We start from the raw sequence: 57,671 nt of genomic DNA, 5'->3' as shown, positions 1-57,671 counted from the left end.
TTTTGGAATACAGACCACTCTTGACCAGCTGGATCATCAAATCCCCAGTGAACTCGTTTTACATGTGGTGGTGTTGTCGGACATACATCATTTGCGTGACCACAAAGTGTTACAACTAAATCTGCTTTGTCTAAAATGTCACGGTCAATGATATCAGATGTTTGGTCCGTAATATCAATGTCTACTTCTTTCATTGCTTTAATTGCATTCGGGTTTACTCCGTGCGCCTCGATACCAGCAGAAAGTACATTCCATTTGTCACCTAAATATTTTTTACCCCAAGCTTCTGCCATTTGGCTACGACATGAGTTTCCTGTGCATAAAAAGTAAATTGTTTTCTTGTTTTCCACGATAATTCCACCTTTATTATGAATATTTATTTGGGTTGTGTTTGAAAGTATTTACGCTGGAACCAAAGTGCCACATTTACAAGTGCTATCATAACCGGAACCTCAACTAAAGGTCCGATAACTGCAGCAAACGCTGCACCAGACTGGATTCCAAATACACCTACAGCTACTGCAATCGCTAATTCAAAGTTATTACTTCCAGCCGTAAACGCTAGTGTTGTTGATACCCCGTAACTTGCACCGATTTTTTTGCCCATAAAGAAAGAGACAAAGAACATGATTACAAAATAAATGAGTAATGGAATTGCAATACGTACAACATCAAATGGTACGCTAACAATCACTTCTCCTTTTAGAGAGAACATAACAATGATTGTAAATAGTAATGCGATTAAAGTAATTGGACTAATCTTTGGAATGAATACTTTTTCATACCATTCTCGTCCTTTCGTTTTTACAAAAATCAAGCGTGTTAGCATTCCTGCGATGAATGGAATTCCTAAATATATAAACACTGATTTTGCAACCTCTGCCATTGTTATATCTACAACAGCACCTTCAATTCCTAACCATTCTGGAATAACTGTTACAAACACATAAGCATATACTGAGAAAAATAACATTTGGAATACAGAGTTAAATGCTACTAATCCTGCCGCATATTCTGTATCACCTTTCGCTAAGTCATTCCATACGATAACCATCGCAATACAACGAGCTAAACCTATCATAATTAAGCCCACCATATATTCTGGCTTATCCGGTAAGAATATAACAGCCAAAGCAAACATCAAAACAGGACCAATAATCCAGTTTTGCACCAGTGATAATACTAATACTTTTACATCTTTAAAAACGCGTCCCATTTCTTCGTAGCGTACTTTAGCGAGTGGCGGGTACATCATTAAAATTAAGCCAATCGCAAGTGGAATAGAAGTTGTTCCTACCTGTAGACTATTCATTCCATCAACGAATCCAGGGGATAGATATCCAACTCCAATCCCTACAGCCATCGCAAGAAAAATCCAAAGAGTTAGATACCGATCTAGGAAAGATAGGCGTTTTTTCCCCGTGTTGCTCATCCTTCTCACTTCCCTTTCTAACTATTTATTAACAACCACACCGGAGTGTAGGATTGCTCTTCACAATTTGTTTGATTTTCTCTGTTTGGTCTGGTACATGTGCTAAAATAACTTCTAAAAGCGTGTATAAATCACTTGCTTGATTTAAAGAATAATAAATCCACTGACCTCTACGCTCTTCCTGCACTAAACCTAAATCCTTTAACTTTCGAAGATGCTGACTGATAGAAGGTTGGCTCATATCAAATACTTCGAGAAGTTCACAGACACAGCATTCACGTTGTTTAAGGATTGATACAATTGTTAATCTTGTTTTATCTCCTAATAGTTTCAGTAATTGGGATGCTCTTGTTACCTCTACAACTGTTTTTTCCATATCTACACCTACCTTGTTATAATTACATAAGCATATGCTTATATGTTGTGTAAAAATAAAATGTATTATTCCTTTAAGTTACTTTATTTCCACTTTCGAAATAAGTATATAACTATCTGCTTATATATTCAACTGAAAACTCTCACCTTTACAGAATCTTTACATTGGATTTCCTTATTTAAAATTTGTACTCTTTTTCTTATCCCAAAAGATATAAATGATAAATCCTATAGGGGGTCCCCCCCACATTTTAACGAAGATATACGCTAAGCAAATTTCGACATAAAAATAGCCTGATTTTCTACTCTAAGAAAAATCAGGCTATTTTTATATCACAGTATACGTTATGTTTAAATTCAGCATTATTCTGCCCTTTGTAAAAGAATAATTTTATAGTTTCCTTTAAATATAGAAGGTTCCTCATATACAACCTGTATCGGTAAATCTTTGCAAATATCACTAAACCTCCGATTAATATCTGTGCCAAGAAAGGAAGTAATGGTGTTGATAATGCTTCTGCTTATACTGGAAGACGATTCTTCAGGTAAAAATTTATCAAAAACTAATAAGAATCCTGTCTGTTTAGTTACCCGAAGAGCTTCAGCTAAAGCCTGCTTTGGATTTTCAACAACGCTTAAAATGAGATTTAGAGATACTACATCAAAAGATTCATCTGGAAACTGTAATTGCTCTGCATTCATTTGTAGAAGTGTAGCCTGATTTTCCTGTGTTTTAGTTTTAGTTTTTGCTTTGTTTAACATATCTTGTGAAAGATCAATCCCTGTAATATGGACATCTGAAGGGATAAAACGAAAGTCTTCTCCAGTTCCGACACCAACAAACAAAATATGCTGTTTTGACTTAAGGGAAAGAAGAGAAAAAGCTCGCTCCCTTGCCTTTATAAATAATTTGTTACTCATTAAGTAATCATAAATTTTAGAAATAACTTTATACTTAAGTTTATTCGTATGATTTTTCATCCCTTTACACCTCTTAATAGTTATAGAGAAGTACGAAAAAGACAAAGACATGCATTTTGTTTTTTTGCATGTCTTCTAATTTGTAAGAAATATATCTTATGTACTTGGCATTGGTGTAGGAGTGACCTTTACATCTTCTTTTTTGTATTGTTTATCTATATATTGGCGAATTTCTAGAGTTGATGCTCCGTTTTGCTTCATTAAAACAGATTGAAAAGCAATATCTACACAAGCCGCATGCTTCATTGCATGAGAGCTCCATTTAACTTCTCCATTCTGCTTTACTTCACGGATAAAGCAATCTTTATTGCTTTTATGTTGTGAATTTGCTCCACAACCACAGTAACAAGGAATCCATTCTAATAGTTCGATGTTTTTTCCTACCATTCCATAAATTTGAGAGACCTGACCATTTTTAGATGATGATAGGAAAGAAGGAAGTGCTTCTACACTATTTGTTGTTTCTAGGACATCGTCTTTGTAATGATCATCGCCACTTTTTTGTTCTTTTTGTTGATTCTGTGTCGCATTACTCTTACTAACTGATGAATTCTTAGTAGAACTACAACCAATTAGTACTACAAATAATAGGCTTACTAATAAAACTACAGGTATGATCTTTGACATCATACTGTCTCCTCTCTGTAGAAATACCTTTATATGTAATAGCACATTCCACACATTACTTATTAATCAATTCATTTCTTGATCTTGTTAACACCATAAACAAAGTAATCAAACAAAAAGCTATTAGAGCTAAGAAGGGAATTGTGATAAAACCTAGCCAATTAATATAATCTACATTACAAGGAACCCCTTGGACACATGGTTTAATCTCTGAAAAACCTGGGACCTTTTGGATTGCATAGTGATAAAGTGAAATACTACCGCCAATAATAGAGAGCGGCAACACATATTTCTTAATGCGCTTTTCGTTATAGAATGTGGCAACGCCTAAAATGATACTGAGTGGATACATCATGATTCGTTGGAACCAGCATAGTTCACATGGTATGAATCCACGAACTTCACTGAAGTACAAACTTCCCAATGTAGCAATCATGGAAACGATCCAGGCCATATATAAGGTATAGTTACGCCATTCAAAGTTTTTTTGTACTGTATTCATCATTTCTTTTCCTTCAATGATTTTTCAATTAATTTTTTAATTTGTTCGTAATCATAAGGATCGGATAGCATCGTTCCATTCACAACAATACTCGGGGTTTGCTGAACACTATAATCCTCTACAAGCTTCTCGTCTTTATTTACTTCCTGTACTGTTTCTTGACTTTGCATATCACCTTCTAAACGTGCCATATCTATATTCGGTGCCTTGCTCTTGACGATATCCATAAGTTTTTGCTGTGTAATCCATGCATCATCATGATTTTGCGGTTGCTGATTAAAGACTTCCTTGTGGAATGCCCAAAACGCTTCAGGATCTTGCTTGAATACAGATTCACCGACCAAGGCAGCCAACTTTGATTCCTCTCCGTGGAAAAGAACATTCACATAAGAGAATTTCACCTTTCCTGTATCAATATAATCTTTTTGCAATTGCGGAAGAATACGCTCCCCCCATGCTTTACAGGCAGGACACTTATAATCACCGAACTCTACAATAGAGACCTGTGCATCTTCTTTTCCTAAAGTAGGCTGATTTCCTACAGAAGGTAACTCTTTCATAACTTTGTTCCCTGTTGCTTTTTCTTCTTTTTTATCCATCACAACAAAAGCTGTAACTGCAGCAAAAATGATTAATGTGGTAATTAGCAATAATTTCATGTGAGAGCCTTGCGTTTTCTTCATGTAAACACCACGAATTTTTAGAGTTTAATAGGAACATAATAAGAAGTTTTTTAGTTATCGAATTCGTTTAATATCACGGACGATATCCTCATATGGTGTGTTTTGAAGACCTGAATATTTTTTTACAACTTTTCCATCTTTGTCCACGAGATAAAAGCTTGTACCATGTATTACTTGTGTATTATTTTCCGGTTTGGTTACAAGGGTTTGAAAGTTCTTTTTTGCAAACTTTTCAATGTCTGGTCGTGTATATCCTGTTAGGAAATGAGTTCTCTTTTTATCCATTTCATAGACTTTCATAAACTCTGTTATTTTTTCAGGTGTGTCTACCTCAGGGTCTACACTGAATGATACAAACTCTACATCTTTAATTCCTTCTTCATGTAACATTTTTTGAAGTTTTGCCATATTGGCTGTCATAGGTGGGCAAACAGTTTGACAGCTTGTAAAGATAAAATCAGCTACCCAAACCTTTTCTTTTAACTCAGATGAACCAAACTTTTTCCCATTTTGATCTGTAAATGCAAACTTTTCTACATCCCAATTTAGTGAATCTCTTAGTTTATTATCACTACATGCTCCTAAAATCGTAATTATGGAAATAAGTATAAGTAATCCAATTACACGCATTTTTTTCATATGTATACCCTTTCAAAATATATTTAAGATACGGAGCTACTAGGTAGCTCCGTATCTTATTATTTGTTTCGTAATAAACGCATACTGTTAAGTATTACAATAAGCGCAGCCCCTGTATCACTTAGTACAGCCATCCAAAGAGTAAGCCAACCTGGGAAGATAAAGGCAAGGGCAATAAATTTAATAATCAATGAGAACCATATATTTTGTTTAATGATGTGCAATGCTTTTCGACTTAGTTTCATTGTATAAGGAAGTTTTTCAAGATTGTCTGCCATCAATACAATATCTGCCGTTTCCATTGCTGTATCAGTTCCTGCACCGCCCATGGCAATACCGAGGTTTGCGGTAGCAAGGGCAGGGGCATCATTAATACCGTCTCCGATCATAGCTACTGTTTTCCCCTCAGATTGAAGTTGTTTTACAGAATGAACCTTATCTTCTGGAAGTAAGTTAGCAAAATAACGATCTACTTTTGCTTTCTGTGCAATGTGTTCAGCTGTTCCTTCATTGTCTCCTGTTAACATAACAGTTTCCCGAATACCTGATTGTTTTAATTCTTGAATTGTTCCATAAGTAGTAGAACGAATGGAATCTGCTACTGAAATCATTCCTAAAATAACTTTGTTCGTTCCAACAAGTATCACGGTTTGACCAATTCTTTGCATCTCCCGAATCGGTTCGTTCCACATTTGAAGAGAAACTCCAAACTCTTCATATAATGCTTTATTTCCAGCGTAGTATGTTTCGCCATTTATCGTTACTTGCGCACCTTTTCCTACAATTGCGCGGAAGTCAGTTCCACTTTGAATAGAAGTTTGATGTTCTTTCGCATAAGCAGTAATTGCTTTTGCAATTGGATGATTAGAATATTCTTCAATTGTTGCGGCAATTGATAATAACTCATCTTCAGTACAATCTAAGCTTCGTACATGCATTACTTTTGGTTTTCCCTCGGTCAATGTACCTGTTTTATCAAATGCAATAGCATTTAATGAACCTGCGATTTCTAGAGCGGTACCACCTTTAATGAGTACACCGTTTCTTGCTGCATTTCCAATTGCAGATACGATAGCGACTGGAGTAGAGATAACTAAAGCACAAGGACACGCAACAACAAGAAGCTCTAATCCCTTATAAATCCATTCCATCCATTCGCCCATACCAAGAAGGGGCGGGATAATCATGACGCCAATTGCTAATACAAAAACGATAGGGGTATAGATTTTGGCAAAACGATCCACAAATGCCTCAGTGGGTGCTTTCTTTTCTTGTGCTTCTTCTACAAGATGAATAATTCGAGATAACGTAGTATCTTCAACGAGTTTAGTTACTGTAATCTCAAGAGAACCTTCCTCATTAATCGTTCCTGCATATACGGAATCGCCAATTTGTTTATCAATTGGGATAGACTCACCAGTTATCGGTGCTTGGTTTACAGTAGAAGTGCCTCCTATAACTGTGCCGTCTAATGGGATTTTTTCACCAGGTTTTACAACAATCGTTGTATTCACTGCAATATCATCTACAGATTTTTTTATAAGTTCAGTTCCAACTTTTACCCAAGCTTCTGATGGTGCTAAATCAATTAATCCACGAATGGATTCTCGTGTACGTTCAATTGATTTGTTTTGTAGCATTGCTCCTAATGCAAATAACCAAACAACTGTTGCGCCTTCTAGCCATTGACCAATTAATGCAGCACCAATAGCGGCTGATATCATGAGAACGTTCATATCGAGCGATTTACTTCTAATTGCATAAAAGGCACTTTTAGCAGGTTTATAACCACTAATACCAATGCTAATAGCATAGAGAAGTGTAATAAGAAGAGGGGATATAATTGTAAAACTTCCTCCAAATCCTAAAGCTAAAAATAAACCTGAGAGAATCAAAGTTGTATTTTTAGTTTTTTGAACAGGTGCTGTACCTCTACGATTTCCTGCTAAGGAAGCTCCAAAGCCTGCATTAGATACTTCTTTAATAATCTCATCTGCATTTCGATTATGACGAATTTGCATTTTTCCTGTAGCGAAATTAACTCGAACTTCCTCTACGCCAGAAACATTTTGTAGATGTTTTTCGATTGTTAAGGCACAAGCTCCGCAGTCCATGCCATCGACTACATATGTTTGTACGTCATCACCTTTTATTTTCGAGGTATCAAGAGGAAGTGCCGTGTCTTTGCATGAGCTATCACTACAGCAAGAAGCTTTTGATGTCGTTTCTTCTTTTTGGAGGGCTAATTCAGATGGGCAACAGGAAGAGCTGTTTTCTGATTTAGGTTCACAACAAGAATCGGAAGTTTTATTTCCTTCTTTCACTGTCTCGGTTTCACCACTGCAACAAGAGGTTTTCTTAGTAACCGGTACAATTGTAAGTTCTTTTTTAGAGGAACAACATGACGATGTTTCTTTTTCTAATTCTTCTTTTACAGAAGTCGATGAAGAATTTTGACAGCAGCTTGTTTGCTTATTATTCTCTTTCTTATCTGTCATGACAGTTCTCTCCTTTTTGAGATAAACAAGCATTGTTTTCATCACATGATGCTACTTCTTTTTGCACTTCATGAAAGACAACATCAAACATTGTGAGTAACTGTTCAATTTGTGCATTTCGTAAAAAATAGTAGACATACTTCCCTTCTTGTCTACCCAGGATGATGCCGCATCCTTTTAAGCAGTTTAGATGCTGGGATATGTTTGATTGATTCCCTTGGATTATTTCTACGATTTCAGATACTGTTTTTTCACCATCCATCATACATTGAAGAATTTGCAGCCTTGTTTTATCAGCAAAGCCACGAATGAATTTGGTTTTTATATCTAAATCATTTGAGTTGCACAATGGTATCCTCTCCATTCGTATTAGTCATCACTAATATGTTTTGTTCTTTATTCATATTAGCATTGACTAATATGTGTGTCAAAATTTTTCAAAAAAGGCGATTTCCTTTATGTGCAGGAAATCGCCTTTTTCTATATAAAAAATCGCTTAGCGTATATTATCAAGACCTAAATCCAAAAAAAACTTAAAATATCAAGCTCCTAACATATTGTATATGACTAATATGTTAGGAGCTTTTATTTTTGGTAATGAGTTTTGAAACTGAATTTGAATAGTATTTTTCTCTATTTGGGTAGAAAAAAAAAAGTCCCATAAACGGTCATTTTCGGAACTAAAAATGATTGCAAGAAAAAAACTATTGACCCTGTATCTAGGTACAGGGTTTATACTATATGGGATGATGCAAATTCGTTTTCATAACAGGAAACTGAAATGGAATGAATAAAGGAGGTAATAGAATGAATCAAGATTATATAAATACATCCTTACCTGGGTTACTTAATAAGGTAATGCAAACCCTTGACTTACCAGAAGGAGGATTTAAAGAAAAAATAAATTCCTTATCTCCGACGGAGAATATGATTCGCTTGGCTATTCTTTTTAAATTTTCAGAGGGTAACAAAGTAAATGTGGCTGATCTAACCCCTATAGGGAAACAACTAGACGTAGATATTCAATCAATTTCAGAAAAATTTAGCGAATTAGATTTGATTCATTGGGATACGAATAGTGGTAACGTGACAGTAGCCTATCCTTTTTCAGGGAATTCTACTCCGCACAGGGTCACATTGTCCGAAAAATCACCAGCTTTTTCAATGTGTGCAATTGATGCTCTTGGCATTCCATCGATGTTTGAATCGGAGGCACTAATCGAATCAGAATGTGCCTATTGTTGTAAAAAGATAAACATCGATATCAAAAATAATATTCCTGTTTCTAACCCCGATACTGTTGTAGTCGGCATTGGAACGGTTGCTGATATAAATACATGCTGCGATTTCTCTAGTGAAACAGATTCTAAATCGTTCCTTTCCACTAGTAGTTGTCCTACCATTCAATTTTATTGCTCTAAAGAGCATTGGTATCAATCTAATGAAAAAGATTTAACTAAGACGGGGGATATGCTCACTCTTATAGAAGCCTTCACAGTTGCTAATGAGTTGTTTGGCGGTATGATGAAGTCCAAACCCATGTCGGATTGCTGCAATGTACAGCCCTCAACACAAGAAACAGCCACGGATTGTCAGAAGATTACTTCTGTAACCACGTGTCCGATGTGTGGTGGGAAAGGAAAAGAAGTCAAGATTTTGACACTTAAGAGCATACTTGTGCCTAATGCTCTAGAAATACTTGATGTGCATCAAACATATCGTTTTTGTGCATCGGAAAATTGTGATATAGTGTACTTTGGTCATCAGGGAGCACAATTTACAACAAATGATGTGCGAATCTCTGTTTTTCAAAAAGATCAAGGCCAAGATATAAATGTCTGCTACTGCTTTGGTTGGACTAGGTCAAAAATCACTAATGAGATTTACACGACTGGAAAAAGTACTGCAGTACCGTCAATTTCTGCTCATATGAAAGCCGAACGCTGTGGCTGTGATGTCAATAACCCGCAAGGTTCATGCTGTTTAGGAAATGTGATGGCTACAGTCAAAGAAGCAAAACAACAAGTCAACATACCTAGTGAATAAAGCAAGTTTTCTGTACTAGAATACATTTAATTGGAAGAACAAAATTATATATTGACCCTGTACTGAAGTACAGGGTTTATACTATGTATGAGGTGAAATCACATGCAGTTTCGAATTGGAGAACTAGCCGACAAGTGTAGCGTTAACAAAGAGACTATTCGATATTATGAACGAGTAGGTTTAATTCCTGAACCCATTCGTACGGATTCAGGATATCGAATGTATCCTAAAGAAGCTATAGACCGTTTACAATTTATTAAACGTATGCAGGAATTAGGGTTCACACTAAATGAAATTGATAAATTATTAGGTGTTGTTGATCGAAATGAAGCAAAATGCCTCGATATGTATGATTTCACGGTTATGAAGTTAGAAAATATACAGCATAAAATACAAGATCTCAAAAAAATTGAAAGAATGCTCATTGACCTAAAAGAAAGATGTCCCGAAGACAAAGAGATTTATGAATGCCCCATCATTGAAACATTGATGAAAAAATAAGTTTACAACGATTTCAATCCATACTTGTAAACTTTTAGCATCCACCTCTTTACTCTCTTTTCGATTACTACAAACAAATTAACAGCAAAAAGCCGATTGACTCTTAGCGTACGAAACTCGCGTTTTGTTGAACTTTTCCCTGCATAGCTTGAAAAACAAGTATTCAACTAATTATAGTTAAACACTTGTTTTTCAAGCTATGCTATAAGTTTTTATGTTTTTTCACCCTTTATACTTTATAACTTAAAAGCATTAGCACTTTTATACAACGTTATTTATTCTACAGATAATAATTTCTCCATAATCATCACATCAACATGTTCCCCGTCCATTACACCCTGCTTTTCAAACACTCCTACCTCACGATAACCCATTTTACGATATAACCCTTGACCTAGATTATTAAAAGAAAAAGTAAACAAAACAAATTTATAGAATTCATTTTGCTGTCCGGTCTTTTCTAAAGCTAAAAGTAACTTCTGTCCCAAACCTTTTCCACGATATTCTCTCTTTATGTATATAGATAGTTCCCCTACACCCCGATAAGCGCATCGATGACTATATGGATTAATGGAAGCCCAACCGACAATATGAGAATTCTCTTCCATGACAATTACCGAATATCTTTTTTTTCGTTGAAATAGCCATTCCATCACATATTTATCTGTTTTTATTTCTGTCTCTAAAGTCGCAATACGATCCTCGATACCCTCATTATAAATAGTCATAATTTCTTGTGCATCTTGTTCGGTTGCTTTTCTAATCTCCATACTTATCGCTCCCTTTTACCCCTTATTTACCTCATATTTTTAAGTAGCTTATTAGCTGTCTCACAACAAATTTAGCATCTGATCCAACTCCCCTTAATGTCGCAGAAGAAAACGAACGCTGACCTTCCAAGCCAACATAATACACCCCTTGGACTTCTGTACTTACACCACCTATTTGTAAAGGTTTTCCTTTTGAATCCAGTGCTCCAATAGCATTGAAGTAAGAGAGATTAGGATGATAGCCCGTTGCAAAAATGACTGTATCGATTGACTCCTTCTTCCCATCCGGCCAAACTACACCATCAGTGTAAAAAGATGTAAACATAGGCTTTTGATCTGGATTTCCCCTAGCTAATCGTTCCTTGTAATCACCTAAATCGATGACTCCACCTGAACTCGGTGCCATTTTTCCAAATCTCCAAAACGGAAAGGTATCTATGCCTAATACCTTAAGCCAAAAATGTAAATCCTTCCCCCATACTTTTTGTTTCATGAGTTGAACAGGCTTTCGTACAGCTAAAGATACTCTACTTACATCAGCCAGTTCAAGCGCAATTTGGACAGCTGAATTTCTTCGCCCCACCACCACTACTCTTTGATTGATATAATGATTCGGACTCCGATACATAGCGGAATGTATAATATTCCCCTTGAATTTCTCTTGATCCTTTATTATCGGATTAAACGGACTGTGGAAAGAACCAGTTGCATTTATAATAGTTCTAGTCAGAAATGTCTTTCCAGAGACTGTTCGAACTTTAAATATTTCGTCTTCTCTTTCTACAGATTCAACTCGCTGATTTGTCATTACTGGCAGTTGGAAATTTTTCGCGTAATTTTGCAAGTAATCAATTACTTCCTTCCTCGTAGGATAATCATCGGGATGCGCTGGGAATTTCATTCCAGGTAACGATGAAAAACATGCCGGAGAAAACAATTTCAGGCTATTATAATAGCTAGGCCAAGATCCTGCCGTCTGTTCACTCGCTTCTAATATTAAAAATTGTAATCCCTTTTTTTGAAGGTGATAACCGGATGCAAGACCAGCTTGCCCTCCTCCGATTACAATGGAATCTAATATTTCTTTCATCTTTATCCCACCTTTTGATTTTATTTGCATTTTGCAACTAATAAAGAAAAGGAATTATTTCTCTGAGAACTTACAGCATAAATTGAATTCGATATCGATGCGCTCAACGATAAAACGATGACAGTCTCTAAATTCATTAATATATGAGAAAATTCCATGTGAATATTCATTTACTTGTCAATCAATTGTCCGTGTTGCATAAGCCCCTTTAAAATGTATTTAATTAGGTTGTTTCAATTCCTGATAAGCTTCAAGGAAGTTCTGATAAGTTTCCTCTCCTAAACTATTAACTTGGAGTCCAAACATACTTTGGAAAAGATAATCTTTTGCTTTTTCAACGTTACATTGGTGAGTATTGATTATTAATCGCATATAGGATAAAAAATAACTCTTTTTCAAATTACCTGCATGATTAATAATCATTTCATTGTGTTCTCCTTTCAAACTTAATTATTCTGTAAGGAGACGTAATATAAATTACTACTCCTTACAGGTACTTTCCTTAAGAACACGAATCTGTTCCACAACATGAATCATTTACTTTGTTAGAACTTAAATTTACGCTACAAACACCAGTCTCCGGCAAATCAAGTTCAACCTTTTCTGCTGATTCATAGTCTCCAGTAAGATATGCGACGATAGATCTAACTTGTTCATAACCTGTTGCCATTAGAAATGTCGGTGCCCTACCATAACTCTTTGAACCTACAATGTAGAAGTCTTTTTCCGGTTGGCGAAGTTCTTTTTCACCGTGAGGTCGAACTGTACCACAGCTATGCAAATTAGGATCAATAAGTGGTGCTAATGTTGCTACGCTTTCAGTAGCAGAATCAATAGAAGTACGTATTTCACTTATTATAGATAAGTTAGGACGATTACCAGTATTTACAATCATCTCATGAACATCATTGATTTTTATTTCTTGTTCTTCTTGATGACCTACAATGTCCATTCCATCCTTTGTTCTAACTACGTGTTGGATTTTATATGGTGTGATTACTTCCACACTTCCTTCATCAACTAATTGATGAATACGGCTACCTAAGGCACCACGTGCTTCAAGAGCATCTTTTTCCTCTCCACCATAGGCTTCTTCCGCACGTTGTTTCCTCATGATCCAAACAATATCAGTTTTTGGGTTGGATTCTTTTAATTTAGCTAACTCCAATAAAGCATTGATTGCGGAATGACCACTTCCAACAACAGCTACTCGCTTATTTGCATATCGTTTTTGCTCTTTCCCTAAAATATCTGGAATCCCATAAAAAATATGTTTTTTGAGAGATTGTTCTTCTTTCAGCCAAATACCATTAGAATTTGCAGGATTCGGATTTCCCCACGTACCTGAAGCATCTAACACCGCTCTAGCTTCATAAATTTGAAGTACACCTTCTTTTTCTGTATAGATCATGAATGGCATTTATTCACGATTCGCTGTTTTCATTTTATCTGTGTCTTTCCTACCTATAGATAGTACTTTAGTATCCAAGTGAATAAATGGTTTGATTTTTGGAAGGTTCGCAAGCGGCTGCAAGTATTGTTCTACGATTTCTTTTCCTGTTGGTAATGCTTTTATGTCTGGTGATTCCCAGCCATGCTCTTCAAGGAGATCCAAAGCCGCTTTATCTATGTTATATTGCCAAGATGAGAATAGTCGCACATGACCCCATGTAAGAATGTTTGATCCTATATTTTCTCCAGCTTCTAATAAAATAAATGATTCATCATGTTTTGCTAAGTGTGCTGCCGCTGCCAACCCTACGGGTCCGCCCCCAATAATGGCTATTGGTAACTGTTTTAATCTCTGCATATCAGTATTGTTTTGTAATGTTTGATTTTCCGTTCCGCAACACTCTTGTACTTTGAATGAAAGTTGAATAGGTTTCATGAAAAAATCCTCCTTATTTTATCTAAATTTGTAAGTGTAGTTCCTTAATTGGATTCTTTAAATCAAAAAAAATTGATTTAAAAGCCAGAATGATTATTTGAGTTTGATCGTTTATCAAAAAGTTATATTAATCAAAAAAAATTGATTTAAAATATATTAAAATGCTCTTTCGTCCCAACCAAAATTATGACATAGGACGAAATATACAGCATAATTGCTCAGATAATAGTGCATCTACTTCTTTTTTATTAATATTATAGTAACTCCATGTTCCTTTTGTTTCTTTCGTAATAAGGTTCGCATCAAGTAAAAGTTTTAAATGATATGAAAGTTTTGATTGTGGTAATTCAAGAACACCTGTTAAATCACATACACAAGTTTCTCCACGCTGACACAATTCGTACAAAATGTGTAACCTTTTTTGATCTGCCAATGCTTTGAACTTCTTTTCATATGTTTCAAATGATTGGGTAGTTAATTGATTATACAGTGTTAGTTCTTTCATACTACTTCTCCTTAAATCAATTTTTATTGATGTTTATATTATATGCCAATGTTTACGGTTTTACAATTATTAAATCAAAAAAAATTGATTTAATAATTGTAAAATAACATTGTTTATAAGGCTGACGAGCATTAATTTTATGAAAACGGAGTGGTACCTTTATATAAAAAAATACATTATTATTAAATAGTGATGTACTTTCATTAATGAAATGTGTAACATCTTATTAATATTACCGAGTAGTTCAAATTATGTTCTTTTGTTATTAAAGCCTGTAACTTTGATTTAAGGGAAACAGGTTAGTTTTTTGTCTATATCCTCTACAAGACTCTTCATATAACTAGAACAATCACTTGGAAAATAAAAGCTGATGTTTTCGTTCTTCTCTAAAGGGATTTTAACAAGATACATAGGGAAATCTGTATTCGGATAAAGGAGCTTAAACTCCTTTGGATGATGCATTACTTCTAACCCTTTAATGTAACGTTCAATTAATAGATATGATTTAATTCTGTTAACAACATAGTTTATAGCACTAATATTATATTTTAATAAATAATATCCTTACTTATCTTGGATAGACTTAAAGTCTTGTAAACGAAAATATCCTAAGTCACGGATATATAGCTCATTCTTTTGTGTCACGCCTGTTCGAATCTCACTATATGCTTGATCACTTCGTTTTCCAGATTCAATTTTTACATCAGAAAATTCTCCGCTCAACAAACGCGTATAACCATTTTCCAATATTTTTATAAATATGATAACCTTGATTTAATTTACAATAAAATCGTTTAAAACATAATAAAGTTGTCTAAAAAACGCCAGTCATGTTATTCAACAATCGGGTCATTTTGTTGAATAACAATAAAAAAATGAAGAAGATGATTTGCTTAATAATAACAGATTATCTTCTTCATAGTACAATCTAAAAAATTATTTATGAAACGAGTTTTAAACCTATTGCAGCACCTAAAACCATACCTATAAAAATAACTCTTTTCCAGTCTTTTGATTCGCCATAAAAAACCATGCCTAAAATTGCACCACCAGACGCACCAATTTCAGTCCAAATTGCATAAGCTGTCCCCATAGGTAGTGTTTCCATTGCGTAAGCAAGAAATATAAAACTTAATCCAAATCCGAGAATTAACAAAACTAATGATTGCCAATTTCGGTCTTTATGTAATTTATTTATCATAGCAACACCAAACATTTCAAACAGGCCTGCTAAGATTAAAGAAATCCATGCCATTAGGATTCAGCACCTTCCTGAGCTTTGTTATCTGTAACTAATTTCAAACCAATTACTCCAGCTAATAAAAATAAAATCAAGAGTACTTTTCCCACGTTAAATGGTTCACCAAAGAACAAGATTTCAGAAAAGACAGTTCCAGCTGTACCTAACCCTACAAAAACAGCATAAACAGTTCCCACGGGAAGCTTTCTTCCTGCCATAATCATTAAATAAAAACTAAAAAATATAGCAATGATAGTTCCCGTCCAAGTCCAAAAATCATCAGCATGTTTTAAACCAATTACCCAAAAAATTTCAAAGAAAGCAGCAACAAATACTTTAATCCAGTCTTTATTCATCTAAAAGACACCTCCAATTTTATTCTTACCAAAAAAAGCCTAAGAGAAAACTGTTAAACAGTTTCTCCCAGGCTTTTATCCTTCCGTGACACAGCAAAGCTTTGAGTTTTCTCTCGGACCAGACCAAAACTAGTGTATTGCGGAACTCTAAAAAACATTTAACATATACAATTACTTTAGATGATACATACACTTGAAAACTAATCAGTATTAAAATAGTAAGTTGTAGAAGTTATTATTCAGCAAATGGGCGCTTTAATTGAGCAGGGATCACAAAGATTATCAAACCTTTTTATAAAAGAATAAATCTGTACATTTCTACAAAAAAATAATAACATTTTCTGTAAATTATGGTTATAAATTCATCTTAGCTTGATAGCGATGTGATTAATCTCGTTATTGGAAAAATTTTTTCGTTATTTCATATAAATCACAATTAGCATCCATAATGCCAAAGCACCAAGGATAGCAAGTACTATACGAGTAGATAGTATCCGTACTTCAAAATCGGTTTTCTTGGATGGCTCAGGATATATGATTATGTAAATTCCCTTTAAAAGTGCGAGCCATGCAATAAGTGTAATGAGTCCCTGCCAATTGAATGCCCATATATTATGTAGGATAACAGTACCTAACCCTAAGAAAATCGATAAAAAGCCATACATAATCCCAAATCCTCTGTCTTCTACTACTAATTTTTTCAATTCACGTAGTACTGATGGCCGTACGAAAAGAATTCCTGATATGATAACCGTCGTCCATCCCCAAAACAGTCCTAAAAAGATGCTTGTTTCCATTATTGATCCGCTCCTTTCAACTATATTTATATTTCAAATATTTCCCCCTTAGAATTAAATCTATATATATTTTTTCATATCTTTTTTCTTTTAATTTGTTTCAATAAATGAAGTCATATAAGAGAGAAGTGCGTAACAAAATAGTTTATTAAGGTTAGTGTTTCATGTAGAACTACCGAGCCAAGAAAATACCTAACATATCGAATCAGATCAAACATAGCTTAATAATAAACAGTATCTTAAATATAGATTTACATGGTAATATAAAAAAATGACTTTTGTAATTAACAAAAGTCATTTTTTATATTTTATTGATATTTATATTACTCGACATCGAAATTATCTCGCTATTTTATCATGTGCTTTCGAATTTGTTTCTTCATTTTAATAAAACTCAATATTCCGTCAATGCTGCATATGACATTAGATTTTCTCCTTGTTCCCCCTTGGAGATGAGCAGTTAGCTAATTGAGCTAGCTGCTTTTTTAATTTATCTGAATAAAATTCCAAAACTTTCACATAATATCTACAAGCTGTTCTTTTGTTTTCACCATTTAAGCAGGTTTTGAATATATTAAATTCTACCTTTCTCTATAACGTGAGCTGGCCACTTACGCTATTTTTACAAAGGGCACTAATTGATAGTGCTCTTTTTAGTTTTTTCTACAAAATGAAAGTTTTGTTTCTTCACATTACCAGATCCTCCTTAGACATTTAAGATATACATATGCACTGTCAATGTAAAAGCTCACGGTAGACCACGTTTTAAAGAGCACTGTTATTTAGTGCTTTTTTATGAAAACTTGTGAATTAAATGAAGCTTTTATACTTCACCATCTTCTCTTAACAAAAATATATCTGTTACACCAAACTTAGGAATTGCACTAACATATTAGTACATAAGCCGTTTCACAATTTCAAACACAACATAGTATAAACTAGATGGACAAGCTTTCTGTTTGTTCAACTAAATAAAAAAGGAGTGAAAATAAATGCCTATCGTTAAACCCTTTATAGCTGGTAGAAGGTTTGTCAGTACAGCAGGAACAGGGACTGCGGCTGGGGCAGATTTAACTTTTGCTAATACTGACTTTACAAATGATGCAGGTGCTGTCACGACATTTCCAGCTTCATATGCGTATTTAAGCTTATATATTAACGGTGTGCTACAAACTGCAGATACTGTAACAGGAGTTACCACTACTGCAATCACCATTGTTGGTGGTGCTGTGCTTGATGGAGCTACTCCACTCATCATTGAGTTTGTTGTAACATAGTTAACTTTTTTGCAGGGGGACAAGTCACCCTGCCTTTTTTAGCCACCTACACACTAATTAATAATGATAAACTGTAAAACAATTGGTACTCCTTCAAAAGGAGGCTCCGGGCCTAATAAAGTCAATTGTCCAGCTGTAACTTGATATTCAGTTTGCGGTTGAATCATACCATTAATAAATAAATTCATATACGAGACTTCACCTGGTGGTAATATTTGAGTTGTTCCAAGTAAAGGTTTACCATCACTATTTGTATAAACCAGTTTCTGTCCGTCAGAAAAAGTAAAGTACATTAAATTTGTTGCTGGTATTGGACTTGGAATTGAAGGTCCGGGTGGCCCTTGAGGTCCGGGCAGTCCTTGAGGACCAGGAACAGGACAAGGAAAAGCAATCCTACATTGCCTCTGAAGTTCATGCAGACGGGATTTAGCCTTTTTATTTTGTTGCATATATATCCCTCTAATCTTTTATTTGTTTTTTATACAATTAGTTTTATTATATGAACAGACAAATCAATCGGACATAATGAAGATGTTTAATTATGGCCTTTGCATCTTTTCATATAATACCCACATACCTGTAAAACTTATGAAATACAAATATTAAAATTATATTTCTCTATCAGTCCCCTTTTTCTATAGTTGCGATAGGTAAGACTTTGAAGTTATCTCCATCTTTTCCCCCGCTTAACACTGTACGTGCGACTTTCATCGCATACAGCGCCCCATCTTATTCTTCTATACTAAAGCAACTAGATTACAAACAATGTTGTACTCACCAACGTATTAATTCCCCTTTCTTACGAAAGGTCACATCATCTTACTCGATCCTGTGAGTTACATCTAATTGATTTAGTTTTCAAAGAACAAGACTAGGGACTATCCCTCCACATTTATTACATGCTTCTTCGGTACTATGTCCCCACCTTCACAAGAATGAAGCAATTTCGGTTCGTTAGAACCTTATATGCACCTGTCTGCTAGTAGGCGTTGATGACAGTTTCTTGCTTACCACGTTCCAATTGACTTAGCTATACATATATCCTTAGATGCTTGCTGTAAGCCTGTTATCTTTACACCCTCATCGTTAGATGTCCCGAATTTCATACTATTTACTCTTACTTTTCGGTAGATAACGTCGTCATTAACGACATACATATTTCTAATGTATTAAATGTTTAGACCCGTACATTCGCAAGTTCGTCAGCCCGTTTGGACATTCTCACCATAGATAGTTTGTAGCACCCCGACCTATCCATTACCATATGATTTATCACTTAGGTTTTGTTCAGCCGACTTCACCTAGCTTCATACAATTTGTGACTACTATCACGCCTTGCATGTAGGAGTATTAGATAAGTAGTTTCAGCTCAACCTGACGGCTTTCATTCCTACTTTCAGTCAATCAGTTGTTGTTATCGAAATTGATAACCCTCCTATTTCGTGTTTACGCACTTATAAGGAAACGTGTCGCGCAAATAGCGTTTTTGTTTAAAATAATAGCTCTAAACCACTTAGACACATTTACCAGTTTATTTACCACAAAATTCATGTTAAAATCCCTTGTGAGTACGACATAACTCAACCATATGAAGCCCTGTAACATTTTCTGTGGGGCTTCTTTTTTCAACAAGCACTTAATTAATTGCGCTGACTACCTTGTTGTACAAAATGACGTTTTTGTTTAAAATCACTCGTAACCAATAATTTTAGTTTTCGTTTTATACTCACGCTCCGTATAACCTTTGTTATTACATAAATCACAATCTAGATATCTAATACCTTCTTTATAAACCCAACCGCTATCTGGCAAATCTGGTGGATATGCATTGTACGTTTCTTTAATTCGTCCTTCCCCTTTGCATTTAGGACATTCATAAATACAATTCCCCTTTTCGTATAATCTTTTTTATATCGTACATACTACCTACAAGCCGACTTCCCACGGCTTCACTCTTTTCAAATCGGGGCTCTCTCCTCCGTATTGTTTAAAAAAACAGCAGGTAACCTAGTCGATTACCTGCTGTTTTTACGTATAAACGTAAAAATCGTTGTCCATACTACTTAGAGAAAACATCTTAAGCCATTTGATGCGACCTCCAGCACAGGTTATTTGTACGGCCGTTCCGATAAAAGGAGCGGTCTTATTTATCTCAGCATTACTTTTCGACAAAATAACGCTTTTATATGCAAGTCGTACACATTTTTGACACATCAACCATCACAATTACTTGAAAACTCGTGATAATATTAATTCGTCGAATACGCCAAATTTCGACACCGTACGACAACAATATCTCTCCTATAAAATCCCTGTCCCCGCAGGGATTTTCTCTTTTATTCATTACTTTTTGTTGCACTAAATTCCCATCCTGAATAAAATTCAAAATTGGTCTTACTTTACTCCTGCCGATCCAAACCCGTTATTGCCTCTTTCACTATCCGATAACTCGTCCACTTCAACAAAATGAGCTGTTTCCACTGGCGCTATAACGCCTTGAGCAATACGAGTCCCCCTTTCAATTACATGAGCTTGCATATTTGCCTCTTTAGGTACTTCAATGTTATCAACTAGCACACCAACTTCTCATCTAAAACCACTATCCACAGTTCCAATAACCACGCGTAACTTTGTATCACACGTCATAGCACTATGCCTCCTAATCCAAATGCATTATCTCTTCTAAGGTTCTATCCGAAATAAACTTGGACCAGATCATCAGTATAGTTTAACGGATACAAAAATTATTAAAATTGAGCGAACTCAAAAAGGCACTTTTACCTTCATTGTAGTAGCTAAATATCGAACGTATACCAACGCTCATAATCCACCTAATCATGTTGTAACAATAACTTATAATGTTAATCCAAGTGGAGTAAAAGTTATTGATTTTAAACAAAAAAAAGAATAGAAAGAAAGTGAGTTCACACCTCACTTTCTTTCTAAATCAATAGGTAGAGTAACTGATTGGTTGTTTACCGAAATTGATTGCGTTATTATAATTGCTAGTAGTAGACTCTCCAAAATAAATATCAAACCAATTATATGTTACACCCCTATTACAATATACATCTCCCATGTCTTCTACTACAAATGTATTCTTTGCAGTACCGTTAGGCATTCCAAGGGATCTATTTGTACTAATGATAGTACCTCTTGGAAATCTAGTCCCAGAGTAAACATTGCCACATACAGCTGGATGAACTGCAGCAGTAGTATATTGACGTGGTGTTGTACCATGATAAGTTTTCTTACCTGCAGCAGCCACATATGCTGTTACAACCTCATTTGAATAATTAGCGAGTAGCTATGTCGAAATTTGCTTAGCGTATATTTTCGTTAAAATGTGGGCGGTACCCCTTATTCCATTAAATGGTCCAATACAAAAGAAAGAGCACAATTCTTATTAGAGAATTGTGCCCAATTGTTGAAAATCAATTAATTCATTTTTTTTTAAACTTCCCCCTATTAAATTTCAATAAGTATAGGTACAATCATTGGTTTTTTCTTAGTATGTGTATATACATATTGTCGTATTGATTTTTTTATTTGTTTTTTCATTACATTCCATGAGTTTCTATTTGCTTCTTGTAGCTCGTTAACAGTTTTTATAGTAAGTCGATTAACGTCTCTTCGGAGTTCCGAGAAATCTCTATCCACAAATCCACGAGAAATGGTATCGGGGTCAGAAATCAACGTTCCTTCCGCTTTGCTCATAGTTAAAATAATCATGAGCATCCCATCCTCTGAAAGTTGTTTGCGGTCTCGTAACACAATTTCCCCAATATTATCGACATCCCCCCCGTCTATGTAGGTATTCCCCACCGGTATTTTCCGGGTCTGACGGGCAATGGTATGTTCAATATCGACGACATCCCCATTATTGATGATAAACGTGTTTCCTTGCTCTACTCCAACGGATTCCCCTAACAAACGGTGATGGTGCAGCATTCTAAATTCACCGTGAATGGGAATAAAATATTTTGGTTTCATTAATGTAAGCATTAGTTTTAAATCTTCTTGATAACCATGGCCAGAAACATGCATTCCGGATGTACTTCCTGATCCATAAATCACTTTGGCTCCAAGGGCAAATAAGTTGTCTACGATACTCGTGATATTTCGTTCATTCCCGGGTATTGGACCTGCTGCAAAGATAACCGTATCTTCAGGTAAAATGTCGACACCGCGAAAGTTTCCTGTGGACAGGCGAGCAAGAGCAGCCAATGGTTCTCCTTGACTCCCCGTGCATAAAATGGCCACCCTTTCAGGAGCCATTTCATTGATTTCATGTGGGTCAATTAACATTCCATCTGGAACTGTTAAATAACCACGTTCCATAGCAACCGCTATGACATTAACCATACTTCGTCCAAGCAACGCAATTTTTCGATTTGTTTTTTGTGCTGCATTCACGACTTGTTGAACGCGACTAATATTTGAAGCAAAGGTAGAAAGAATAACTTTGCGTTCGGCTTTCATGAAAGTTGCTTCCACATGTTCACCTACTATTTGTTCCGATGGGGTCAAACCAGGACGCTCTGCATTGGTACTCTCAGATAATAGAAGCAAGACCCCTTCTTTGCCGATTGCAGCCATTTTATGAATATCCGAATTCTCATTATTCGCAGGGGTTAAATCGAACTTGAAGTCCCCTGTATGTACAATATTACCCTCTGGTGTGTGAAAGACTATTCCCAAGCAATCAGGAATACTATGGGTCACTTTGAAAAAACTTACCCTTATTTCTCCAATTGTCAAGTTTGAGTTTGAGTTGATTTCAATAAGTTCACTTTCTCTTAGGAGTTTATGTTCTTTTAATTTGATTTCAATTAATCCTAGTGTGAAGCGTGTGGCATAAACGGGTACATTCAATTTTTTTAAGAAGAACGGGATCCCCCCGATATGATCTTCATGTCCATGTGTGACAATTAAAGCCCTGACTTTATCTTTATTTTCTACTAAATAAGCTATATCAGGGATAATCAAATCAATTCCTAATAAACTTTCATCTGGAAACTTATTGCCACAGTCGATAATCACGATATTGTTTGAATATTCAATTGCATACATATTTTTTCCGATTTCATTCAAGCCGCCTAAGGCGAAGATAGATAATGCATTCTCTATTGTACTCAAATTTATAACCTCCCATTTTAAATATAATCTTAGTATGCCCTTTAGGTTTCCCTTTATCAGTAGGTTGAATGCTCGAGATTCCTAGAAAAAAGGGAACTTTAGACTTGTTTTTATCTAAATATACTGACTACAACATTGATGTCTTCGTTTCACACATTGTTATCGAGGTCTTTCCTCCAATGGAGACAGCTGCTATTGAAATCACTCATGGTTTTCAGTTCTTAATAAAGATGCAATTCTTTTTTAAGAAATGCGCCCGATAATGGAAGATCGTTATGCAGAAGTCATGCGGCACTTACATTGTAGAATAGCCCTCTAAAACAGAAGAAGCTCTCCTCATACTAATTGCATAGCTTAGGGTGAGAACAAATTCTTCTAAATCATATCTACGTGCATTGGAAAAAACGTTGTCTTCACCTTTAACACTGAATCCACATCTCATCAGAACCTTAAGGAATACTTCAAATTATTAGCTTGATGGACATGGGACGACACCCTAATATGCTTGGATTAAAATCATTGCAAACAGCTAAAAAGGTGATTGCAAGAATAGAAGTTATGCATATAATCAAAAAAAGGACAAACTCTCCAAGATGAAAAGTTTGTCCAAAACCATGATTTCTTTGGTTCAACAATATAAAATTCAGTTCCGCTAGGAATCTTTCGTTCTTTTTTCATATCTCACTATTTTTACATCAGAACTAACAATAGTGAATTAGAATAATGACTTAATACTTGCTAGGACAGTAAGGATACCTATAATAATGACAAATACATTGCTCATTTTCCCTCTATATTTAGCTAGTACAGGCACTTTACGAATTGCATACATTGGTAATAAACATAAGATAGCAGCAACTAACGGTCCGCTAAGGGCATCAATGATTCCAAGAATACTTGGATTTGCATAAGCAACATACCAGCATGTTAATACGACAAAAGTAAGGATCATTGTCTTAACTGTTTTTTCTCCTATATCTTTCCCGCGTGTTTTACCGGACTTAATAATCATGTCACGCATTACTTCATATGCTCCTATATAATGGCCAAGGAAAGACTTTGTAATAGCCACAAAAGCAATGATAGGAGCTGCAATCGTGATTACAGGCGAATTAAGCTCATTAGCAAGATATGATAGGATTGACAAATTCTGTTCTTTTGCCATCATAAGATCATTTGGAGTCAAACTCAAGGTACTGCTCCAAACAAAGAACATAACAACAGCGAATGTCATGATATAGCAAACTTTTTGTATTTGAGCACACTTGGCATCAGTAGCCTCTATTCCATACGTAGCTCTCTGTTTCATAACGAATGACGAAATCATAGGAGAATGATTAAACGAGAACACTATGATTGGTAGTATCATCCATATCGTTCCCAAATATCCTGTTCCTGTTGAAGCAGTAGAAACACTTGAAAAACTAAGCATTGACGTATTCCACTGTGGAATTAAAGATATTGAGATAAAAAGTAGAGAAGCTATGAAGGGATATACTAGCATGCTCATTATCTTTACAGTGATATCTTGACCAAAATTTAGTATAGCGATAAGACCGAGTACTAATACAAGCGATAAAATGGCCCTTGGAGGCTCCTGCATGTGCAATTGATGCACGATAAAACTACTTGCAGTATTTGTAAGTGCAACAGAATACATTAGCACGATTGTATAAATTGAGACGAAATATACTATGTTAAAAATGATACTTGCCTTATTTCCAAAATACTCTCTTATTGTACCTGTAATCCCCTCTTCAGCAGAATTGGAAGCATATATCATTTTAGCAAGCGCCCTATGTGAGTAATACATAACTGGATATGCAAGCAATGTAATTAGTAGTAATGATAATGCCCCCCCTGAACCTGCATTAATCGGTAAAAAGAGTACTCCTGCTCCAATGGCTGTTCCAAAAAGGCTCAATGCCCAGGTAGTATCCTGTTTATGCCACTTTGTAGGATCTGGATATTTCTCATTTTTTACTGCAGTATTTTCAGCCTGAAGTTCTATTTTTTTTGCAGTATTCCCATTCATATAATAATTCCTCCTTGTGTCCTATTCTTCCGTCTCTTTTTAAGGCTTAGGAATATAGACCGTTCTTGAAAAATGAATTGCTTACAAAGTGCGCCACATCGCGTGTCCTTCTTCTAAGTTGATCAAAATCGAAAAATTCGCTAGTCATCAACCTGATGGGTTTGTTAGCTCTTACAAAACACTTTAATTATATAGTAGTATATTTTAGTGATAATGGCTCTCAATATACAGACATCCTTAGGAGAACAATAGAGAATAGGATTGTTAACTATTTCACAATATTTCCGATAACTGTTTATTAATTTGATTGTTTCTCCCCAAAGATTTTATTTTTAATGGCAATCCCTGTAGGTGTGGCCGCAATTCCGCCTAAACCTGTCTCTCTTAATTCGCGAGGCATCTGTCTTCCAACTCTATACATCGCTTCAATAACTTCGTCTGCATTGATGATATTGTTTACGCCGGCTAATGCGATGTCTGCTGCTGCCAAAGCATTTGCCGTTCCAATGGCGTTTCTCTTTACACAAGGAATTTCTACCAATCCAGCGACCGGATCACAAACTAGACCGAGTAAATTTTGTAATGCGGTTGAGAAAGCTTCAGAAGATTGCTGTGGCGTTCCTCCGGCAGCTTCTACCGCTGCTGCAGCCGCCATTGCTGAGGCACTGCCTACTTCAGCTTGACATCCTCCGTACGCTCCTGAAATACAAGCGTTATTTGCGACTATCGTTCCAAATAACGCTGAAGTGAATAGAAAATGGATCATATCTTCACGAGTTAACTGCAACGTATCTTTAATACTATATAGGACTCCCGGGATCGTCCCACTCGCACCTGCTGTTGGGGTTGCACAAATAGCCCCTAATGCAGCATTTACTTCATTAACACCGATAGCACTTTGAATCCCTAACACCATCAAATCTCCAGAAAGAGTTTTCCTATTTTCTCGATAGTTTTTAATTTTAACAGCATCACCTCCGGTTAAACCGGTCGGAGAAAATACCCCGTCGCCCTCGATACTTTTATTTATGGCATTTTCCATAGTCGCTAAATTTCTTTCCATTTTACTCCAAGCTTCTTCATAAGAAGTTTTAGTTTGTTCGATTTCCTGTTCGATTGCTAATTCATAAATTGGCTTTTGGCTTTTATTAGCTGCATCCACAATTTCTTTTATGGTCATATACATATTTTTTCACCCCTTAAAGTAACTAAAGAATAATGATATTAGCTATATTGCTTAAATTTCCTAATTCCTTCTGAACATAACCAGGCAATAGCGAATCCAAAGCGAATGCATATAAATATTTTCTGTTTTCTTCTAAACTATGAAAGTTGTTAATTTCCACATCATATTGTTTAAAGATCCTGCGTAAGACAAATTCAAAGTCAGCTCTTTCGGAAATCGCAATAATAACTGGCAATGGCCCCTGCAGATCTAAGCTAAATCCGTCAATTTCAACATGTTTGACTTCAATTAATCCACCGCCGACCGAAATACCCATCGTTCTAATACTTCGGCTTTCATCCTCTAAATATACATCTGCCGTATTTGGATGACCAGCAGGACTATCACCCGCTTTTTCAATAAAGGTAATGTCAATTCCTTTAGATTCTGCTATTTTAATAGCATCTGGCACTTTGCTGTCATCGGCAGCAAATCCTAATAGCCCAGCAATAATTGCAAAATCAGTTCCGTGTCCTTTATGGGTTTCAGCAAATGATTCATAATACCTTACTACGACTTTTTTTGGAAGACCTTGAAATAATTTATTGGCAACTGTTCCAATAGCCAAAGCACCTGCAGTATGTGAACTTGAAGGACCTATCATTACCGGCCCAATCACATCAAAACAACTTTTGTATTTAACAACCTTTTTTTCTTTAATAGATGCTACATTCATGTTCATATAAGCACCCCCATAATTTATTATTTTTAATTGCAGTTGAATCTAAGTTATTAGAATGACCAATTCAAAATAAGATCAAGTTGATAACGCTTTCATTTTTCATGTTAATAAATTTCCCTTCTGATCACACACCTTTCTTAGAGTAATCGTATCAGTATGTCCAATTTTAGAAGCTTTCTTGCAAGGTCTTTAGAATTTTTGCACCAGAACTAGGTTTGATATTTTCTCTAGAGGTAATAGATTATCTCTCGACGCCCTCATTATAACTTGTATATTTATGAGTTTAATATTTTTTTATTTTCAGAAAGATTGAATAAACAGAATCTTGAATGGATAATAAATTACACTTGGCATGTAGCAATTGTGTCCATTGTTTGAAGCTGTATTAGTTAGTAGAAAAGCAAAAATAACACAGAGTTCCTTTCATTAACACATTGATTATATTGGAAAATCATTATAAAGATACTTATACTTTCCTTTGTTGAAACATCTTATTTTAGACGTGAAAGCTGTTGCAATAAATGATTAATGTAGATGGAAAGGAATAAATTAATGAAATATAAAATCTTCTTCGGATATTCATGATGCATTTTGCATTTATATACATTTTCAGAAAAAAGGAACTTCTTTTTGGGGGTATTTGCATTTCTTAGCTTGATGGCGATGTGACGCTACCCCTATTTGAAAAAGATCCCGATAACTTGTGACCAAGTAAAAAAGCACCCTATTTACAGGGTGCTTCACTTCTACCTAATGACTAATATTAGCAGTTGGGTATAAAGTTGTTCCTCCAATTGAAACTTTTATTTCATTTGTCAATGGAACATTTTGTTCATTAATAATTGTTCTCCACCATTCCCATGCAAGACCTGTACATTCTCTCGCTACGACTTTTACATTTTTTGAATTCGGTGGAAGTGGTATTACTGTAGAGTAATGAGCCGTTTTATCTTGGTTGTTTCCTTCCCAAGTTTTATGGGTTAATACTTCTTTCCCATTTCCATCATATGAGAATTCATCCCAAGATACATCAAATTGAGCAACATATGCACCGTAATGATCAAGCGTCATTTTCGCACTTGAATATTCTGTAGTTGTCGTCTCGATATAATCTGTATTGTTATGAACAGCAGCCGTTGCGTTATCTTTTAAGAAAGTGCTTGTATATGAAATTGGGTATGCTGGATTTTTAGAACTTAATTCTGCATTATCTTTAATGATATTTCGGATTTCATTAAAATCTTTTGTAACAACCTTGTTATGCTCTTTTGCATCTCCACCTAATACCACAGCAGTAAAGGTACTTTCTTCAAAAATATCCTTGTACTGTCCACTCGCTTCAACGCCTTGACCCTTAATTAAAGCTTTAAAAGCAGATTGTACATCTTTGCTTTTAGATGATGTTTCTAATTTTACATAAACTGTTCTGCCATAAGCTACATTTGACACCATAACAGGCGGGGCCACATTACTTACCCCTTTACGAGTTAACTCATCAAACGTAACACTATTATCAAAAAGGTCTGATGGATTGTTTGGTAGTTCTGCACTTACGGTATAAAAGATTTGCTTATATGCCGCAACCATCACTTTTTTCTCTCCATCTGCAATCGCTTTAAAATCAATGTTCAGTGCATTGTCAAGATATTTAGCATTAACATTAAGAGCACTTGCGATTTGAGACTTACTATACACCATAGATTCAGTATACTGCATTCTTGCAGGTAACGTATTTGTTTTTGAATACTTTTCATTCCAAGTAGATACTAACTCATCTACTGCTCCAGACACATTACCATATGTAGGATTTTGGACAGTAATTGTATTTTCTTTTCTCATGCCAGGTAAGTCTATACTAATATTCAAAGGCTTTCTCTTAGCCACTAATAAACTAGGTTGATTATCTGCAAAAGCTTTATTTGCAAGTTGTACTGCTCCTGGATAAGTACGATTAGCCACAGAATCAATAATCGAAATATCGACTGGTGAAGTTGTAAGTGATTTTTTCTCACGTTCAACTACTACAAATTTACCATTTGAATTTGTACTTTCTTTCGGAACAAAACTCTCTACTTTATCCCCATTTACTGCTAAAACCTCTTGATTGTTATACTTTAGATTTGTTATGCCAGTATCAATGTCAATAGCTTGTTTTGGTGCATTAGCTGAATTACTTTTAGGTGTTTCAGCGAAGGAAATAGATGAATAATTAATAGTGCAAAAGCCGATTAATAAACTTGCTAGTAATTTTTTTCCTTTAGTATTTTTTGTAGTCTTCAAAAAAATCAACTTCTTCCTTTTTTTCGTATTAAGGTATGATAATTATTTATAAATAATTGCTAAATAATGAACTTACATAAATGCTTTTAAAAGTTCTTGAACGAATGGGAGTACTCCACCTACAAATTTTAAAATTGTCATTGCGATTGTCATATTATTTCCTCCTCTTTTGTTGTTGCTAAGATGTGATTTATCTTTATGCTTTCATTATAGTAAGCGCTTACATTTTTATCAATACATTCTTATATGCAATATTGCATATAAGGGTTCTGGTGCAAATACTTAGGAAAGATATAAAGAGGCGAAAAGTTTCCTAGTGGAATCTAGTCTTAAGCAACAATTCCAAATAGTTGATGGATGAACTTCACTTGATTTTGGACAGACTTGTCCAGTAAAATAAGTTGCCCTTTTTTTACCATATGCATAGCTTCTATTCCAGAAATAATGGATGTAGCTGTGCGAAAGGATTTCAATCCTAACATCGAACGAACTCGCTTTTTAATAAATCGATGATCTTGTTCCACTTGAATAAATTTCGCTTTTCCATACTGATCACGCACCTTTTTTAGAGTAATAGTATCAGTATGTCCAAGATTTAGAGATTAATTGCAATTATCTTGAAGTTTTTGCACCAGAACCATGTAAATAGACTACCTTTTGTTAGATAGCCTGTTTACATTTCTTCGTCTTATCCCTTAGAACCTTTACAGTGACTTACTTAGGTTTTACCACGTCTATCTTGTTTCCGTCAGCATCCATCATAACTAAGGAATCCGATGTGAAATACATAACATCATAGTCTATAGATTCTTTCATTTGACTAGGGTCTGCCTTTTTACCGTCTTTTACATACTCATCTATTGTTAGTATGACTTGTTTCTTTTCTGCATTATAAGACCATTTACCTTGCATATGGGAATTTTCATACGGTGTGTTGTTTTCATCATCATATATGATGTATGTACCGTCTTCCTTGAATTCTAATCCTTTAGTAAATTTACCACCTAGCTTACTACCCCATTCACCTAGTAACTCTTTACCGTCTTTAGGCATGGATTCATTTTTGCTCTTTTCAAGGTTTGTTTTCATTGTCTTTGTATACTCGTCTCTCATTGTTTTGTAACCTTCATCCATGCAGTCTTTACCTTTTAATACTAACTTTTTTGATTCTTCTGTCGCATCTTTCGTAATAGAACCACTCTTTGCACGTTTTAATGTGTCTGAAAAGGTTTTATTATAATAGTCTACTCCTTTTAAAATCGTCTTATGTGCTTCTTCTAACTCTTTAGGTGGCTCAACTTTATCAAAATCAGCAATCGTTTTCTGTATTTCACCTATTTCTTCTTCTAACTTTTTGTTTAATTCATTTATGTCATTACTTCTATCTTTAGTCTGATAAGCTGTTTGCCCCATTTCAGCAATCTTTGAATTTAATTCATTCTCTAAAGCAAACATACGTGACATATAGTCTACTTTTGGTAATTTTTCCTTCACTTCTGCTTTTGCTTCTACTTTATCCTTTGCTTTCGTTTCTGCTTTATCTGTAGCACACCCTCCTAATAACATGATTGGAAGTGCTAATGTAATTAGTTTCTTTGCTTTCATCTTTACCTACCCCTTAAATAAGATTATTGTAATATTGCTTTACTGTATTCTTTACCTATTCTCTCAGTTGTTACTTCCCATAAGTTACCTGCTTCTGTTAAGGTCTCTAAAGCTTTATTTGAATTTTTAGGGTCTGGATTCTTTATATAGTCTATTCGATATTGAAAACCAGTACTGTACATCTGCATAGATTTATCAACGTCTTTGTGTACCTCTTCGAACTCTTTTGGTACTTTTAACTCTCTAGCTTGTACTGACAAGTCTATTATTTCTTCTGCTAGTTTTATGTACTTATGCTTGTTATGAAATGGAAGGTCTTCTCCTTGGAGTAAATTATCCATTTCCGTTACCTTATTCCCCATCGCTAAATCTATGTCTGTAAGAGAATTAATGTAGTCTTCTACTGAATAGTTACCTGTATCTACAGGTTTCACTTTATCTACCTTACTTTCTTGTAGTGGTTTGCTTTCTGATTTGATGTTTACTTTATCAGCGGAACAACCACTAAACAATAGTAGGAGTGGAATGGTAACACCTATTAGTTTATTAAACTTCATTTCTTCTACCCCTTAATGATTATTTACGTCTTTCCCCTGTTATTGTATTACCTTTACCGTCAGTCATTTTTAAAGAACCTGCACGTAAGAACTCAAGTTTATACTCTACAAATGCATTTGTATTCCTTGCATCTATCTTCTTACCGTCTTTTACAAACTCAGTAGGTAACAATGTGACTTGTTTCTTGTCTGCATCGAATATCCATGTTCCTGTCATATGGTTGTCTTCATAAGACGTTTTACCTGTATCATCATAAGCGGTAAATGAATTATCTTCACGAAAGTCTAAACCTTTATGGAACTCAGAACCTTTGTAACTACCCCATTCACCTAATAACTCTTTACCGTCTTTAGATACTTGTACATTTCCATCATCTGTTTCAGAAGTTGAAGGCTTATCGAATTGTACGCCTGTTTTCTTACCAATTTCGTTTGCTTGGTCTAATTGAGCGTCTTGAAGTGGTGCATAGCCTTTTTGCCAATACTCATTACCTTCTTTAATTAAGTTCATTGACTTTTGAGACTTATTTCGGTCTTCATCTGTAACTTTTCCTTTGCCTTTTATAATTTCAACTTGTAATGCATAGGCTTTACTGTAACAATCTACCGCTTTTAAGATTTCTTTATGTGAGTCTTCAAACTCTTTTGGCGGTTCTATTTTCTTAAACTTAGCAATACTTTTCTGTACCTCTGACTCTTCTTTCACTATCTCTTTTACTAAAGACTTTTCATCTTTGTCTTTATCCATTGCTAACTCAGTTATAACCGTAATTTTCTGTACTAACTCAGAAGATAAATTCGTCATACGTGTTGGGTACTTCTCTTTTGACAACTTCTCCTTCGTCTCTTCTTTAGACTCTACTTTCTCTTTCGGCTTTGCTTCTGTTTTATCAGTTCCACAACCTACTAACAACATGAAAGGTACTGCTAACGCTACAAGTTTCTTTGCTTTCATACATCATACCCCTATTTGAATGAATTTTGATTATTAGTTTGTTTTACTTGCAATACTCTTTGTTGCTTCTTCGAATAGCTTTGCACCTTGATTTGATTTTATAATTGATTCTTTCAGTTTACTTTCACTCTCCTCCTCTACTGCTTCTGAAAGGAGTTGGAATGCATCATAATATAAGTCCATTGATTCTTTTATCTTGTCATGCTCTGCTTTCAGTTCAGTTGGTGGTTCAAGATACTTTATTTTTCTTACATATGCTTGTGACCCACCTGTTACAAGTTGTATTTCACTCTTCTTTAAGCTTACTGATTTAATGTCTGATTTTGCTGAGTCTTCAATCAATCGTAGTGTTTCGTCTATTTTATTTGCATTGTCTAAAATATCTTGCTTGTATTTGTCAACTTCTGAACCAGTTACCTTACTAGAAGAGTTGGAAGAACTAGTAGAGTTAGAAGTACTTGACTTACTTGTCTCCTTATCTTCACCTTTCGCTACAGATAAGCTATCCTCTTTCTTGCTATCAGTTGACTTACTCTCTTTTTCAGAAGTCTTACTCTCTTTTTCTATCTTTTGCGTTTCTTCTTTCTTTGGTTCAGCTTTCTTACCATCAGTTTCAATTGTAATACAACCACTCAATAACATAACTGGTAACGCTAAACTTACTAATTTCTTTGCTTTCATGATTCCTAATACCCCTTTATTTGTAAAATTTAGTGCAAACAAGTTAATATACTTAACTAAGAAATTTTCCCCGAATAATTTCTTAGAAACTACTATCCATAGATTACCTGTATATTCATAATCTTTCTATATATATCATTTTACAAAGAATTACAAATATGGTCAAAGGTATTTATGTAGTCTTTAAAGGTAAATTTATTAGATGAAAAGAAAAGTTTTATTTTTAAACCTTTTCTAATACGATCAATTGTTCATTTTCTAACGAACAAATTACAAACGAAGGTTGAGTCGTGAACGTCGATTCATCTTTATTACAACAAAACAAAGGTGAAGAGGCGGATCAATAATGAAGAAAATTAACCTACTTATTGCCGGGGTGCTAACTTTAGGGTTAGTCGCTTGCGGTACAGAAGAAACAGAAGTCAAAACAAAAAAGAAACGAAGAAAGCAGAAGAACAACAATGCCAAGAACGAGAAAGATACAATAAAATAATAGTTGAATGGGAGTCCAATACATATTATTAAAATTAAAGTGGTTCAAGTCGGAGGAAGGCACCTTAGGGTGTCTTTTCTTTATTTTCAAAAGGACCTGCTCAATTAATACGTAAAAACATAAGGTAAAGTGAATCCATTAAAATACATGAGTGACCTTAATTTTCCCCTCCTACTCAAAGGAGAGATTAAAATGGGCTTTGGTGGAAGTTGCAGTAGTTGTGGTGGCGGCTTTGCTTTATTAGTTGTATTATTTATTCTATTAATCATAGTTGGAGCTTCTTGCTTCTGCTAAAAAAACTATCGGAAAAGACACTCATATATGAGTGTCTTTTCTTTATGGGGTACTGACCCATCGCCATCAAGCTAAAATTTTATAGTACCCCCAAAACGAAATTTTGTGCTAACTTGTGACAAAAAAGCTCATCTTTTCGTTTTGAGGTAATTCTGAATTCTTAAGTCGATGGGCATGTATGGTGACCCCTAGTTGTGAGAAAAAAAGTTTTTCATTAAAAATAATTGTTTAGGTGCCCAGAGAAGATTAGGAAACCGAAACATACGAAATGGAATGTAATCACAATTGCAAGGACATGCATGAACGTATTGTTGGGCCAAAATTTATGCTTCTTGTTTTTTCGTTCGAAAATATCAAATAAAATAAACAGAACAATATGATATAGAGCATAAATCATATATTGAGCAATATGATGACCAGTAATGTGCCAAATTCCCATGACAAAAAAGTTTAAAAAGACGCCAATATATGAAATCATATAGCGATTTTTAATGAGCTTTTTCTTTGTTGCAAAAAAGACAAAGCGCATGTAAATAAAATCACGGAGCCAGAATGATAAGCTCATGTGCCAACGATTCCAGAAATCTTTAATATTACGACTGATAAACGGTTTATTAAAGTTTTCTGGTGTTTTAATCCCCATCATATAACTAACACCGATTACGAATGCACTATAACCTGCAAAATCAAAGAATAGATAAAAACTATAGCTATACATGTAAATCATATTTGATAAAATTGTATCTTGTTGAGCGAATATCGCATCCATAATATGTTGTTTTATTAGATATGCAAGTATAAATTTATAAAGAAATCCTTGGAAAATACGATTAATACCCATGTATAGCAGATTTTGATATTCTTCAGCACTTGGTGGTTTTTGAATATCTTTTTGGAACCTGCGATACCGATCGATAGGTCCGGTCGAAATAGCAGGGAAGAACAAAATGAATTCCCAGAAATTAAAAAATGAGCATTCTTTAATTAAGCCATCGCGAATTTCAAATACCATTTGTACTGCCCTGAATGTTACATAAGATATACCAGTAAAAACAATGAATTTTAATTCAGGTACAAATGGTGCAATTTTTGCCAAAATTAGTGGCAAAATCGACAAAATAACAGCCATGTAAAACATGAACGTATTATTATTTTGTTTTCTTAGTAGTAAATAGCTTTTAATAAGGACAAATTGCCAAATAATAAATACTGCTAACATCATTGCTTGATTTGGTTTATCCGAGAAGATAATAGCAAGCATAATTAGCGTTAAGATAGCATTATATTTACGCAACATTTTACCTCTTAATCCAGCTACGATAGTAGGTATCAATAAAATCCCCACTATAGCAAAAAAATAAAATGATCCATATGCGATCATGCTGTAACCTCACTTTATAATGTTTTGCAATCCTTCATCCCATTTGGTGTCATGGAATAATGGATTGGCACATGAATTTGGAATTATATAGTTTAATAATCACTCATTGCGTTTTTTGGGTTACAGATACTAATGAATACTTTTTCTATAACCTCATATGCCGGAGCAATTTGTTCCTCTGAAGCCCCATGCATAACTTGTAACGCTAATCCATTCATCGAAGCCAATAAAGCCCTGGAAAACGCTTCTAAATCTGGGATTTCCACATTGGAAGTTTGCGCATATTCTTGAATTAGGTCTATCAGTTGGTTCTGTAGAACTCGAATTTCTTCCATAATTTTCGGTGACCAGGCTGCTGCTGCTAATAAACTAAAATACACTTTTCTCCATTCAGAACTTTTGAACTGGTGGTGTACTACAAATATTAATTTTTTCATTTTCTCTGAGAAATCTTGTATATTTGAGAGTTCCTTCTGAATTTCTTTAATCTGTTTTTGCATGACATAAGAGGTAGCGTTAACTAATAATCCCTCTTTTGTTGGAAAATAATAATGAATTAAACTTAAAGTAATTTCCGCTTTTGTAGCAATATCTCGTAATGTAATAGCGGTTGTACCTTTTTCAGCTAAGCATTCAAACGTAGCTATTAGTATTTGATCCCGAGTAGCTGTTTTTTTGGAATTAGACATTGTATTTCACCTTCTTATTTTTAGTTTGGTCAACCGACCAATAAATATAAATTTATACTACTCTATTAGAACATTATTTACAATATTGAGTACCATCCCCATGTCCACCAAGCTAAGGTTTTGAAGTACACCTTAAATGGAAATTCTCTTTCTCTACAGTTAGTTATTTTGAGAATTCAGCTCATTTTTTCTTTTTTTGGGTGATTACTTTTCTTAAGTTGATGGACATGTGGCGGGCCCCCATTTTTAGAGATTCATAAATAATCTACATAGTTTATCATATCTGACAAAGGAATTATAAATGTAACTTTAGTTCCTATATTTACCTTAGAGTCAATTATAATTTTGATGCCTAGCTTGGAACAAAGCTTTTCACATAGATATAAGCCCATACCTGTACTTTTACTAAATCTTCTACCATTTTCACCTGTAAATCCTTTTTCAAACACTCTATTTATATCTTTATCAACGATCCCTACTCCATTATCTTCTATAGTTAACACGACTGAGTTGGCTTTCTTAACTGAATATATGCTGATCATGGGCGTTTCACTGTTTGCATATTTTACAGCGTTCCCTATTATCTGATTGAGCATAAACTCGAGCCATTTCCCATCACTATATACAATTTCATTGATATTTTTTATATCTAGTTTAATTTTCTTATGAATGAAATCCCTATAATTTCTTTTCACGACATTCCTTACTGCATCATTAAGATGAATGGGTTTAATAATGTAGTCTTTGCTTACATTGTTACTTCGGGAATAATACAACACCTGTTCTACAAATCCCTCAATCCTATCGATCTGGAGGTCTATTTTATTCGTTAATTCATTTTGATTATTTTCAATAATTAGCTTTGTAGAAGCAATTGGGGTTTTAATCTCATGTACCCATGTTTCTATATACTCCCTATAGTCTGCCTGCATATCTTTGTAGTATTTCACATTCTCATGCATATCTCTACTTACCGGCTTCAGTATATGGTTTAGTTTTTCCCCATGGATAAAATGAGCTTCCTTTATTACTTCTGGAAGTAGGTATTTCTTATCTAAATTTTCTAATATGCTGTCAACTTCATCATAATATGCTTTAGCCTGTATACACTCTAAAGCCATATACGAAAATAAAGGGAAAAACCAAATACAAAACACAAAGAATATGAGAATGGCATGAAAATCCATCATAACCATCACAGCTGATAATATAAGAAACAGCAGCAGATTAGACATAATTACTACCACTTTGTCTTTAATAAATTCACCTATACTCATGGCATGATATACCCCAATCCCCTTCTTGTTTCGATTGCGTTTTCGATGCCAATCTCCTCAAGCTTTTTTCGTAATCTAGTAATATTCACAGTTAAAGTACTGTCATCTACAAAATAATCTGATTTCCACAAGTGTTCCATAAGGAACTCCCTTTTTACGATATTTCCCTTATTGTTTATTAAATAGGAAAGGATTTTCACTTCATTTTTCGTTAACTCTATCGCTTGGTCTTTGTACATAACGCTTGCATTGGAAAGATTTAAATGGAAATCCATGTAACTTAACATATTACTCGCCTTCGAGCTTTCATATGTTCTTTTCAAGATATTTGTTATCCTTGCTAATAATATTTCTGTATTATAGGGCTTTGTAATAAAATCATCTGCACCTAAGTTCATACTCATTAATTCATCTACTTCATTGTCCCTACTTGTAACTATTATAATTGGAACATCTGAATTTTTACGTATTTCTCTACATATATAATATCCATCGAACACAGGAAGATTTATGTCTAGCAATATAAGGTCTGCATTTTCGTTTTCAACATACTGCATGATATTATTATAATCTATAGGAGCTTTTACATCGTATCCATATCTTTGTAAAAAGTTTTGCAATTCTTCTCTGATCACTTCATCATCTTCAATAATCATAATTTTTTTCATAAAATTCCCCTCTTTGATCTATTTCACCTTCCATTATATTATCCCTTATATTTTATATAAATATACAGCTATATTTAACTACTAAATATGAAAGTACATATTTAGTTTTATCAGGAATTTTTACCTGTTAAATTCTTGATTATGTTAAAGAGGTACCTACTTTTCAGTAAGTACCTCTTTACATGAATACTTATTTAACATTTAACTTTTCTTTCACCTTTTCAGGTAATTGTTCCGCTGTTACCTCTTTATATGAGTTTATATCATTTGAATCTTTATTCAAGGGTTTAAATACATCAACAGCAAGATATGCATTTACTTTCAGCTTTTTTTGAGCCCAAAATTTCACAGGAACCTCATTTCCGTTTTTATCATATGCCATTAGATTATAATCAACGAATCCCGTCGAAGGGTTCACAATGCCTGATTTACTATTTTCTGTTATTTTAACGTAACATTTTTCATACTTCAGTTTATTATAACCGTACCAACCTCCAACTGCTGCAAATAACAGTCCACCTAAAACACTTAAAACAATTAGCGCTTTTTTCAAAATAATCACCTTTTACTTCTATTATTTTTACTGCTGAATTTTACTAAAACCTTGTCTACAATCAATCTCTTTATAAATTACTCTTAACAATATTTTTATATCCTATATATGTTGTAAAGAAATATCCTACATACACTATAATAAATATGAAAGCGGTCATTAGCGCTGGAAGGGTAATATCTAGTTGATACACATTACTTATCGTGGCACTCATCATCTTAATTCCCACCACTGAGTGAATCAATGCAAGAATAACCGGAAGACTAAAATATATGCCAGTTTGCATAAAAATTGTTTTGTTAATCATTCTTTCGTTTGCACCAATTCTCTTTAAGGCTTTATATCTTTCTATACTATCACTGGCCTCTGATAATTGTTGAAGAGCTAATACAGCCATGCTAGTAATTAAGAACACGATTCCAATATATATTCCGATATACAGCACCATAACTGTGAACCCCTTGGATTCTGAGTATGTTTGATCCTTTGATACTCCGTATGGGATACCTTCATCCCGATATCCAGCCGTAAAAAAGTCATGGGCGATTTTATCATATTTTTTATTATATTCTTCTCTGTTTTTATCTAAATAATTTACATTAAAAAATGACTTACGAATCTTATAACCTGATAAAAATTCATCATTTATAATGATTGTACATGCATTATCTGTAAAACCACTAGTAGTATGAAGATTTTCTTCTATAACTTTAGTTTGTTTTACCAAGTATTCTTTTCCTTTAATATTAAGTTTATTACTGTCTTTCAACTTTTTATTAATTGGTTTAATTACGGGACCTTTATCTGATGAGATTAAAACCTCATCCTTATTTAAATTTATTTCTTTTTCACCCTTTAATTGGAGAATTTTATTATAATCAGATACCTTAACAAAGCTTACGTTAAATGGCTGCAGCTTTTTATCTCGAGATTTCAACAATTCTCCTGCGCTTAACTCTGCATCATATTCATTGTAAACTATATATTTTTCATTTTTACTTATTTTAGATTTAATCTTATTTAACGTATCTTCATTGCTATTTTGACCATCATTGTACAACCTTACGCTAGCATCAAAAGGCGTTACTTGTTCAAGTCCTTCTTCAGTAGCTTGTTTAAAACTTATTCCAGTAGACAATATCCCTATTGTAAGAAATAACATTAAACAAATGAGAGACATGGATAAAAAATTCGTATTCACCTTACTATTTATTTGTTTAATTATAAAAATATTTAACTCTTTTAAATATACCTTTTTATTTTTCTTTACCATATACAAGATGAATCCAGATAAACTAAAGAAAAATAATACTGTACCTAAAATTCCAAGGATTATTGTTAGCAGGAGCATAGGATCATCTATATTGAAGCCTATCTTCAGGATTGTTTTATATGCATAGCCAAGTGAGATTACGCATAAAACAAATACTATTAGATGTATAATAGGATTTTTAAATTTCACCTCTTCATTTTTCTTACTTGCTGTTAACAAATCGATGATCTTGTATTTAGAAATAACAAATACATTAAAGATTATAACAAGTAAGAACATGATACCAAAGTACAATATAGTCTTACCTATAGCACCTGTCGAAACTGCGAATTTATATTTATTCATCGGTAAATCGAATAGCTTTAAAGTCAAGCTAGATAAGGCTTGTGATGCTGCAATCCCTAGTATAAGTCCGCTAATTAAGGATATAGCTCCAACTATTATGGTCTCTGTTACTAATATGCTAGATATTCTTCTTTTCCCCATACCTAAGGTCATATAAATTCCTAATTCTTTTTTACGTTTCTTTATTAAAAAATTACTCGCATATAATATAAGACTTCCTAATATGATCGATACAAATATTGATATACCAGCCAATGCACTAGTTAACGTTTTTATATATGATGAACCTGAATACTTCAGTTCAGTAAGCGCCTTTTGTGACTCTATTGAATTAAAGCTATAAAATATACAAACAGCTAATGTTAGTGTTAAGAAATATATAGCATAATCCTTAAAACTCTTCTTTACATTACTTACGGCAATCTTAGAGTACATTATTATCATCACCTCCAAGCAGTGTGATTACCTCGATAATTTTATTAAAGAATTCTTTTCGAGAATCATTTCCTCTTACTAACTCATTAAAGATTTTCCCATCTTTAATAAAAAGGATTCTACGAGCATAGCTAGCTGTAAAGGCATCATGCGTAACCATAAGAATTGTTGTCTTTAAATCTTTATTTAGACTCTCAAATCTTTCCAGTAATAATCTAGATGATTTAGAATCCAACGCTCCGGTTGGTTCATCCGCAAGGACTAAGGATGGATCTGTCACGATCGCTCTTGCTGACGCTACCCTTTGTTTTTGTCCACCTGACATCTGATAAGGATATTTGCTTAAAACTTCTTCAATCTCTAAATACTTTGCTACTGCTTTTATTTTCCCATCTATTTCTGAACTTTTTTCACCTTTAATTGTTAACGCTAAAGCAATATTTTCAAATGCTGTAAGAGTATCTAATAGGTTAAAATCCTGAAATATAAAGCCTAACTCATTTCGCCTAAATTTATCTAATGCTTTTGACTTTAACTTAGTAATGTCACTATTATTGATGATTATTTTTCCTGTAGTAATATTATCAATAGTTGATATACAGTTAAGAAGCGTAGTTTTACCACTTCCTGAAGGTCCCATGATTCCAACGAATTCCCCTTCATCTACTTTAAAGCTGATATTATCAATTGCCTTTGTTACGTTATCTTTATTTCCATAATACTTTTCAATTTTTTCAACACTTAATATGGTTTTCATTTGTAGCACTCCTTTTGGTAACGTTCCTTTTTTGACTTCGTCTTATGTAACTAATTTTATCCGGTTATATTTGTAGTATCGATGGAACTACATTACATTAACATTACATTTTCGTAATGTTTCACAAAAAAAACCTCGACTCATGAATAAGCCAAGGGAAAAATAATGGAAGAGAATTTTGTTTTAGGCACAGTTCCTAAGTAGAAGCTGGATTTGAGTTAATATTCTAGACACAGAAAAGTTAAATCTATGCTACTTTTTTAGCCATATCTTCTATTGGAGGTGCACTACATCTCTTAACGTACAGGAAATTGGCCTTTTCTTTATAAAATTTTCCGTAAGGTTCCTTCCCTACAACTTCATTTAGAAACTTATAAATTTATTAATTTTTATATTTATATATAAAGAAAATAGTTTGTATACAAAATTGTGTTTTTGCTAAGAGGATAAGTCTCTGGTGAAATAAGGGTACTACAATAAAAGATAAAAGGTTCTGGTGCAAAAATAAAACAAAAGAGAATAAATCGCATATATTCCTAACGAAATCGTATCTTATGCTGAAAGTCCAAACAATTGATGGATGAATTCTTTCTGATTTTGGACAGACTGGTCCCGTAAATCAAGCTGTTCTTTTTTAATCATATGCATGGCTTCTACTCCAGAAAGAATGGATGTAGCTGTGTCAAAACATTTGAACCCTAGCATGGAACGGATTCGCTTCTTTATAAAGCGATGATCTTGTTCTACTATGTTATTTAAGTACTTTTGTTGTCTAAGTTGCATACCATCAGGTATGCTTTTTTCTTTTTTTAACTGTTCAATTGCTATAGGATAAGCCGGGTTAAATCGTCGATTAAGTCCCTCAGGACTTAATCAAATTCCTGTTGAAGTTTCTAATTGACTACAAAGTTGAGTAAGAGAGGTAGTAGCGATTTGTTGATTTAACCATACACACAAAGATAAAAAATGGTGCCCATGGCACTTACGTTTTCGTTTCATTCCGCCTGCTTCTATAGCTAATTGATTAAGTGTAGCCGGAGACATATGTCGATATAACTCTTCGGCAAATAAAGATAACTCTTGTTTTTGATGTATACTCATAAAAAGCACGTCACCCTTTCTCATTAACATAAGAGAATAATAACGCGCTTTTAATTTTAAGAATAGTTTAAATCCTTGAGTTGATGGATGTATATAGTGACCCCTATTAAAGAAATTCCCCCCTAAAATTGAAGGTACTTGCAATTTTAGTATGAATCTTAGTTGAAATCATATTACTTAATCGTTCCCATCCCACCAATTTCTACATTTACCTTGACGTTTACATCGCCCTTTGCTAATGCCTTATTCCATTTATTTTGGACTTTTTTCCATTCTGGATATGTGTAAGTTCTTGCATATACCCCAAGCCCAATAGGGTCGATTTTGGTAGCTTGTGTTTTCTTTATTAATTGCTTGAAATTAGCTTCCAGTTTAGTTTCAATAGCTTTTTGTAATTTTGCTGCGTCCTTTCTTGTATTGAACGAAAAAAGTCGTTCTGTAATACTGATTCTCATCTTTACATCTATATTAAATATAAAATGATTATCATACTTTACCTTTGTCTTTACTTTAATATTTTGGGCACTAAAGCTTATCCAATCTTTATCCTTGCTATCCGACTTTAATTTAACTGCAATTGTAAATGGAAACTCACCTTTCGTTTCTTGTTGCAAAATGCGTAATAGCTTGTTTTCATCGGATTTTAGCGTTAATTTATACCTTCCTTTTTCATCCAACAAAGCTGTACCGGTCACCCATATTTTATTCTTTTTTTTCATCTCAGTAATACTTGCTGTTATCCCTTTGTCTGCTACTTGTTCATGTAATTTTTGAAGAGTTGTTTTTACTGCGATATTTCTTAAATAGGCGGTATCAATTAGTTTTGTTAAATATAAAGGAAGCCGCGGCTTATCTTTTGAGTGATAAAAGATGACGTCCGAAACAGGTCCATCTACAGCAACAACTCGTGTGGTAACTGTATTTTTGGGGTCTCGGTAAAATGGATCGAGGTAATTTTCCCAGTTTTTTCGTTTCATTAGCCGCTTTCCAACTAAAATAACTTGTGTTTTACTTCCCGAGGTTAGCGCCATAACTGTAGCGTCAAATTTCTCTCTAGAATTTCGAATCGTAACAGATTTCACACCAATAGTTTCTTCTTTTACCTTTGCTTCTTTATTAAAAACAGGACTTGACATGTACACCAATAAATTATTATTACGATCTAAATCGATACCAAGGATAAGAGTAAGGGAAACATCTTCAACATTTGTTTGATCAAAGCATCCAGTCATCATGAACACTGATAACAAAATACAACATAGTACCTTTCTTTTCAATGTATCCCCCTCTGGCGAGACTTCTCATATACCCAGCTATACATCCATAAAATGATAGGTGATATATACGTCAATCCTAATCCAGCATTCGATACTACCTGTTGCCAAGTTTCGGATTGATTCCAACTAGGATGAGTCCAAAATATGAAGCCGATAATGAGTAATAATAGAACAACAACATGAGAGGTGTGATCTTGTTTCCCAAGTAATTGGCTAGAACAAAATACAGCGCAGTATATGCAAGGAATCCAGGCTGTGGAAACAACGGTTAAGTAAACAGCTAATAAAATCATGTCAAAACGTTCTAAAAAACGAAATTCAATTACTTTAAGTAAATTTAGTACCGGCTGGTTAAATTCTGTAATGCTATCAGGGCTAAAATAGGAAAAGCAAACAATAGTAGCAAATAAATAAAATAACATCGTTAAAGTGTTTGCAATAACGATTCCATGGACTGCATACTGTTTTTTTTGTAAAAAGGGATATAAAAAGAACGCAATATCAAACCCTAAATAAGCAAAAATAGTGGTCGGTACAGCCGTTAATACCGGTTTCCACCCTTCTTTTAAGAGCGGAAAGAAAGGCAGCCAACTTCCGCTCTCTCTTAGCGGTATCAAAAAAAACAGCGGAATCCAAAGCATCATATAAAAATTAAGTTCACAGTACCGCCCTATAATACGAAGGCCGTTGCGTACAACAAGAAAGGTAGGAATCGAAAACAAAAAGATAATGATATAGTCAGGCGTTTTCGGAAGAAGCCATCCCTTAAGATAAAGCATAGCGTTCACAAGAATGGTACAAGAATAAAAAGCGAAGTATATCATGTAAATAACAATTAGTGCTTTCCCTACTATTTTTCCAAATAATCGTATAAGAATGTCGTAAAGCGTGTCCTCGGGATATCTTGCAGCTGTTTTCACGATAAAAATACCTGATATTGTGGAGAATATCCAGCCGATAAGTATAGCTATCCATCCATCTGTTCCAGCTTTTTCTGCAAGCAATCGTGGGAGAGATAAAACTCCAGTGGCCACCTGCATTCCATTGATTAAAAAAATATACTGCATAAGGGTGATGTCATTATAGGCATACTTTTTCATAGTTTCACCTTTTATTATGGTTTTTTCCTTGTCGAATAGATTGAGTGGCTCCCGTACCTTTAGAACGACTTCTCATCGCCCATAAAGGAAAGCGTACAAAAGCATCCTTCATATCTGCAAAGCGAAACGGTGCTAACGGCGTTCCGTAAGGGGTACCTAGCGATTCAAGACTGATGAGATGCCCAATTAATGTCATCCACCCGATAACAAGTCCTACAATTCCAAATAAGGCAGCTGATAGCATCATCGGAAAGCGTAAAAGTCTAACTGCCGCTCCCATATCATAATTAGGGATAATAAAAGAAGCGATGGCTGTAACAGCAACAACGATAATCATAATGTTGCTGACAATTCCAGCTTGAACAGCGGCCTGTCCAATAATAATTCCGCCTACAATTCCAACTGTCTGACCGATCGGAGTAGGCAGTCTCAAAGCCCCTTCCCTCATCATTTCCAATGTCATTTCCATAAGCAGTGCTTCCATAACTGGAGAAAATGGTACGCGCGTTCTTGATTCCGCAATAGACAAAAAAGTTCTACAGGAATGACTTCAAAATTAAAGGAAATAAACGCAACATAACTCGCAGGTAAAAATAGAGCAATCATAAAAGCGACGAAACGAAGGATACGAATAGACGAGGCAACTAACCAACGTGTCCCGTAATCATCAATTCCTTGAAAAAAAGATATAAAATTTGTCGGAGCAATTAATACACTTTGGGAATGATCCGTTACAGTTACAAATCTGCCCTGTAGAATGTGAGATATTGCCAAATCAGGTCTTTCCGTTAAAATAAATTGTGGAAATGGTGAGTACGGGTTATCTTCAATGAATTCAATAAGTTCACCAGTACTAGCAACAGCGTCGACCGTAATATTTTGAATCCGTGTTTCTAATTCCTTCAGTACATCTTCAGAAGCTACATCTTTCAAATATAAAATAGAAATCTTCGTTTTGCTTCGTATACCAATTATTATTTCTTTTATCATTAATTCGTGATGGGGAATATATCTTCGAATCATTGCGATATTTTGACTTCCAGTTTCTACAAATCCTTTATGCGCACCTTTTAGAGCTGTTTCGTTACGAGCATCTTCAATACTTCATTGTGGCCATCCTTTCGTATCCAATTGATGCACTGTTGTTCGGCCATGGATTAATAAAACACTATCTCCTCCAAAAATAGCATTTTCAATCTGACTCCACGTATTAATAATTTTAATATGTCCTAATGTAATTGGAAGTTCCATATTCGTATCAAAAACACCATTTATTAAAGGATTTAGAACGTGATTTTGAATCAATTGTTTATCTGTTAATCCAGACAAATACACTAAAGCTGCTTCTAATCCATCTGCTTGCATTTGAAATCGACGAATCACTAAATCTCGTGCTTGACGAAATACATTCTGAATATCAGCTATGTTTTTCGATAAATCAGTGTCTAAAAGGAAGTCCTCTATATTTTTTTCCCGGAAATGAGTATTGTCTCGTATTAAAAATGACTTCGGATTGCCTCTATATTTTAACCGTTTCAGAAATTTAGCCATGACTCCCTCACTTTCTACGTGCCTTCTATAGTATGTTTAGTATGCATATATTAAGAAAAAATATCCTAATAACCAGAGAGGTAACGCCAAAATTATTATTATAGAGTTTTTGGTGCATATTCATAAAAAGCACATCACCCTTTCTCATTAACATAAGAGAATCGTAACGTGCTTTTTACTTCAAGAATAGTTTAAATCCTTAAGTTGATGGATGTGGGGCGGAACCCCTATTAAAGACATTTCCACTTCTAAAATAGAAGGTACTTGCGAATTCCAGTTGAATTCGTGTTACTTAATCGTTCCCATCCCGCCAATTTTAATCTTAACCTTGACGTTTACATCGCCCTTTGCTAATTCATTATTCCATTTATTTCGGACTTTTTTCCATTCTGGATATGTGTAAGTTCTTGCATATCCTCCAAGCCCAATAGGGTCGATTTTGGCAGTTTGCATTTTTTGTATTAATTGCTTGAAATCAGCTTCCAGCTTGGTTTCAATCGCTTTTTGTAATTTTGCTGCGTCCTTTTTTGTATTAAACGAAAAAAGCCGTTCTGTAATACCGATTCTCATCTTTACATCTACATTAAATATAAAATGATTATCATATCTTGCCTTTGTCTTTACTTTAATACCATTGACAGTAAAACTTATCCAATCTTTATCTTGGCTATCCGACTTTAGCTTAATTGGAATTGTGAATGGAAACTCACCTGTAGTTCTTTGTTGCAAAATGCGTAATAGTTTGGTTTCATCAGATTTTAGCGTTAATTTATACTTTCCTTTTTCATCCAATAAAGCTGTACCTGTCACCCATATTTTATTCTTTTTTTTCACCTCAGTAATATTTGCTGTTATCCCTTTGTCTGCTCTTTGTTCATATAGTTCTTGAAGAGTTGTTTTTACTGTGATATTTCTTAAAGAAGCGGTATCAACTAGTTTTGTTAAATATATAGGAAGCCGCGGCTTATCTTTTGGGCTATAGAAGATGACGTCCGAAACAGGTCCATCTACAGCGACAACCCTTGCAGTAACTGTATTTTTGGGATCTCGGTAAAATGGATCGAGGTGATTTTCCCAGTTTTTTCGTTTCAGTAGCCTTTTTCCAACTAAAATAACCTGTGTTTTACTTCCCGCGGTAAGCGCCATAACCGTAGCATCAAATTGGTCTCTAGATTTTCGAACCGTAGCAGATTTCACACCAGTAGTTTCTTCTTTTATCTTTGCTTCTTTATTGAAAACAGGGCTAGATATATACACTAATAAATTATCATTACGATCTAAATCAATACCAAGAACAAGAGTAAGAGAAACATCTTCAACATTTGTTTGATCAAAGCATCCAGTCATCATGAACACCGATAATAAAATACAACATAGTACTTTTCTTTTCAATGTATCCTCCCCTGGCGAAACTTCTCATATAGACAGCAGTACAGCCATAAAATGATAGGTAATATATAGGTTAATCCTAATCCAGCATTCGAAAATACCTGTTGCCAAATTTCGGCTTCATTCCAACTAGGATGAGTCCAAAATATGATGCCGATAATGAGCAATAAGAGAACAACTACATGAGAGCTATGATCTTGTTTTCCAAGTAATTGGCTTGAACAAAATACAGAACAGTATAGGGCAGGAATCCATGATGTGGAAACAATGGTTAAGTAAACAGCCAATAAAATCATGTCAAAACGTTCTAAAAAACGAAATTCAATTACTTTCACTAAATTTAGTACCGGTTGATTATATTGCGTAATGCTATCAGGGCTAAAATAAGCAAAACAAACAATAGTAGTAAATAAATAAAATAACATCGTTAATGTGTTTGCAATAACCATTCCATGGACTGCATACTGTTTTTTTTGTAAAAAAGGATATAAAAAGAAAGCAATATCAAACCCTAAATAAGCAAAAATAGTGGTCGGTACAGCCGTTAATACAGGTTTCCACCCTTCTTTTAATAGCGGAAAGAAGGGCATCCAACTTCCGTTCTCTTTAAGCGGTATCAAAAAAAACAACGGAATCCAAAGCGCCATATAAAAAAAAAGTTCGGAGTATCGCCCTATAATACGAGGACCGTTACGCGCAACAAAAAAGGTAGGAATCGAAAACAAAAAGATAACGATATAGTCAGGCGTTTTCGGAAGAAGCCATCCCTTAAGAAAAAGCATAGCGTTTACAAGAACGATACAAGTATAAAAAGCGAAGTACATCATGTAAATAACAACGAATGCTTTCCCTACTATTTTTCCAAACAATCGTATAAGAATGTCATAAATCGTGTCCTCGGGATATCTTGCAGTAGTTTTCACGATAAAAACACCTGATATTGTGGAGAATATCCAACCAATCAATATAGCTATCCATCCATCTGTTCCAGCGTTTTCTGCAAGCACGCGCGGAAGTGATAAAACGCCAGTGGCCACCTGCATTCCATTGATTAAAACAATATACTGCATAAGAGTGATGTCATTATAGGCATACTTTTTCATGATTTCACCTTTTATTAGGATTCTTTCCTTGTCGAATAGATTGAATGGTTCCATTACCCTTAGGACGCCTTCTTATTGCCCATAAAGGAAAGCGTAAAAAAGCATCTTTCATATCTGCAAAGCGAAACGGTGCTAATGGCGTTCCGTAAGGAGTACCTAGCGATTCAAGACTGATTAGATGTCCAATTAAAGTCATCCACCCGATAACAAGTCCAACAATTCCAAATAAGGCAGCTGCTAGCATCATCGGAAAGCGTAAAAGTCTTACTGCCGCTCCCATATCATAATTAGGGATAACAAAAGAAGAGATGGCTGTAATAGCAACAACAATAATCATAATGTTGCTTACAATTCCCGCCTGAACAGCCGCCTGTCCAATGACAATACCACCTACAACTCCAACTGTCTGACCGATCGGAGTAGGTATCCGTAAAGCCCCTTCTCTCATCGTTTCCAATGTTATTTCCATAAGTAATGCTTCCATAACTGGAGAAAAGGGTACGCGCGTTCTTGATTCTGCAATAGATAAATACAGCTCTACAGGAATAACTTCAAAATTAAAGGAAATAAACGCAACATAACTCGCAGGCAAAAATAAAGCAATTATAAAGGAGATAAAACGAAGCATCCGAATAGACGAAGCAACTAACCACCTTGTACCGTAATCATCCACTCCTTGAAAAAAGGAAATAAAATTTGTTGGAGCAATTAACACATTAGGCGAATGATCCATTACAGTTACAAATCTGCCCTGTAGAATGTGAGATACTGCCAAATCAGGTCTTTCAGTTAATATAAATTGTGGAAACGGTGAGTACGGGTTATCTTCAATGAATTCTATAAGTTCCCCATTACTAGCAACAGCGTCGACTGTAATATTATGAATCCGTGTTTCTAATTCCTTCAGCACATCTTCAGAAGCTACATCTTTCAAATATAAAATAGAAATCCTCGTTTTGCTTCGTACACCAATTACTATTTCTTTTACTGTTAATTCACGATGAGGAATATACCTTCGAATCATTGCGATATTTTGACTTCTAGTCTCTGTAAATCCTTGATGCGCACCTTTTAGAGCTATTTCGTTATGAGCGTCTTCAACATTTCTTTGTGGCCATCCTTTCGTATCCAATTGATGTGCTGTTGTTCGACTGTGGATTAATAAAACACTATCTCCTCCAAAAATAGCATTTTCAATCTGACTCCACGTATTAATAATTTTGATTTGTCCTAATGGAATTGGAAGTTCCGTATTGGTATCAAAATCACTATTCATCAAAGGACTTAGAACATGATTTTGAATCAATTCTTTATCTGTTAATCCAGACAAATATACTAAAGCGGCTTCTAATCCATCTGCTTTTATTTGAAACCGGCGAATCACTAAATCAGGTGCTTGACGAAATATATTCTGAATATCAGCTATGTTTTTCGATAAATCAGCGTCTAAGAGGGAGTCTTCAATATTTTTTTTCTGAAAATGAGTATTGTCTCGTATTGAAAATGACTTAGGATTGTCTCTATATTTTAAACGCTTCAAAAATTTAGCCATGATTCCCTCACTTTCTATGTACCTTTTATAGTACGTTTAGTATGCATATAGTAAGAAAAAATATCCTAATAACTAGGGAGGTAACATGAGAATTATTACTATAAAGTTTTTGGGGCATATTTGGGGTCACTATACATCACCATCAAGTTAAGATAAATTTGTATCCATATAGCGAAAAAATCGCTATTCTTTTTGTAGAAATATGCAGAAAGGATGGCATTTTTTATGAATCTTTCGATTCAAGATGAACTCCAATTATTTGCTGAGGAATTATATCAATATTTTACTCCTTCATTTTTAGAAGAGCTTGCTAGAGAGTTAGATTTTGTTCAACGAAAGCGCAAATTTTCAGGACATGACTTAGCCACTATCTGTGTTTGGATGAGTCAACGGATAGCGAGTGATTCTTTAGTTAGACTGTGTAGTCAACTACATGCAGTTACAGGAACTCTTATTAGTCCAGAAGGACTAAATAAAAGGTTCAATAAAAAAGCTGTTTGTTTTTTAAAACATGTTTTCTCTGCATTATTAAAAAATAAAGTTTATGCAACTTCAGTGATTCCAAGTTCTTCACTAACCCATTTTCAACGAATTCGCATTTTAGATGCAACGATTTTTCAAGTACCAAAACACTTAGCTAGTGTGTATCCCGGTTCGGGTGGTTGTGCACAAACAGCAGGTATAAAGATTCAATTGGAATATGATTTACATAGTGGGCAGTTTTTAAATTTTCAAGTTGAACCAGGGAAGAATAATGATAAAACCTTTGGATCAGAATGTTTAGCGACATTACGGCCTGGCGACCTTTGTATTCGAGATTTGGGTTATTATTCACTGGACGATTTAGATCAAATGGACCAACGTGGGGTATATTATATATCGCGGCTGAAATTAAATAATATGGTGTATATCAAAAATGAGTTTCCTGAATACTTTCGAAATGGGACAGTAAAAAAACAGTCTCAGTACATCAAAGTTGATTTAGAACACATTATGAATACCTTAAAACCAGGACAGGTCTATGAAATAACAGATGCTTATATTGGAAAGGATAAAAAACTATTTACACGCGTTATTATATATCGATTAACTGAAAAACAACTTCGAGAACGTAAGAAAAAACAAGTGTATACCGAAAGTAAAAAGGGTATTACGTACTCAGAGAAAAGCAAACGATTAGCTGGTATGAACATTTATGTTACCAATACACCTTTGGAATGGGTTCCGATGGAACAAATACATGATTTTTATTCTCTCCGCTGGCAGATTGAAATTATCTTTAAAACTTGGAAATCCTTATTTCAAATTCATGATTGGCACAATATCAAACGAGAGCGATTAGAATGCAACATTTATGGAAAACTCATCGCTATTTTTTTATGTTCTTCTACTATGTTTAAGATGCGACAATTAATTTTACAAAAGAAGAAAAGAGAATTAAGCGAATATAAAGCCATTGGAATGATTCAAGACCATCTATACATTCTTTATCAAGCTATACAGCAAAACACCCGAGAAATAACAAAGATTTTAATCCGCCTGTTCCATCTTCTACAGAAGAATGGACGAAAATCTCACAGATATGAGAAGAAGACTGTCTTTGATATTATGGGTGTTGTCTATGAGTATAATGGATTGAGAAAACAAAAAAAATTGCATAATTAAAAAAGTGAAACCCGTTAGGGTTTATTTGGTATGCGCATTTTTAAGAATATACTTCTATTTTAAGAATGTTTTAACCTGGCTGAACAAAAGTTCAGTTTGGTACACTCTTAAGTTGATGGGCATGTATGGTGACCCCAAATAGTTGTAATTCGTCATACACAGAAACAGACATATAAAACGCCATCCTTTCCTATGATTCTACAGAAAGAATAGCGTATTTTTTCATTCTAGGGGGCATTTCTTTTTATTAGCTTGATAGCGATGTGGCGGTACCCCCGGTATAAAAAAAACCGGAACGAATCCGGGTTAAATGAAAATGTTGTCCCTTTTTATTATCGATCCCAAAACGCTGGCGGTTCAATCCCAAGTAACCGTAAGTAAATAAAACCTTGGCCTCGATGGTGGATTTCATTTTCCAACGCATAATGTAGACGTTCGAAATGACTCATTTCGCCACCAAAAAAGGGATCTTTTTCTACGGTGTGCAACCGTTCCTCGGTGATTTTTGGCCACCATTTTTGCACAACCTCCTTTGTTTCATGACAACCGTCTAAAAGTTCCTCTTTGGTCGAAACACCAGCAAAAGGTTGGCTATATTCCCATTCACCGAGAGCGATACCGCGTATATATCCGCGTTCAATATCTAGTATCTCTAAAATCATTTTTGAGAATGGCCGCAGCGGTTCGACCGGTGCAAAGGTGAATAACTTGTCTTCAGGAAAAGCCGCAATTGTTCGAATGGTTAAACGACGATTCTCATCCAAAATTTCGCGAAATTGCTCCAATGTCATGACCATCGTTGGTCGCCTCCTTAATTAGTTGTCCCTTTCATTTTAAAACGTCAACCCTGACAAAAGTAGTCAGTTAAAAGAAAGAATCCTAACCTTTTCAATATGATTCCGGTCAAATCCTTTAATGTTGTATAAAAAACGAATATTATTTTCCTGTTTTTGGGCAATTTGCGTTTCGTCATTTAATTGCTGGTTTTACCCTTTTTAGGGTCATTTGGAATGTCCGCTATTACTTGTTACCTCTTTTAGTTCCGTTGCTACACACAGGCCAGTTCTTGTTCATATGACCCTAAGCATCTTATCATTCTATCAACCTCCCCCCCCAACAAGGAACTAGCCCCTTCTAATTTCCCTTTCCTTAGACCTAAAACATGAAAGTAAACTTTTGAATAGAAGTTTACTTTCATTTTCGTCAATAAGAAAAACCACAGCAATCGCTGTGGTTTTGACTAAAACTATGTTGTAAATGCTCATAGCATTGTATGTTGGATTTCAATTATAAGTTCCAATGTAAACTTATTATTATTTGTTTACATTCAAATCCCCTTATTCATTGAGTTCAAACCAAACCCCCTGATATCCTCAAAATACACAACAAAAGTATACATTCAAAACACTACAAATAAAGAAGTGATTATAGCTAAACATAAATAACTAATTCACTTAATCTATGATTATCAACAATTAAATAAGGGTGGGTTATTTTTTAGGTAACCCACCCTTATTTAAAACTAAAGAATCTGCGTTAGTTCTGAATTCAAAACTCGTTGTGCAGTAATAATAACATTACCAGGTGCTATTCCGTAGACACTGTATAAACCACCGTTTTGATTAGGAACAATTTCAACTTCATATTGAAGCGCTTGTCCCAAAGTAGAGTGAACTAAACTTAGATTTATAAATTCAGAAGCATTAGCAACCACATTAAAGTTTATCTGTTCGATTAATGTTCTTGTACCGTCAAGTCTAAAAGATCTAACTACCCCAGTAAGTGGACCTGCAGTACGATTGAGAATTTTAACCCTAGCTCTAGTTGCATTAGTAGGTTGATTTCCTACGTTTTCAATAGGACCAGTAGAGAAAGGCATTTTAAATTCACCTCCTACTAAATTAAAGGATTAATAACCTATAGATTATAGTTTCATAGTATTCAATACTTTATTAAAATGATCTAAATCAATTAACCAATTTGTTTTAAAAATAAAAATGAAGTTTACATAACCTATCATTATAGGGATTCAATGTATTTAGAAGACTATTAAAAGTCCTCCAGATTGTTTAACTGGGGGACTTTCGTGTTCATATAATTCTCGTTATTGGAAGTGCATTTAAGACCATCATTAACTTAATAAGAGTCTAATAACTCAAGTTTCTTAGCCCCCACCTCACACTCAAAAACAAGGAAAATAACGGAACCTGGTAATACACCCTTTATTGTGGGCAGGGTTGCACATATTTATAAAAAAATACTCTTGTCCAATCCATTATCATTCTCTAGTCATTTAATATTACAAAGGGGGTGAGAACATGAAAAACAATGAAAAAATCACGTTTCGATATGTAAAAAATGATGGTGAAGAAATTAATTTGGGAGATCTTACTGATAAACGAAAAATTGTCATTGTCATTAATAATCAGATTACATTTGCACCAAATACAACACAAATTTCCAGTGGAGCCGGACAAAACAGTGCAGCAGGAAATAATGCAGCAATCGATTCATCGAATACCGAGCAGCAACAAACGGTGGGCGCTGGAGGCAAAGCGATAAATAAAGGAATTAGTGGGGAGCAGATTGAGCCGCATAAAATGAAAAAAGAAAATTCGGATGAAGAGGTAGAATTTGTACTTATCATCAATAATCAAATTAATGAAACCAGTGAGGAACAGGCTAGTGCTACTCAAGTGGCAAGTGGTGGTGGAGATGACAGTGCAGCGGGAACCAACGCTGCCATCGAAAGTTCTAATACCAAACAGCAACATGCAGTGGGAGGCGGAATGGATAGTTTAGCAAAAAACGAAGGTGAAGAAGGCGACCAAATAGAAAAATCAGAAAAATGCAAAAAAATGCAGAGGAAAATGCAAAAAACTCCGTGTCAAAAAAAATCTGGATTTGAAGATCCAGATTTTTTTTGACACGGAGTTTTTTTTGAACGTTTAAGTGAAGATAATCCAGATTCTCAAAAAGAATTATTTGAGGAAGCATATAGTTTTTTGAAAGAATAATATATACATATCTAGTTAACATAACGTCTCATTATTGATAGTATCCAAAAAAAGAAAAGGCACCCTAAGGTGCCTTCCTCCGACTTGAACCATCTTAATTTTAATAATATGTATTGGACTCCCATCCAAATATTATTTTACCATGTTAAGTAATATTTGGGTACCGCCAGCATTTTTGGAAAAAATCACGTTAAGCAAAAAATAAAATAAGCTGCCCATATGGACAGCTCATTTACATAATTCTCGAAAGCGGAAGTTAAAAGTTTTTAGTTTCTTGCTCAATTAAAGCGCCCGTTAGTTAAAGATTATGGATAATTAATTTGAAAGTGTTTTTATCTAAATACACCTTTTCTTTTGGAAAGCCAATCTTCTAAGGCATCTTCGTGTAGTTTTGTGAATAATTTCGGTATTTGGTCTATTGGGAAGTATTTTAAATCTAAAGTCTCAATACCATCTACAGTAAGTTCCCCGCCAATTGGCTTGCATTGAAAACAATGAGTGATAGTCTGAGCTTTATCTCCGTTTGGAAACTCACCAGAATATTTAGAGTAGACACCTATAAGATGTTCAACCTCAACATTTAATCCTGTCTCCTCAAGTATTTCTCGTTTAGCGGTTTCTTCAAGAGATTCTCCAAGTTCCATAGCACCACCTGGAAGACCCCACTCATTTCTATCTCCCCGTTTTTGTAAAAGAATTTCATTTCGTTCGTTATAAACAATACCTCCAGCAAAATTAAGAAATATTAAATCGTGCCCTACTTTTTCCCGAATATAACGAATGTAGTCCTTATTTGTAGTCATAAATTTCCTCCTATTTATATATAAAATACAAATTAATTATATATAAAAATAGAAGGAAATGGTAATAAAAATGATATTATTCCTTATTCAACTAACCTGCCATTTAGTTGAATAAGGAACAGTGTATATCCTATACATGTTAGGTTGACAGGTTCTGGTGCAAACATTTTTTGAAGATATAAAGAAGTAAAGAGATTCCTAACGGAATCCGCTTTTATGCTGGAATACCGAATATTTGATGAATGAGGTTCACTTGATTTTGGACAGACTTCTCTTGAGAGGTTTGTCCTTTTTTCATCATATGCATGGCTTCAATCCCAGCAAGTATCCATTTGGCAGTCCGAAAGGACTTTAAACTTAACATAGTACGTATGCGTTTCTTGATAAAGCGGTGATCCTGTTCCACAATGTTATTTAAATACCGAATTTGCCTCACCTTCACACCTATCGGCATGCTTTTTTCTTCATGTAATGCTTTGATAGCAACAGGATATGCTGGGTTCTTATCGACTGTAATCACTCGAGGTGTTACGGAATGACAGGAAGCCAAGGCTTTCTTCAAGAAGCGCTTGGCTGATTTAGCATTTCTATTCTTGCTCAGATAAAAATCGATGGTATTTCCTTCAGAATCCACAGCACGATACAGGTACATCCATTTCCCTTTGACTTTTACATATGTCTCATCGACTCTCCAAGAATCATTGGTTTTCTTTAAATAGCGTCGAACTCGTTTGTCTAACTCAGGGCTATATTGATGTACCCATCGCATGATGGTAGTGTGAGCAATGGACAGACCTCGCTCCTCCATCATTTCCACTAAATCACGAAAACTTAGATTGTACCGTAGGTACCATCTTACTGTTAGCAAAATAATATCAGGCTGATAGTGCTTCCATTTGAACGAATTTTGCTTATTCACACTGAACACCATCCCTTTTCTAGATTGATAGTATCAGTATGTCCAAGTTTAAGAGATTTTTTGCACCAGAACCGCTTTTGCTAGCTGCTCTTATTTTCTGTAATTGGTTACATTTACCTGATGTTTTTAACGTAATATTACGTTACGATATAAAAGAATAAAATATATTTGGCTGTTATACCATTACCCTAGGAAACTAGGGTTTTTTTCTGCAAAATGAAATTTTTATAAGCTTGTCACCATTTTATAGGACAAACATACTTTATAGATATAAGACGTGCTCACTCATCTGTCCTCTTATTAAAAGAGGACTTTTTTTATTAAACTCATCACTCTAACATAATTAACGCTTATATTGTTTTGATGAATGAAACTCACTGATTTTCATAAAAGAGCTTCCGACCAATAGACGGAGCTCTTTTTACTTTTAAATCTAGCTACCGTTGCGATAGGTAAAACTTTGAAGTTATCTCCATCTTTTCCCCCGCTTAGCACTGTACGTGCAACTTTCATCGCATACAGCGCCCCATCTTATTCTTCTATACTAAACAACCAGATTACAAACAATGTTGTACTCACCAACGTATTAATTCCCCTTTCTTACGAAAGGTCACATCATCTTACTCGATCCTGTGAGTTACATCTAATTGATTTAGTTTTCAA

Annotated in this window: 52 protein-coding genes, 9 pseudogenes and 1 riboswitch (1 of these 62 only partly in view); of the genes and pseudogenes, 9 read left to right on the top strand and 52 right to left on the bottom strand. The window is 34.6% G+C overall.

The features are described 5' to 3' along the window. The 10 genes from arsC to MHI07_RS27385 all read right to left on the bottom strand — a co-directional run. Positions 1–350 carry the 5' portion of an arsenate reductase (thioredoxin) gene (gene arsC, locus MHI07_RS27430; protein WP_000428326.1) on the bottom strand. 55 nt of this gene lie to the left of the window's left edge, so the window shows 350 of its 405 coding nt (coding positions 1–350); the start codon lies at positions 348–350; the stop codon falls past the left edge of the window. A 26-nt stretch (positions 351–376) separates the two neighbouring features. Further along, complete coding sequence (arsB, locus tag MHI07_RS27425) at positions 377–1,432, bottom strand: ACR3 family arsenite efflux transporter (protein WP_088038733.1); 1,056 nt, start codon at positions 1,430–1,432, stop codon at positions 377–379. A 28-nt stretch (positions 1,433–1,460) separates the two neighbouring features. Continuing rightward, positions 1,461–1,808, bottom strand: coding sequence for an ArsR/SmtB family transcription factor (locus MHI07_RS27420; RefSeq protein ID WP_340827079.1), 348 nt, complete (start codon positions 1,806–1,808; stop codon positions 1,461–1,463). A 362-nt stretch (positions 1,809–2,170) separates the two neighbouring features. Further along, the gene (locus MHI07_RS27415) at positions 2,171–2,788 is read right to left on the bottom strand and encodes a class I SAM-dependent methyltransferase (protein WP_340827078.1); all 618 of its coding nucleotides are present in this window, start codon (positions 2,786–2,788) and stop codon (positions 2,171–2,173) included. A 96-nt stretch (positions 2,789–2,884) separates the two neighbouring features. Further along, positions 2,885–3,415 (bottom strand): PCYCGC motif-containing (lipo)protein, encoded by a 531-nt coding sequence (locus MHI07_RS27410; RefSeq protein WP_340827077.1) that lies wholly within the window; start codon positions 3,413–3,415, stop codon positions 2,885–2,887. A gap of 55 nt (positions 3,416–3,470) precedes the next feature. Then, positions 3,471–3,920, bottom strand: coding sequence for a disulfide oxidoreductase (locus MHI07_RS27405; protein WP_340827076.1), 450 nt, complete (start codon positions 3,918–3,920; stop codon positions 3,471–3,473). Further along, positions 3,917–4,600: a DsbA family protein gene (locus tag MHI07_RS27400; protein WP_340827075.1), complete on the bottom strand. Its 684-nt coding sequence runs from the start codon at positions 4,598–4,600 to the stop codon at positions 3,917–3,919. Before MHI07_RS27400 ends, MHI07_RS27405 begins: the two co-directional genes overlap by 4 nt. 54 nt (positions 4,601–4,654) lie before the next feature. After that, on the bottom strand, positions 4,655–5,239 hold the full coding sequence (locus MHI07_RS27395) for an SCO family protein (RefSeq protein WP_340827074.1): 585 nt from the start codon (positions 5,237–5,239) through the stop codon (positions 4,655–4,657). Positions 5,240–5,298: 59 nt separating this feature from the next. Then, positions 5,299–7,737 carry a heavy metal translocating P-type ATPase gene (locus MHI07_RS27390; protein ID WP_340827073.1) on the bottom strand — a complete coding sequence of 813 codons (2,439 nt, stop codon included), beginning with the start codon at positions 7,735–7,737 and terminating at the stop codon, positions 5,299–5,301. Further along, complete coding sequence (locus MHI07_RS27385) at positions 7,727–8,086, bottom strand: ArsR/SmtB family transcription factor (RefSeq protein ID WP_340827072.1); 360 nt, start codon at positions 8,084–8,086, stop codon at positions 7,727–7,729. The genes MHI07_RS27390 and MHI07_RS27385 overlap by 11 nt, the downstream gene beginning before the upstream one ends. A gap of 458 nt (positions 8,087–8,544) precedes the next feature. On the opposite strand from MHI07_RS27385, the gene MHI07_RS27380 reads away from it, so the two are divergent. Both MHI07_RS27380 and merR read left to right on the top strand, forming a co-directional pair. After that, the gene (locus MHI07_RS27380; RefSeq protein WP_340827071.1) at positions 8,545–9,783 is read left to right on the top strand and encodes a putative iron-sulfur cluster-binding metallochaperone; all 1,239 of its coding nucleotides are present in this window, start codon (positions 8,545–8,547) and stop codon (positions 9,781–9,783) included. Positions 9,784–9,885: 102 nt separating this feature from the next. Beyond that, positions 9,886–10,284: an Hg(II)-responsive transcriptional regulator gene (gene merR, locus MHI07_RS27375; RefSeq protein ID WP_340827070.1), complete on the top strand. Its 399-nt coding sequence runs from the start codon at positions 9,886–9,888 to the stop codon at positions 10,282–10,284. Between the two features lie 275 nt (positions 10,285–10,559). Here merR and MHI07_RS27370 read toward each other — a convergent pair whose 3' ends face one another. From MHI07_RS27370 to MHI07_RS27330, 9 genes and pseudogenes are all read right to left on the bottom strand, one after another. Next, the gene (locus MHI07_RS27370) at positions 10,560–11,054 is read right to left on the bottom strand and encodes an arsinothricin resistance N-acetyltransferase ArsN1 family A (protein WP_340827069.1); all 495 of its coding nucleotides are present in this window, start codon (positions 11,052–11,054) and stop codon (positions 10,560–10,562) included. Positions 11,055–11,085: 31 nt separating this feature from the next. Continuing rightward, positions 11,086–12,144 (bottom strand): flavin-containing monooxygenase, encoded by a 1,059-nt coding sequence (locus tag MHI07_RS27365; protein ID WP_340827142.1) that lies wholly within the window; start codon positions 12,142–12,144, stop codon positions 11,086–11,088. 219 nt (positions 12,145–12,363) lie between these two features. Continuing rightward, on the bottom strand, positions 12,364–12,567 hold the full coding sequence (locus MHI07_RS27360; RefSeq protein WP_340827068.1) for a hypothetical protein: 204 nt from the start codon (positions 12,565–12,567) through the stop codon (positions 12,364–12,366). A gap of 79 nt (positions 12,568–12,646) precedes the next feature. Beyond that, positions 12,647–14,032 (bottom strand): annotated as a pseudogene (locus MHI07_RS27355) (NAD(P)-binding domain-containing protein). Between the two features lie 184 nt (positions 14,033–14,216). Next, positions 14,217–14,537 carry an ArsR/SmtB family transcription factor gene (locus tag MHI07_RS27350; RefSeq protein ID WP_340827067.1) on the bottom strand — a complete coding sequence of 107 codons (321 nt, stop codon included), beginning with the start codon at positions 14,535–14,537 and terminating at the stop codon, positions 14,217–14,219. A gap of 567 nt (positions 14,538–15,104) precedes the next feature. After that, positions 15,105–15,263 (bottom strand): annotated as a pseudogene (locus MHI07_RS29460) (IS4 family transposase); the annotation flags it as partial. A 214-nt stretch (positions 15,264–15,477) separates the two neighbouring features. Further along, the gene (locus MHI07_RS27340) at positions 15,478–15,792 is read right to left on the bottom strand and encodes a DMT family transporter (RefSeq protein WP_340827065.1); all 315 of its coding nucleotides are present in this window, start codon (positions 15,790–15,792) and stop codon (positions 15,478–15,480) included. After that, positions 15,792–16,133, bottom strand: coding sequence for a DMT family transporter (locus tag MHI07_RS27335; protein ID WP_340827064.1), 342 nt, complete (start codon positions 16,131–16,133; stop codon positions 15,792–15,794). Before MHI07_RS27335 ends, MHI07_RS27340 begins: the two co-directional genes overlap by 1 nt. A gap of 62 nt (positions 16,134–16,195) precedes the next feature. Further along, positions 16,196–16,295: riboswitch (guanidine-I (ykkC/yxkD leader) on the bottom strand. A 254-nt stretch (positions 16,296–16,549) separates the two neighbouring features. Further along, positions 16,550–16,930, bottom strand: a complete 381-nt coding sequence (locus MHI07_RS27330) for a hypothetical protein (RefSeq protein ID WP_340827062.1) — start codon at positions 16,928–16,930, stop codon at positions 16,550–16,552. 992 nt (positions 16,931–17,922) lie between these two features. Between MHI07_RS27330 and MHI07_RS27325 the strand changes: the two genes are divergently transcribed. Beyond that, the gene (locus MHI07_RS27325; RefSeq protein ID WP_002119123.1) at positions 17,923–18,207 is read left to right on the top strand and encodes a DUF4183 domain-containing protein; all 285 of its coding nucleotides are present in this window, start codon (positions 17,923–17,925) and stop codon (positions 18,205–18,207) included. Positions 18,208–18,260: 53 nt separating this feature from the next. On the opposite strand, the gene MHI07_RS27320 is transcribed toward MHI07_RS27325, so the two are convergent. After that, positions 18,261–18,656, bottom strand: a complete 396-nt coding sequence (locus tag MHI07_RS27320; RefSeq protein ID WP_340827061.1) for a DUF4183 domain-containing protein — start codon at positions 18,654–18,656, stop codon at positions 18,261–18,263. 1,945 nt (positions 18,657–20,601) lie between these two features. After that, positions 20,602–20,871, bottom strand: a pseudogene (locus MHI07_RS27315) (dUTP diphosphatase); the annotation flags it as partial. Between the two features lie 25 nt (positions 20,872–20,896). Between MHI07_RS27315 and MHI07_RS27310 the strand changes: the two are divergent. Further along, positions 20,897–21,118 (top strand): annotated as a pseudogene (locus MHI07_RS27310) (DUF3888 domain-containing protein); the annotation flags it as partial. A gap of 36 nt (positions 21,119–21,154) precedes the next feature. Here the strand turns inward: MHI07_RS27310 and MHI07_RS27305 are convergent. Beyond that, positions 21,155–21,475, bottom strand: coding sequence for a hypothetical protein (locus MHI07_RS27305; protein WP_340827060.1), 321 nt, complete (start codon positions 21,473–21,475; stop codon positions 21,155–21,157). A gap of 200 nt (positions 21,476–21,675) precedes the next feature. After that, positions 21,676–23,346 carry a ribonuclease J gene (locus tag MHI07_RS27300; protein ID WP_128283639.1) on the bottom strand — a complete coding sequence of 557 codons (1,671 nt, stop codon included), beginning with the start codon at positions 23,344–23,346 and terminating at the stop codon, positions 21,676–21,678. Between the two features lie 489 nt (positions 23,347–23,835). On the opposite strand from MHI07_RS27300, the pseudogene MHI07_RS27295 reads away from it, so the two are divergent. Next, a pseudogene (locus MHI07_RS27295) lies at positions 23,836–23,986 on the top strand (IS6 family transposase); the annotation flags it as partial. A gap of 75 nt (positions 23,987–24,061) precedes the next feature. Here the strand turns inward: MHI07_RS27295 and MHI07_RS27290 are convergent. The 9 genes and pseudogenes from MHI07_RS27290 to MHI07_RS27250 form a co-directional block, all read right to left on the bottom strand. Beyond that, positions 24,062–25,381 carry an aromatic amino acid transport family protein gene (locus tag MHI07_RS27290; RefSeq protein ID WP_340827057.1) on the bottom strand — a complete coding sequence of 440 codons (1,320 nt, stop codon included), beginning with the start codon at positions 25,379–25,381 and terminating at the stop codon, positions 24,062–24,064. Positions 25,382–25,679: 298 nt separating this feature from the next. Then, positions 25,680–26,567 carry an L-serine ammonia-lyase, iron-sulfur-dependent, subunit alpha gene (gene sdaAA, locus MHI07_RS27285; protein WP_215582814.1) on the bottom strand — a complete coding sequence of 296 codons (888 nt, stop codon included), beginning with the start codon at positions 26,565–26,567 and terminating at the stop codon, positions 25,680–25,682. 22 nt (positions 26,568–26,589) lie between these two features. After that, positions 26,590–27,288: an L-serine ammonia-lyase, iron-sulfur-dependent subunit beta gene (sdaAB, locus tag MHI07_RS27280; protein ID WP_215582812.1), complete on the bottom strand. Its 699-nt coding sequence runs from the start codon at positions 27,286–27,288 to the stop codon at positions 26,590–26,592. A gap of 750 nt (positions 27,289–28,038) precedes the next feature. Beyond that, complete coding sequence (locus MHI07_RS27275) at positions 28,039–29,577, bottom strand: thiol-activated cytolysin family protein (RefSeq protein WP_105588031.1); 1,539 nt, start codon at positions 29,575–29,577, stop codon at positions 28,039–28,041. A gap of 320 nt (positions 29,578–29,897) precedes the next feature. Further along, positions 29,898–30,092, bottom strand: a pseudogene (locus MHI07_RS27270) (DDE-type integrase/transposase/recombinase); the annotation flags it as partial. A 190-nt stretch (positions 30,093–30,282) separates the two neighbouring features. Further along, entirely contained in the window at positions 30,283–31,173 is an 891-nt protein-coding gene (locus MHI07_RS27265; RefSeq protein WP_340827055.1) for a DUF6376 family protein, read from the bottom strand. 23 nt (positions 31,174–31,196) lie between these two features. Further along, the gene (locus MHI07_RS27260) at positions 31,197–31,730 is read right to left on the bottom strand and encodes a hypothetical protein (protein ID WP_215582806.1); all 534 of its coding nucleotides are present in this window, start codon (positions 31,728–31,730) and stop codon (positions 31,197–31,199) included. A 19-nt stretch (positions 31,731–31,749) separates the two neighbouring features. Beyond that, a complete protein-coding gene (locus tag MHI07_RS27255; protein WP_340827054.1) occupies positions 31,750–32,685 on the bottom strand; it encodes a DUF3994 domain-containing protein in 936 nt (311 codons plus the stop codon). Between the two features lie 33 nt (positions 32,686–32,718). After that, positions 32,719–33,366, bottom strand: coding sequence for a hypothetical protein (locus MHI07_RS27250; RefSeq protein WP_071744315.1), 648 nt, complete (start codon positions 33,364–33,366; stop codon positions 32,719–32,721). A 346-nt stretch (positions 33,367–33,712) separates the two neighbouring features. Here MHI07_RS27250 and MHI07_RS27245 point away from each other — a divergent pair, with 346 nt between their 5' ends. Both MHI07_RS27245 and MHI07_RS27240 read left to right on the top strand, forming a co-directional pair. After that, positions 33,713–33,859 carry an ABC transporter substrate-binding protein gene (locus MHI07_RS27245; RefSeq protein ID WP_340827053.1) on the top strand — a complete coding sequence of 49 codons (147 nt, stop codon included), beginning with the start codon at positions 33,713–33,715 and terminating at the stop codon, positions 33,857–33,859. Positions 33,860–34,051: 192 nt separating this feature from the next. Beyond that, positions 34,052–34,153, top strand: coding sequence for a YjcZ family sporulation protein (locus tag MHI07_RS27240; RefSeq protein ID WP_000505688.1), 102 nt, complete (start codon positions 34,052–34,054; stop codon positions 34,151–34,153). A 214-nt stretch (positions 34,154–34,367) separates the two neighbouring features. On the opposite strand, the gene dltB is transcribed toward MHI07_RS27240, so the two are convergent. The 15 genes and pseudogenes from dltB to MHI07_RS27165 form a co-directional block, all read right to left on the bottom strand. Beyond that, on the bottom strand, positions 34,368–35,534 hold the full coding sequence (gene dltB, locus MHI07_RS27235; RefSeq protein WP_340827051.1) for a D-alanyl-lipoteichoic acid biosynthesis protein DltB: 1,167 nt from the start codon (positions 35,532–35,534) through the stop codon (positions 34,368–34,370). 92 nt (positions 35,535–35,626) lie between these two features. Further along, positions 35,627–36,223: a TetR/AcrR family transcriptional regulator gene (locus MHI07_RS27230; protein ID WP_340827050.1), complete on the bottom strand. Its 597-nt coding sequence runs from the start codon at positions 36,221–36,223 to the stop codon at positions 35,627–35,629. A gap of 254 nt (positions 36,224–36,477) precedes the next feature. Then, complete coding sequence (locus tag MHI07_RS27225) at positions 36,478–37,500, bottom strand: sensor histidine kinase (RefSeq protein ID WP_340827049.1); 1,023 nt, start codon at positions 37,498–37,500, stop codon at positions 36,478–36,480. After that, positions 37,497–38,168, bottom strand: a complete 672-nt coding sequence (locus MHI07_RS27220; RefSeq protein ID WP_340827048.1) for a response regulator transcription factor — start codon at positions 38,166–38,168, stop codon at positions 37,497–37,499. Before MHI07_RS27220 ends, MHI07_RS27225 begins: the two co-directional genes overlap by 4 nt. Before the next feature lie 190 nt (positions 38,169–38,358). Further along, positions 38,359–38,730 carry a YxeA family protein gene (locus tag MHI07_RS27215; protein WP_340827047.1) on the bottom strand — a complete coding sequence of 124 codons (372 nt, stop codon included), beginning with the start codon at positions 38,728–38,730 and terminating at the stop codon, positions 38,359–38,361. A gap of 61 nt (positions 38,731–38,791) precedes the next feature. Continuing rightward, positions 38,792–40,774, bottom strand: coding sequence for an ABC transporter permease (locus MHI07_RS27210; protein WP_340827045.1), 1,983 nt, complete (start codon positions 40,772–40,774; stop codon positions 38,792–38,794). Beyond that, the gene (locus tag MHI07_RS27205) at positions 40,764–41,531 is read right to left on the bottom strand and encodes an ABC transporter ATP-binding protein (RefSeq protein ID WP_340827044.1); all 768 of its coding nucleotides are present in this window, start codon (positions 41,529–41,531) and stop codon (positions 40,764–40,766) included. Before MHI07_RS27205 ends, MHI07_RS27210 begins: the two co-directional genes overlap by 11 nt. Before the next feature lie 552 nt (positions 41,532–42,083). Continuing rightward, a pseudogene (locus MHI07_RS27200) lies at positions 42,084–42,374 on the bottom strand (DDE-type integrase/transposase/recombinase); the annotation flags it as partial. Positions 42,375–42,407: 33 nt separating this feature from the next. Beyond that, positions 42,408–42,632 (bottom strand): annotated as a pseudogene (locus MHI07_RS27195) (IS4 family transposase); the annotation flags it as partial. Positions 42,633–42,805: 173 nt separating this feature from the next. Next, positions 42,806–43,909, bottom strand: coding sequence for a Ger(x)C family spore germination protein (locus tag MHI07_RS27190; RefSeq protein WP_340827043.1), 1,104 nt, complete (start codon positions 43,907–43,909; stop codon positions 42,806–42,808). Continuing rightward, positions 43,906–45,009, bottom strand: coding sequence for a GerAB/ArcD/ProY family transporter (locus tag MHI07_RS27185; protein WP_340827041.1), 1,104 nt, complete (start codon positions 45,007–45,009; stop codon positions 43,906–43,908). Before MHI07_RS27185 ends, MHI07_RS27190 begins: the two co-directional genes overlap by 4 nt. Positions 45,010–45,013: 4 nt before the next feature. Next, positions 45,014–46,560, bottom strand: a pseudogene (locus MHI07_RS27180) (spore germination protein). Positions 46,561–46,848: 288 nt separating this feature from the next. Next, complete coding sequence (locus tag MHI07_RS27175) at positions 46,849–47,952, bottom strand: Ger(x)C family spore germination protein (protein ID WP_340827040.1); 1,104 nt, start codon at positions 47,950–47,952, stop codon at positions 46,849–46,851. After that, positions 47,949–49,052 carry a GerAB/ArcD/ProY family transporter gene (locus tag MHI07_RS27170; protein ID WP_340827039.1) on the bottom strand — a complete coding sequence of 368 codons (1,104 nt, stop codon included), beginning with the start codon at positions 49,050–49,052 and terminating at the stop codon, positions 47,949–47,951. The genes MHI07_RS27175 and MHI07_RS27170 overlap by 4 nt, the downstream gene beginning before the upstream one ends. Before the next feature lie 4 nt (positions 49,053–49,056). Beyond that, a complete protein-coding gene (locus MHI07_RS27165; RefSeq protein WP_340827038.1) occupies positions 49,057–50,604 on the bottom strand; it encodes a spore germination protein in 1,548 nt (515 codons plus the stop codon). Positions 50,605–50,829: 225 nt separating this feature from the next. Here MHI07_RS27165 and MHI07_RS27160 point away from each other — a divergent pair, with 225 nt between their 5' ends. Next, positions 50,830–52,269 carry an IS4 family transposase gene (locus tag MHI07_RS27160; protein WP_340827141.1) on the top strand — a complete coding sequence of 480 codons (1,440 nt, stop codon included), beginning with the start codon at positions 50,830–50,832 and terminating at the stop codon, positions 52,267–52,269. A gap of 332 nt (positions 52,270–52,601) precedes the next feature. Here MHI07_RS27160 and MHI07_RS27155 read toward each other — a convergent pair whose 3' ends face one another. Both MHI07_RS27155 and MHI07_RS27150 read right to left on the bottom strand, forming a co-directional pair. Continuing rightward, positions 52,602–53,066, bottom strand: coding sequence for a DinB family protein (locus tag MHI07_RS27155; RefSeq protein WP_098988315.1), 465 nt, complete (start codon positions 53,064–53,066; stop codon positions 52,602–52,604). A gap of 725 nt (positions 53,067–53,791) precedes the next feature. Continuing rightward, positions 53,792–54,148 (bottom strand): hypothetical protein, encoded by a 357-nt coding sequence (locus MHI07_RS27150; RefSeq protein WP_016100266.1) that lies wholly within the window; start codon positions 54,146–54,148, stop codon positions 53,792–53,794. A 439-nt stretch (positions 54,149–54,587) separates the two neighbouring features. Here MHI07_RS27150 and MHI07_RS27145 point away from each other — a divergent pair, with 439 nt between their 5' ends. Next, positions 54,588–55,196 (top strand): hypothetical protein, encoded by a 609-nt coding sequence (locus MHI07_RS27145; protein WP_340827036.1) that lies wholly within the window; start codon positions 54,588–54,590, stop codon positions 55,194–55,196. A 422-nt stretch (positions 55,197–55,618) separates the two neighbouring features. Here the strand turns inward: MHI07_RS27145 and MHI07_RS27140 are convergent, their stop codons facing one another. The 3 genes from MHI07_RS27140 to MHI07_RS27130 all read right to left on the bottom strand — a co-directional run bounded on the left by MHI07_RS27140 (position 55,619) and on the right by MHI07_RS27130 (position 57,521). Continuing rightward, the gene (locus MHI07_RS27140; protein WP_048374232.1) at positions 55,619–56,089 is read right to left on the bottom strand and encodes an NUDIX hydrolase; all 471 of its coding nucleotides are present in this window, start codon (positions 56,087–56,089) and stop codon (positions 55,619–55,621) included. Positions 56,090–56,303: 214 nt separating this feature from the next. Further along, a complete protein-coding gene (locus MHI07_RS27135; protein WP_340827035.1) occupies positions 56,304–57,008 on the bottom strand; it encodes an IS6 family transposase in 705 nt (234 codons plus the stop codon). A 384-nt stretch (positions 57,009–57,392) separates the two neighbouring features. After that, positions 57,393–57,521 (bottom strand): hypothetical protein, encoded by a 129-nt coding sequence (locus MHI07_RS27130; RefSeq protein ID WP_340827033.1) that lies wholly within the window; start codon positions 57,519–57,521, stop codon positions 57,393–57,395. Between the last annotated feature and the right edge of the window lie 150 nt (positions 57,522–57,671).

Source organism: Bacillus sp. FSL H8-0545 (genome assembly GCF_038006105.1).
Lineage (GTDB): Bacteria > Bacillota > Bacilli > Bacillales > Bacillaceae_G > Bacillus_A > Bacillus_A cereus_U.
The sequence above is the reverse complement of the archived record's forward strand: the minus strand, read 5'-3'. Positions and strand labels throughout refer to the sequence as shown.

Bases quoted from the DNA above. Each gene is read 5' to 3' on its own strand.
- MHI07_RS27420 (WP_340827079.1), bottom strand. From the start codon at position 1,808: ATGGAAAAAACAGTTGTAGAGGTAACAAGAGCATCCCAATTACTGAAA.
- MHI07_RS27210 (WP_340827045.1), bottom strand. From the start codon at position 40,774: ATGTACTCTAAGATTGCCGTAAGTAATGTAAAGAAGAGTTTTAAGGAT.
- MHI07_RS27400 (WP_340827075.1), bottom strand. From the start codon at position 4,600: ATGAAGAAAACGCAAGGCTCTCACATGAAATTATTGCTAATTACCACA.
- MHI07_RS27185 (WP_340827041.1), bottom strand. From the start codon at position 45,009: ATGAAAAAGTATGCCTATAATGACATCACCCTTATGCAGTATATTTTT.
- MHI07_RS27130 (WP_340827033.1), bottom strand. From the start codon at position 57,521: ATGAAAGTTGCACGTACAGTGCTAAGCGGGGGAAAAGATGGAGATAAC.
- MHI07_RS27240 (WP_000505688.1), top strand. From the start codon at position 34,052: ATGGGCTTTGGTGGAAGTTGCAGTAGTTGTGGTGGCGGCTTTGCTTTA.
- MHI07_RS27250 (WP_071744315.1), bottom strand. From the start codon at position 33,366: ATGAAAGCAAAGAAATTAGTAAGTTTAGCGTTACCAGTTATGTTATTG.
- MHI07_RS27165 (WP_340827038.1), bottom strand. From the start codon at position 50,604: ATGGCTAAATTTTTGAAGCGTTTAAAATATAGAGACAATCCTAAGTCA.
- MHI07_RS27265 (WP_340827055.1), bottom strand. From the start codon at position 31,173: ATGAAAGCAAAGAAACTAATTACATTAGCACTTCCAATCATGTTATTA.
- MHI07_RS27320 (WP_340827061.1), bottom strand. From the start codon at position 18,656: ATGCAACAAAATAAAAAGGCTAAATCCCGTCTGCATGAACTTCAGAGG.
- MHI07_RS27340 (WP_340827065.1), bottom strand. From the start codon at position 15,792: ATGGCATGGATTTCTTTAATCTTAGCAGGCCTGTTTGAAATGTTTGGT.
- sdaAA (WP_215582814.1), bottom strand. From the start codon at position 26,567: ATGTATATGACCATAAAAGAAATTGTGGATGCAGCTAATAAAAGCCAA.
- MHI07_RS27415 (WP_340827078.1), bottom strand. From the start codon at position 2,788: ATGAAAAATCATACGAATAAACTTAAGTATAAAGTTATTTCTAAAATT.
- MHI07_RS27360 (WP_340827068.1), bottom strand. From the start codon at position 12,567: ATGATTATTAATCATGCAGGTAATTTGAAAAAGAGTTATTTTTTATCC.
- MHI07_RS27410 (WP_340827077.1), bottom strand. From the start codon at position 3,415: ATGTCAAAGATCATACCTGTAGTTTTATTAGTAAGCCTATTATTTGTA.
- MHI07_RS27220 (WP_340827048.1), bottom strand. From the start codon at position 38,168: ATGAAAAAAATTATGATTATTGAAGATGATGAAGTGATCAGAGAAGAA.
- arsB (WP_088038733.1), bottom strand. From the start codon at position 1,432: ATGAGCAACACGGGGAAAAAACGCCTATCTTTCCTAGATCGGTATCTA.
- MHI07_RS27405 (WP_340827076.1), bottom strand. From the start codon at position 3,920: ATGATGAATACAGTACAAAAAAACTTTGAATGGCGTAACTATACCTTA.
- MHI07_RS27255 (WP_340827054.1), bottom strand. From the start codon at position 32,685: ATGAAAGCAAAGAAACTTGTAGCGTTAGCAGTACCTTTCATGTTGTTA.
- MHI07_RS27380 (WP_340827071.1), top strand. From the start codon at position 8,545: ATGAATCAAGATTATATAAATACATCCTTACCTGGGTTACTTAATAAG.
- MHI07_RS27145 (WP_340827036.1), top strand. From the start codon at position 54,588: ATGAAAAACAATGAAAAAATCACGTTTCGATATGTAAAAAATGATGGT.
- MHI07_RS27370 (WP_340827069.1), bottom strand. From the start codon at position 11,054: ATGGAGATTAGAAAAGCAACCGAACAAGATGCACAAGAAATTATGACT.
- MHI07_RS27155 (WP_098988315.1), bottom strand. From the start codon at position 53,066: ATGGTCATGACATTGGAGCAATTTCGCGAAATTTTGGATGAGAATCGT.
- MHI07_RS27225 (WP_340827049.1), bottom strand. From the start codon at position 37,500: ATGAGTATAGGTGAATTTATTAAAGACAAAGTGGTAGTAATTATGTCT.
- MHI07_RS27335 (WP_340827064.1), bottom strand. From the start codon at position 16,133: ATGAATAAAGACTGGATTAAAGTATTTGTTGCTGCTTTCTTTGAAATT.
- MHI07_RS27160 (WP_340827141.1), top strand. From the start codon at position 50,830: ATGAATCTTTCGATTCAAGATGAACTCCAATTATTTGCTGAGGAATTA.
- MHI07_RS27350 (WP_340827067.1), bottom strand. From the start codon at position 14,537: ATGAAAGAACTAACACTGTATAATCAATTAACTACCCAATCATTTGAA.
- MHI07_RS27245 (WP_340827053.1), top strand. From the start codon at position 33,713: ATGAAGAAAATTAACCTACTTATTGCCGGGGTGCTAACTTTAGGGTTA.
- MHI07_RS27390 (WP_340827073.1), bottom strand. From the start codon at position 7,737: ATGACAGATAAGAAAGAGAATAATAAGCAAACAAGCTGCTGTCAAAAT.
- MHI07_RS27290 (WP_340827057.1), bottom strand. From the start codon at position 25,381: ATGAATGGGAATACTGCAAAAAAAATAGAACTTCAGGCTGAAAATACT.
- MHI07_RS27325 (WP_002119123.1), top strand. From the start codon at position 17,923: ATGCCTATCGTTAAACCCTTTATAGCTGGTAGAAGGTTTGTCAGTACA.
- merR (WP_340827070.1), top strand. From the start codon at position 9,886: ATGCAGTTTCGAATTGGAGAACTAGCCGACAAGTGTAGCGTTAACAAA.
- MHI07_RS27330 (WP_340827062.1), bottom strand. From the start codon at position 16,930: ATGGAAACAAGCATCTTTTTAGGACTGTTTTGGGGATGGACGACGGTT.
- MHI07_RS27395 (WP_340827074.1), bottom strand. From the start codon at position 5,239: ATGAAAAAAATGCGTGTAATTGGATTACTTATACTTATTTCCATAATT.
- MHI07_RS27230 (WP_340827050.1), bottom strand. From the start codon at position 36,223: ATGTCTAATTCCAAAAAAACAGCTACTCGGGATCAAATACTAATAGCT.
- MHI07_RS27365 (WP_340827142.1), bottom strand. From the start codon at position 12,144: ATGAAAGAAATATTAGATTCCATTGTAATCGGAGGAGGGCAAGCTGGT.
- MHI07_RS27140 (WP_048374232.1), bottom strand. From the start codon at position 56,089: ATGACTACAAATAAGGACTACATTCGTTATATTCGGGAAAAAGTAGGG.
- MHI07_RS27150 (WP_016100266.1), bottom strand. From the start codon at position 54,148: ATGCCTTTCTCTACTGGTCCTATTGAAAACGTAGGAAATCAACCTACT.
- MHI07_RS27205 (WP_340827044.1), bottom strand. From the start codon at position 41,531: ATGAAAACCATATTAAGTGTTGAAAAAATTGAAAAGTATTATGGAAAT.
- dltB (WP_340827051.1), bottom strand. From the start codon at position 35,534: ATGATCGCATATGGATCATTTTATTTTTTTGCTATAGTGGGGATTTTA.
- MHI07_RS27260 (WP_215582806.1), bottom strand. From the start codon at position 31,730: ATGAAGTTTAATAAACTAATAGGTGTTACCATTCCACTCCTACTATTG.
- sdaAB (WP_215582812.1), bottom strand. From the start codon at position 27,288: ATGAACATGAATGTAGCATCTATTAAAGAAAAAAAGGTTGTTAAATAC.
- MHI07_RS27170 (WP_340827039.1), bottom strand. From the start codon at position 49,052: ATGAAAAAGTATGCCTATAATGACATCACTCTTATGCAGTATATTGTT.